Here is a 46,172-nt window from a genome sequence, read left to right on the forward strand (position 1 = left end):
CTACAAAAGCCTCAAAGTCGACCGACGCACCTACAAAGCCACCCTCAGCATCGACATCTTGCAACCAAGGCTCATCCCGTAACTTCACGGCCTTGGCCTAAAGGCCGCGACTGTGGGTACTCGCACGGTCCGGTTCGAGTTACCGGAAAATCGCAACAACTTCCCGCCCGGCCGTTGCCTTTGGCACCTGCCAGACGTTGTCGCCAGTGAGGGGAGCCGCGTCGGCCGGTCAAGGAGGCATAAGGCGATGCGTGTGGGAACTTTCGTACTGGCGGCGCAATTTCCCGGCCAGGGCCAGGGGGAGACGCTGCACCGCGCGGTGCGGTCGGCGGAGGTGGCCGAAGAGGCCGGACTGGACTCGGTATGGCTGGCCGAGCACCACTTCGTACCGTACGGCGTCTGTCCGTCGGCCGTGACGCTCGCCGCGCTGCTGCTCGGGCGCACGCGCCGGATCCGGGTCGGGACGGCCGTCAGCGTCCTGCCGGCGACCCACCCCGTGGCGCTCGCCGAGCAGGCCGCGCTGCTGCACATCACCTCCGGCGGACGGTTCACGCTGGGCGTGGGCCGCGGCGGGCCGTGGGTGGACCTGGAGGTGTTCGGCGCGGGTCTCGCGGCGTACGAGACGGGTTTCCCCGAATCGCTGGACCTGCTGCTGCGCTGGCTGCGGGAGCCCCGCGTCTCGGCGGAGGGGCCGCGCCACCGCTTCCGCGAGGTCGCCGTCGTACCGAGGCCGCAAGAGCTCATCGACGGCGAGCCGGTGCCGGAGACGATCGTCGCCTGCACCTCGGCGCGGAGCGTGCGGCTCGCCGCCGAGCGGTGTCTGCCGATGCTGCTCGGGATGCACTGCGGCGACGAGGAGAAGGCGGACATGGTCGCCCTGTGGCGGCGTGAGGCGCTGGCCGCCGGCCACACCCCGGACGCGGTCGCGCGGGCGGCGGACGGCCATGTGTCGGCGGGCGTGGCACAGATCGCGGACCGTACGGCGGACGCGGCGGAGGCACTGGTCAAGGCGATGCCCGGCTGGCTGAAGCAGGGCCTGGACGCCCATGTGACCGTGGACGGCAGGCGCCGTGCGATGCGCGACCCCATCGCCTACACCGAGCTGCTGTGCCGGCTGCATCCGGTGGGCTCCCCCCGGGTGGCCGCGGACCGGCTGGCGGCGACCTCGGAGCGTACGGGAATCACGCGCTTCGCGCTGCTCGTCGAGGGCTCGGGCGACGTCGCGGCCACCGAGGAGAACGTACGGCGGCTGGGCACCGAGGTGACACCCCGGCTCGTATGAGGTCCACCGCGCCGCCGCCCCGCACCAGTCGCACCTCCCGCGATGCGGAGCGGCAGCACCGGGGCGTGTCTTCCGGATCATGCCGGGCTCGCGTGCCCCGGTGGCACGCGAGTCCGCGGTGGCGTCGTCGGTCGCCATCGCCCCGCAGTGGCTCCCTCCTCCGCCCCACGTCCGCACGTACCGCGGTGACTCCCAAGGTCTCGGCTTCGCTCGACCGGGCCCCCCTCCCGCTCCGCGGCGGACCGCTCCCCGCTCCGGCCCGATCCAAAAGACACGCCAGGGCGTCAGCAGTCGCGCAGGGTCGGCGACTGGTTCAGCAACTGGGCTCGTACGGAGGTGAAGCGGGCGAGCCGCTCGTCGACCGAGGAGTCCAGCGGGAACACCGCGACGCGGTGGCAGTTCTGGAATGCCAGACGCACGCCGAAGTGCCGCTGGAGCGCACCGCGGATCGCGTCACTCGCCAGTGCGCGCAGCAGCTGGCCGCGCGCCTGCTCGTCCGGCGGCGGCGTCTGGTTGTCGGCGAACGCACCGCCGTCCACCTTCAGCTGGGCCACCAGAGAGCTGATCATCTCCCATGCGTAGGGCAGGGAGGTCCGGACGCAGTCGACGAAGTCGGCTTCGTCGACCTCGCCTCGCTCGGCCTGATCCAACAGCGCCGGTGAGACGTCGAGCGACATGGGTTCTCCTCTCGCGACCCCGGGGACCGGGGTCTTACGGGCAGGGAAGGAGGACGACCCCCGCACGACACGCTGCGTGCACGAGCGACAACCTCCCGCTTCCACGGTAAGCGCGCTGTCCGGACCGCACCAGGAGATTGGGTGCACAACCGGCCATGGAAGAACGGGAGTTTAGGACCGAATCGCGCGGAAGAGCGTGTGTCTTGTAGCGTTGCCGACCATGCGTCTCGTCATCGCCCGCTGCTCCGTGGACTACGCGGGCCGGCTCACCGCCCACCTGCCCTCCGCACCCCGTCTGATCCTGGTGAAGGCGGACGGCAGCGTGTCCATCCACGCCGACGACCGTGCGTACAAACCGCTCAATTGGATGTCGCCGCCGTGCACCCTCAAGGAGGGTGATGACCGCGTCTGGACGGTGGTGAACAAAGCGGGCGAGAAACTGATCATCACCATGGAGGAAATCCTCCATGACTCGTCCCACGAGCTCGGTGTCGATCCCGGCCTCATCAAGGACGGCGTGGAAGCACACCTCCAGGAACTGCTCGCCGACCGGATCGAGACACTCGGCGACGGGTACACGCTGATCCGCCGCGAGTACCCGACCGCCATCGGGCCGGTCGACATCCTGTGCCGCGACGCGGACGGCGCGACAGTCGCCGTGGAGATCAAGCGGCGCGGCGAGATCGACGGTGTGGAGCAGCTCACCCGCTATCTGGAGCTGCTGAACCGCGACCCCCACCTGGCGCCGGTGAAGGGCGTCTTCGCGGCCCAGGAGATCAAGCCGCAGGCACGGGTGCTGGCGACGGACCGCGGGATCGGGTGCGTGGTGCTGGACTACGACGCGCTGCGCGGCATCGAGGACGACAAGCTGCGGCTGTTCTGAGCCTCGTCGCGCGCGTACGGCCCCGGGACGTCACCGTCCCGGGGCCGTACCGCGTCTCAGGCCGCCGTTCCGCCCGGCGTGGGGCCATCGCTCGTGGCGGGGGCGCTCTGGGTGGCTCCGCCCGCCCCACCGGTGGTGTCCGTGCCGCCGCTGCTGGTGCCGCCGCCGGCGCCGCCCGCGTCGGTCCCGCCGGTGGTGTCCGTACCGCCGGTGCTGTCGGTGCCGCCGGTCGTGTCGGTGCCGCCCGTGGTGTCCGTACCGCCGGTGGTGTCCGTACCGCCCGTGGTGTCGGTGCCGCCCGTGGTGTCCGTACCGCCGGTGGTCGGGGACGAGGATCCGCCGGTCGTGGGCGAGCCGGTGCCGCCCGTGGTGGGCGAGGACGTACCGCCGGTCGTCGGGGAGCTGCTGCCGCCGGTCGTGGGGGAGGTCGTGCCGCCGGTCGTGGGGGACGTCCCGCCGGTCGTCGGGGTGCCGCCGCCGGTGGCGGCGCCCCCGCCGGTGGCGGCGGACGGGTCGCCCGACGGGTGGGACGGGGTGCCCGCCGCACCGCTCTCGCCCGGTCCCGACGGGGCGCCAAACCCGCCGGAGGTGCCGGAGCCCGAGCCGTGCCCGCCCGTACCGCCGTCGCCGCCGCCGTCACCGGGGTCCCGGGTGGAACCCTGGGCCGGCTCGTCCGCGTCGGGACCGCCGGCCCCGCCGTTCTCGTCCGACGGCTGGTCGGACGTCACCCGCCGCGAACCGCCGGTGCCGTCGTCACCGCCCGCGGTCGCGCCCAGGGTCACCACCGTGCCCAGGACGGCCGCGAGGACGGCGCCCGCCCCGGCGGCGACCAGGTTGCGCCGCGCGCCGCTCAGGATGGTGCGCCGCGTCGTCGCCCCCGAGGCGGAGGCAGGGGCCTGGGCGGGCGGGTCCTGGCGGGTGGTGAGGGGCCCGGTCGTACCGCCCGGGGCCGCCGGCACGGCCACCTCCGGCTTGCGCACCGGGCCCGCCGGTACGCCACCGGGCGGGGACGCCGACTCCTCGGACCGCGCCGCGGGCACCTCCTCGCCCGCCGCCGTCCGGCCTCCAGGCAGCGGCCCGCGCTCGCGGTCCGCGACCAGGGCCAGGGCTCGCCGGCCGGCCACCGTGCCGCGCTTGTCGGCGAGGGCGCCGCGCATGGCGATCGACGCCTCCAGCTCGGCGCGGGCCCGGTCCAGGTTGCCGGCGCACAGCGCGAGGACACCCAACTCGTGGTGGAAGTACGCCTCCTCGGCCACCTCGCCCGCGTGCCGGGCGGCCTCGGCACCGGCGCGCAGCGACCGCTCCCAGGCTCCCCAGTGCAGTCCGGCCGCGAACGCGGGCGCCGCGCTGCGGGCGAGGACGACCGCCGTGTCGGCGTACCCCTCCTCCTCGGCGTCGGCGGAGGACAGGGAGCCGGAGGCGCCGGACGTCGCGGAGCCACCGGTGCCTCCGAAGACCCCGGAGACGTCCGGGGAACCGGAGCCGGAGCCGGTGCCGCCCGTGCCGGCGTCGGCGGCCGCCTTCACCAGTGCCGTCATCGCGGCCAGTACGGCGTCCGCCTCGGCGGCCGCCCGCTCGGGGCTGACCGAGGGGTGGCCGACCCACCAGGCGTAGTGCGCGGCGGCGGTGTGGGCGCGGTCGGCGGCGCCCTCGTCGTAGCCCTCGGCGACGAGCTGCGTCATCACCCCGGCGGCGAGCCGGTAGCGGGTGCCGACCGGGGTGAGCAGCCCGCAGCGCAGCAGCTCGCCGAGCGCCGCGTCGGCGTGGGTGTCGTTGACGAGCGCCGGCAGGTGCGCCTGGTGCGGCACCTCCCCGCCCAGGGCGACGGCGAAGCGGAGCGTCTCGCGGGCGGACTCGGAGAGCCGGGAGGCGAGCAGCGGGGCGGGGGCCGCGCCGTCGCGGAGCGACGGCAGGGGCGCGTCGCGGAGGTCGGTGAAGACGTTGTCCTCGTCGTCGTCCCCGGACGGGCCGGAGCGCAGCTCGTCGCGCTGCCGAAGCAGGGCGCCGGCCTGGACGAACCGCAGGGGCAGGCCCTCGGACTCGAACCAGAGGTCGCCGGCCCAGTTGGCCTCGTCGTCGGTGAGCGGCCGGTCGACGGCGCGCTCCAGCAGCTCCAGCGCGGAGCTGCGGTCCAGCCCGGAGAGGAACACCTCTTCGAGGTGGGACTCGGGGGACGGCGCGGCGACGTCGGGGGTGGCGGCGAGCAGGAAGGCGCACTCGGGCGTGGCGTCGAGGAGTTCGTCCAGCGCGGCGCCGCCGAACTCCAGGTCGTCCAGGACGACGACGGCGCCGATGGCGTGGACGGCGGCCTTGAGCCCGGCCCGGTCGGGGCGGTGGGCCGGCGCGCGGTGGACGGCGGCGAACAGCTCGTGCAGCAGCTCGGTGGGGGTGCGGTGGTGGCCGGAGAGCCGTACGACCCCGTCGGGCGCGAGGCCGGCGCAGTCGGCGGCGACGGCGTCGAGCAGCGCGGTGCGCCCGGACCCGGCCGGGCCGGTCAGGCGTACGGAGCGCCCGCGCGACAGCAGCCGGACCAGCCGCTCGCGCTCCTCCTGGCGTTCCAGCAGGGGCAGCCGCGGGGCCGCGGGGCCCGGCGGTACGGGCGGGCCGGCCGTACGGGCCAGGTCGGCGCGCTCCTCGGGGGTGCGGCGGCCGGGTGTCTCCGGCAGGCGCCCGGGCGGACAGGGCTCGATCTCGCTGCCGTCTATGGGGTTGATGGTGAGCAGGAGGTCGCCCGAGACGAGCTGGGCGGTCCTGGCCGGGCCCGGCGGTGCGCCGCCCTGCCCGGAGGGGGGCATGGAGCCGCCGTCGCGCGTGGTGCGCGGGCGGCCGTCGCCGTCGCGGTCGTCGTGGCCGAAGTTTTCCGGTCCCCGGGTGATCGGGTCCATGGTGAAAGCCCCCAAAAGCGTGGTGCGCCGAAGCCCCTCCCGGCCTTTCTGCACGCCCGCTGTCGCTTCTGGTCCGGTGCCCGCCGGGTGGGTCCGACATTCGGCAGGCGACCGAACCCTAGACGTTCGCTCAGTATGAATGAAGAGCCGGGGTGGCACGGCGCCCAAGACGTCACGGTCTTGTGAGGATTGGGCGCCTGGTGCGGTTTACCAGACCCGTACCGTTACACCCGGGGCAACGTTTCGGCGGCGATGCCGCCTTCGATGGCGAGGATGCGGTGCAGCCGGGTCGCCACCAGCAGGCGCTGCATCTGGGGCGGTACGCCCCGCAGCACCAGCCGGCGGCCGCAGCGGCCCGCTCGCCGGTGGGCGCCCATGATGACTCCCAGGCCGGTGGCGTCCCAGGAGTCGAGGCCGGTCAGGTCCAGCACCAGGTCGCCGGCTCCGTCGTCGACGGCCGAGTGCAGGACCGTGCGGGCGTCCGCCGCGCTGCGGACGTCGAGGCGGCCCCCGACGACCAGCTCGGCGTGGTCGCCCCTGATGTGCATATGCGCTCCCCGAGAGTGCGTTGTCGTCACGTCTTTGCGTCGTGCGCGTCTTTCGTCGTCACGTACTTCTATGCATCAACTGACTGCCTGACCGGCGGACCAGTTGCGCCTTGTAAGCGAACCGATACCGAATTCACCCCGAAGGGTGATGGTGAATGGGTCGGGGCGGCTCAGTGCTTGTAGAAGCCCTGCCCGCTCTTGCGACCGATGTCACCGGCGTCCACCATCCGGCGCATCAGCTCCGGCGGCGCGAACTTCTCGTCCTGGGACTCGGTGTAGATGTTGCTGGTGGCGTGGAGCAGGATGTCCACGCCGGTGAGGTCGGCGGTGGCCAGCGGGCCCATGGCGTGGCCGAAGCCCAGCTTGCAGGCGACGTCGATGTCCTCGGCGGAGGCGACGCCCGATTCGTACAGCTTCGCGGCCTCGACGACGAGGGCGGAGATCAGACGGGTCGTCACGAAGCCGGCGACGTCGCGGTTGACGACGATGCAGGTCTTGCCGACGGACTCGGCGAACTCACGGGCGGTGGCGAGGGTTTCGTCGCTGGTCTTGTAACCGCGCACCAGCTCGCACAGCTGCATCATCGGGACCGGCGAGAAGAAGTGGGTGCCGACGACGCGCTCCGGGCGCTCCGTCACGGCCGCGATCTTGGTGATCGGGATGGCGGAGGTGTTGGAGGCCAGGACGGCGTCGTCGCGTACGAGCTTGTCGAGCGTACGGAAGATGTCGTGCTTGACGTCCAGCTTCTCGAAGACGGCCTCGACGACGATGTCGGCGTCGGCCGCCGCGTCCATGTCGGTGGTGGTGGTGATGCGGGCCAGGGCCGCCTCGGCGTCGGCGGCTTCGAGCCTGCCCTTGGCGACGAACTTGTCGTACGAGGCCTTGATGCCGTCGGTGCCGCGGGTCAGGGCGGCGTCGGTGACGTCGCGGAGCACGACCTCCCACCCCGCCTGGGCCGAGACCTGCGCGATTCCGGATCCCATGAGTCCGGCCCCGATGACGGCGAGCTTCCTGGCCACGATCTTCCCCTTAACACCCGTTTACGTATCGGCTCTTCGCGGAGGTTAGCGGGCGCGCGCGGCCGTGTGGCGCCGAAGAGATGCGCGTCACGTCTCAGATGACGGACATCACACCGCTACGGGCGGTGCGGTGAGCCGGCGGGCCGACAGCCGTGAGCGGGGTCACCGACCGGGCGGCCGCTCCGCGTACCGCAGCACCTTCTCCCCGAGGAGTTCCTCCATCTCGTCGAGGAGGCCGAGGGCGCCACGGGCGACCTCGGCGATGTCGCGCCCCTCGGCCATCCCGGCGCCGATCCAGGCCATCAGGGTGCTGTGGATCCAGGAGAGCTGGCCGGCCACGAGGGTCGGCATCGGGTCGTCGTCGGCGGCGGCCGTCTCCTTGGCGAGGGTGGCGGTCAGATCGGCGAGCGCCTCCTGCTCGATGGCCCAGAGGCGGGAGCGCAGCGCGTGGGCGTCGGTGATGACGCGCACGAAGTCGGCCCAGCCGGCGAAGAGGCCGACGGCGGGCGAGTGGCCGACGACGGCGGCGCGCAGTTCGCGCAGGACGGCGGCGGCGGCGGACTCGCCGGGGCGGCGGCCTCGGACATGGCGGGAGAGGCGGTCGACGACGTCCTCGGCGCGGTCGAGGAACAGGTCTTCCTTGGCCGGGAAGTAGTTGTACACGGTGTTGACGGAGACGTCGGCGGCCCTGGCGATCTCGGCGATCGTCACGGCGTCGAAGCCGCGCTCCAGGAACAGGCCCGTGGCCACGTCGGAGATGTGCTGCCGGGTCTGCCGCTTCTTGCGCTCTCTCAGTCCTTCGGTCGCCATGCCTTCATACTAGCTTCGTTGGATTCACTGAAAATTTGGAGATATTGCAAACTTTCAGTGACTCTGTTTTTCTTGGGGCATGCCCATCATCAGCACGGCCGGACTGGCCCACACCTTCCGCTCCCGCGGCGGCCCCGTCGAAGCGGTCCGCGGCATCGACCTGACCGTCCGGGCGGGCGAAATCCTCGGCTTCCTCGGCCCCAACGGCGCCGGTAAGACCACCACGCTGCGGATGCTCACCACGCTCCTCCCACCCACCGGCGGCACCGCCACGGTCGCGGGCTGCGACCTGGGCGCCGACCCCGCCGGGGTACGGCGCAGGATCGGGTACGTCGCCCAGTCCGGCGGCGTCGACCTCTCCGTCTCCGTACGCGAGGAGCTGGTCACCCAGGCCCGGCTCTACCGCCTCTCCCGGGCCGAGGCGGCCGACCGGGCGGACGAGCTGGCGCGCGACCTGGACCTGGCCGGGCTGCTGGACCGCCCCTGCGCGGCGCTCTCCGGCGGCCAGCGGCGGCGCCTGGACATCGCCCTGGGACTCACCCACCGCCCCGAGGTCCTCTTCCTCGACGAACCGACCACCGGCCTGGACCCCGGCAGCCGCGCCGACCTGTGGCGGCTGGTGCGGCGGCTGCGCGACACGTACGGCACCACCGTCTTCCTCACCACCCATTACCTCGACGAGGCCGACGAACTGTCCGACCGGCTCGTCGTCGTCGACCGGGGCGCCGTCGCCGCGGAGGGCACCCCCGCCGCGCTCAAGGAGCGGTACGCCGGGTCGTCGGGCGCCTCGCTCCAGGACACCTTCCTCGCCATCACCGGGCGCGGCCCGGCGCCCGCCGACCAGGCCCCCGTGGCCGTCTAGGAGTTCCCGTGCTGTTCCACGACATCGCGCTGGTCTTCGGGCGGTACGCCCGCCAGACGCTGCGCTCGAAGTTCCAGCTGCTCTTCGGCGTCCTGATGCCGCTGCTGTACCTGCTGTTCTTCGGCCCGCTCCTCACCGGCCTGCCGCTCGGCACGGAAGGCGACTCCTGGCAGGTCCTGGTGCCCGGCCTGCTGCTCCAGCTCGGCCTGTTCGGCGCCTCGTTCGCCGGCTTCGCGATCATCATCGAGAAGCAGTTGGGCGTCGTGGAGCGGATGCGCGTCACCCCGGTCGGCCGGCTCGCGCTGCTGCTGGGGCGGGTCCTGCGGGACGCCGCGGTCTTCGTCTTCCAGGCGGTGCTGCTCGTGCTGGCCGCCGTGGCGATGGGGCTGCGGGCACCGCTGGGCGGGATCCTGATCGGGTTCGCGTTCGTCGCCGTCCTGACGGTCGCGCTGGCGTCGCTGTCGTACGCGCTGGCACTGAAGGTGTCCAGGCCCCAGGAGTTCGGGCCGGTCGTCAACGCGCTGAGCATGCCGTCGATGCTGCTGTCCGGCTTGATGCTGCCCATGGCCCTGGCCCCGGCGTGGCTCGACGTCCTGTCGCGCCTCATGCCGCTCCGCTACCTGGTGGACGCGGTGCGGGCCGGGTACGTGGGCGACTACGCGGGCCCGGAGATGCTGTACGGGGTGCTGGTCGCCGCCGCCTTCGCGGGCGTCGCCGTGACGGTGGGCACACGTGTGTTCCGGAGGGCCGGCGCGTAACTAGGCTGGCCGTATGGTCAACCTGACGCGCATCTACACCCGCACCGGCGACAAGGGCACGACGGCACTCGGCGACATGAGCCGCACGGCCAAGACGGACCTGCGGATCGCGGCGTACGCCGACGCCAACGAGGCCAATGCCGTCATCGGCACCGCCATCGCCCTGGGCGGCCTCGACGAGGAGGTCGTCAAGGTCCTCGTCCGCGTCCAGAACGACCTGTTCGACGTGGGCGCGGACCTGGCGACGCCGGTGGTGGAGAACCCGCAGTACCCGCCGCTGCGGGTGGAGCAGGGTTACGTCGACAAGCTGGAGGCCGACTGCGACCGGTTCCTCGAGGACCTGGACAAGCTCCGCTCCTTCATCCTCCCCGGCGGCACCCCGGGCGCGGCCCTGCTGCACCAGGCGTGCACGGTCGTGCGGCGGGCCGAGCGCTCGACGTGGGCCGCGCTGGAGGTCCACGGCGAGACGATGAACGCCCTGACGGCCACGTACCTCAACCGCCTCTCCGACCTGCTGTTCATCCTGGCCAGGACGGCCAACAAGCAGGTCGGCGACGTGCTGTGGGTGCCCGGCGGGGAGCGCTGACACCCGGCGTCCGGGCGGACGGACACCAGGGCGGTGCTGACGCCCCCGCGGGGGCGTCAGCGGCGTTCCACCGGGACCGGGTCCCGCGTCTTCTCCGGCCCCGCCGGGCCCTCGGGCGCCTTTCTCGGCCAGAGCGCGTACGACAGGGCGATCAGCCCGTGGATGCCCGCCGTCCGCCACGCCACGTGCGTCCAGCTCTCCAGCGGACCGGTGCGGGCGGGGTCGTCGACGTACAGGATCGCCAGCCACAGCAGTCCCGTGGCGACCGCCGCCCCGACCGCCGTGCCGAGCCAGATCCGGCCCTCGTGGCGGGCGCGCGCCATGCCGTACCGGGGTGGCCCCACCGGGGGCGGGGCCCCTCCGAGGCGGTGGGCGGCGTGCCCGTCGAGCCACTTCACCGTGCGGTGGCCGTGCCCGACGGTGTACCCGATGTACAGCGCGGCCAGCCCGTGCTTCATGCTCGGCTCGGCGCCGTCCTTCAGGTCCAGCGCGGTGACGACCAGCAGCACGACCTCCAGCAGCGGCTCGCACAGCAGCAGCGCCGCGCCCGTACGGGGCATCCTCAGCAGGTAGCGGGCGGCGAGGCCGGCGGCGAGCAGCACCCAGAAGCCGACTTCACAGATGACGATGAGCGCGACGACCACGGCTCTCTCCCTTCGGTACCCCTCCAGCCTTGCGGCCGTCGCGGGCCGTCGCGTCGTCGCCGTTGACGAACCGGTACTGCACCGTTCGATGTAGTCGGCTTCCGACCGCGCGTCGACGTCCGGGCGGCACGCGGCGTGTTGGATGGCAGGGTGAGACTTCCCCGTACCCATCGCGACGACGTGCTGATCGCGGCCGCCGGCCTGGCGTGCGGCGTGCTGCTGTGGTCGTTCGGGCTGCACACGCAGGGGCCCGGCGTCCGGCGGCCCGACGGGCCGGTGGTGCTCGTGCCGCTCCTGACGGTGGCCTCGTCGGCGTTGCTGCGCCGCACCATGCCGGGTACGGCGCTGCTCGTGGCCACGGTGGCGGTCGTCGCGGACCAGTTCACCCGGGGCAACCTGATGACGGTCGTGATGTTCGCCGACATCGTGTACGCCGCCGTGGTGTACGGGCGTCCCGCCTCCGCCCGGCGGATCCCGGTGGGCGCCGGGCTCATCACGATCGCGGTGACGCTCGGCCTGCTGGCCCGGTACCGGGACCCGGAGGCGCTGCTGGTGGGCGTGGTCACGGCACTGATCACGGTCTTCCCCGCCATCACCGGCGCCGTGGTCCGCAACCACCGCCAGGCCGCCGACACGGCCCGGCTGCGGGCCGATCAGACCGCGCTGCTGGCCGAGATGGACCGCCGTGAGGCGGTGATCGCCGAACGGTCCCGGATGGCCCGCGAGCTGCACGACATGGTGGCCAACCACCTGTCCGCCATCGCCATCCACTCCACCGCCGCGCTCTCGCTGGACGACCCGGCGACGTCCCGGGACGCGCTGGGCGTCATCCGCGAGAACAGCGTCGACGGCCTGGCCGAGATGCGCCGCCTGATCGGCCTGCTGCGGGACACCGGCGGCCACGACGAGCCGGCCGCCGCGCCCACCCTCGACGGCCTGGACGCACTGGTGCGGCAGGCCGGGGCGAACGGGGCGGCGAGCGGCCTGACGTTCCGGCTGGTCGACGACCGGCCGCCGGGCGGGGGCGTTCCGGCCCCCGTCGAGCTGGCCGCGTACCGCATCGTGCAGGAGTCGCTGACGAACACGCTCAAGCACGCGGACGCGGGCGAGGTGACCGTCGCGCTGCGCTCCGCGGGACACGGCCTGACCGTCGAGGTGACCAGCCCCTACGGCGGCCGGCGGGGGCCGCGCGCGCCGGGGTCGGGGGCCGGTCTGGTGGGCATGCGGGAGCGGGTCGCGCTGCTGGGCGGTGTGTTCGAGGCGGGTCCGGCGCCGGGCGGTCCCGGCGCACCGGAGAGGATCTGGCGGGTGCGGGCGGAGCTGCCCGTGGCGGAAAACGACAAGGAGCCGGCGGCATGACCGGAACGGGAGTCCCGCGCGTGCGCGTGCTGGTGGCCGAGGACCAGGGCGCGGTGCGCGCCGGGCTGGTCCTCATTTTGCGCAGCGCGCCCGACATCGAGGTGGTCGGGGAGGCCGGGGACGGGGAGGAGGCGGTGCGGCTGGCACGGGAGCTGCGGCCCGATCTGGTGCTGATGGACGTGCAGATGCCTCGCCTGGACGGTGTGTCGGCGACCCGTCAGGTGGTGGGCGAGGGCCTCGCCGACGTGCTGGTCCTGACGACGTTCGACCTGGACGAGTACGTCTTCGGCGCGCTGCGCGCCGGGGCGGCCGGCTTCCTGCTGAAGAACACCGAGGCCCGGGACCTCGTCGAGGCGGTGCGTACGGTGGCGCGCGGCGAGGGCCTGATCGCGCCGGCGGTGACGCGCCGGCTGATCGCGGAGTTCGCGGCGCCGACCCGGTCGGCGCGGGCCCCGGACGCGCCCGACTTGGCGGTGCTGGACGTGCTGACCCGGCGGGAGCGGGAGGTGCTGTCGTGCCTGGGCGAGGGGCTGTCGAACGCGGAGATCGCGGTGCGCCTGGAGATGGCGGAGGCGACGGTGAAGACCCATGTGAGCCGCCTGCTGGGGAAGCTGGAGCTGCGCAGCAGGGTGCAAGCGGCGGTGCTCGCGCAGGAGTTGGGGGTGTGAACGAGAACCACCACAATGGTCTGGACCTATTGACGATTGGTCCAGACCTTCCTACGCTCGCGGCGCGCACCTTTCACGGACTCACGGACGAGACCCCCACTTCGTCCGTCCGCAACTTGAGGAGCACCGTTGAGCACTCAAGCACTTCCGCGCAGAACGAGGTTCCGCGCCCGAGCCACGGCCGGACTGACCGCCCTTCTGCTCCCGCTGGCCGCCATGGTCGGCCTCGCCTCCCCCGCGCAGGCCGCCACCTCGGCGACCGCCACGTACACCAAGGCCTCCGACTGGGGCTCCGGCTTCGAGGGCCGGTGGACGGTGAAGAACACCGGCACCACCTCCCTGTCCTCCTGGACCGTCGAGTGGGACTTCCCCTCCGGCACGTCGGTCACCTCCGCCTGGGACGCCACCGTCACCAACAGCGGCAACCACTGGACCGCCAAGAACGTCGGCTGGAACGGCACCCTCGCCCCCGGCGCCTCCGTCTCCTTCGGGTTCAACGGCACCGGCACCGGATCGCCCACGGGCTGCAAGCTCAACGGCGGCTCGTGCGACGGCGGGCCCACCGTCCCCGATGACACCGCGCCCTCCGCGCCCGGCACCCCGGCCGCGTCCGACATCACCGACACCTCGGTGAAGCTCACCTGGACCGCCGCCACCGACGACAAGGGCGTCAAGAACTACGACGTGCTGCGTGACGGCGCCAAGGTCGCCACGGTCACCGGCCTGACGTACACCGACACCGCCCTGTCGGCCGGCACCGACTACTCCTACAGCGTCCAGGCCCGCGACACGGCCGACCAGACCGGCCCGGTCAGCGGCGCCCGCGCCGTACGCACCACCGGCGGCGGCACCGACCCCGGCCCCGGTCCGGGCCCCGGCGCCAAGGTCAACCTCGGCTACTTCACCAACTGGGGCGTGTACGGGCGCAACTACCACGTCAAGAACCTGGTGACGTCCGGCTCCGCGTCGAAGATCACGCACATCAACTACGCCTTCGGCAACGTGCAGAACGGCAAGTGCACCATCGGTGACGCCTACGCCGACTACGACAAGGCCTACACCGCCGACCAGTCCGTCGACGGCAAGGCCGACACCTGGGACCAGCCGCTGCGCGGCAACTTCAACCAGCTGCGCAAGCTGAAGGCGCAGTACCCGCACATCAAGGTGCTGTGGTCGTTCGGCGGCTGGACCTGGTCCGGCGGCTTCCCCGACGCCGTGAAGAACCCGACCGCCTTCGCCCAGTCCTGCTACGACCTGGTGGAGGACCCGCGCTGGGCCGACGTCTTCGACGGCATCGACCTGGACTGGGAGTACCCCAACGCCTGCGGTCTGACCTGCGACACCAGCGGCCCGGCGGCCTTCAAGAACATGATGCAGGCCATGCGCGCCAAGTTCGGCGCCAACAACCTCGTCACCGCCGCCGTCACGGCCGACGCCTCCCCGGGCGGCAAGATCGACGCCGCCGACTACGGCGGCGCCGCGCAGTACATCGACTGGTACAACGTGATGACGTACGACTTCTTCGGCGCCTGGGCGGCGAAGGGCCCGACGGCCCCCCACTCCCCGCTGACCTCGTACCCGGGCATCCCGCAGGCGGGCTTCAACTCCGCCGACGCGATCGCCAGGTTCAAGGCCAAGGGCGTCCCGTCCGCCAAGCTGCTCCTCGGCATCGGGTTCTACGGCCGCGGCTGGACCGGCGTCACCCAGAAGGAGCCGGGCGGCACCGCGACGGGCCCGGCCCAGGGCACGTACGAGCAGGGCATCGAGGACTACAAGGTCCTCAAGAACTCCTGCCCCGCCAACGGGACGGTCGCCGGCACCGCGTACGCGCACTGCGGCACCAACTGGTGGAGCTACGACACCCCGGCCACCGTCACGTCCAAGATGGGCTGGGCGAAGAGCCAGGGCCTGGGCGGCGCGTTCTTCTGGGAGTTCAGCGGTGACACCGCGAACGGCGAACTGGTCGGCGCGATCAGCAGCGGGCTGAAGTAGCCACTCAGCGGCGGGGGTGGCACAGGGTGCCGTCCCCGCCGTACCCGGCCTCGTGACGCACCACGCGGCACTCGGGCCCCAGCACGGCGACCGCTGCCCGGTAGCCGTCACCCGCGTCGAGGTCATGGAGCCGCACCGGCAGGTGCGGCTCCGCGCGCTCCCGCCACTCCAGCAGCGCGGCCGGCGCGTCCGGCGCGCTCACCGTGAGGAGGGCGGGCTCCACCATGAGCCCGTCCCCGGTCGCCTTGAGGACCGCTTCCTTCCGCGCCCAGTAGCGGATGAAACCCCGCGTCCGCTCCCCGGCCGGCAGCCGCTCCAGCTCGGCCCGCTCCGCCGCCGACAGCGCGAACGCCGACAGCTCCGCGGCCTTTCCCTCGCCGGCCACCTCCTCCACGTCGACGCCCACCGGCCCGGCGAGCGACAGCGCCACCGCCACCCGGTCGCCCGAGTGGGACCAGGACAGCTCCAGCCCGGCGCCCGCCACCCGTGGCTTCCCGTGCGGCTCCGGCCGGTCGCAGTGCCGGCACTCCTGGACGTACCGCACCCGCGGCGGTTCGATGCCCAGCTGCGCCGCGACGAGCTGCCGCGCCAGCGCGTGCGCGGTCAGGTACAGCGCGCGGTCCTGGGCCCGGACGAAGGCGTCATGACGGGTTCGCTCCCGGTCGTCCAGCAGCTCCAGCAGCGCCGGTACGCGGACGGCGTCGGCGAACCAGACGTGGCACTCCCCCGCCGCCACCCGCGGTATGCCCGCGCTCACGCCGTGCCGCCCCTCCCCCGGAGCCGCGCCCGGGGGTACCCCCGTCCAGCGGGGGCCCGTGCGTCAGGCGACATTGACCCGCTGGCCGGGAGGCGCCGCCTCCAGCCAGGCGAGGAAGCCGGTGAGCGCGTCCTCGCTCATCGCCAGCTCCAGATGATGCCCGTGGTGCAGGCAGCCCAGCACCACCGAGTCGGACAGCAGCGCCAGCTCCTCCTCACCCTCCGGCATCCGGCGCGCCAGCACCTCGATGCCGGAACGCTCCAGGACGCGGCGCGGACGGGGCGCGTACGAGAAGACGCGGAACCAGGCGACGCGGTCGCCGCTGTAGCGGGCGACGCCGTACACCCACCCCTTGCCGGAGGGAGCACCGCCGGCGGAGCGGGAGGCGGCGTCAGCGGCGTCCGGGACGGTCCAGCGCAGGCTGCAGTCGAAGGTGCCGCCGGAACGCTGGATCAGCCGCCGGCGCAGTCCGAACACGAAGAGCCCGATCACCACCAGGGCGACGACCAGGGCGCTCACCAGCAGAGCGAGGAACATCTCCACCGACCTCCTCGCATCGTTCGTTCAACGAAATACAACCTGCACCTGCATCGACCTCAGCCGCGGCACGTTCTGGATGATTCCAGACCGGGCCGCGGCTGAGGGCACAACTGTCGGCGCGGTGCGCTAGCGCACCGCCACCGCGCGGAGGCGGACATCGGCGCGCCGCTCGGCGGCGGCGTCCGACTCGGCCTTCGCGCGCTCCAGCGCGCGCTCGGCGCGCTGGGGGTCGATCTCTTCCGCAAGCTCGGCGATCTCGGCGAGCAGCGACAGCTTATTGTCCGCGAACGTGATGAAACCGCCGTGCACGGCGGCGACGATGGTCCCGCCCTCGCTCGTACGGATGGTCACCGGGCCCGACTCCAGCACACCGAGCAGCGGCTGGTGGCCGGGCATGACGCCGATGTCGCCGGACGTGGTGCGCGCGATGACCAGGGTGGCCCCGCCGGACCAGACACTCCGGTCCGCGGCGACCAGCTCGACGTGCAGCTCAGCAGCCAAGGGTGGCTCCTCGGGTCACCACCCGGCGTGTGCCGGGTGTTGGGTCATAAGTCTAATGGGCGCCCGGCGATGGATCGCCGGGCCCCTCGGTCAAACACCGGGGGCGTACGAAGGGGGGCAGGACGCGTGCCCGCCCCCCTTCACGAGTCACGGGACTCAGGAGACGCCGAGCTCCTTGGCGTTCTTCTTGAGGTCCTCAAGACCACCGCACATGAAGAAGGCCTGCTCGGGGAAGTGGTCGTACTCACCGTCGCAGATCGCGTTGAACGCGGCGATCGACTCGTCGAGCGGCACGTCCGAGCCGTCCACGCCGGTGAACTGCTTGGCGGCGTGGGTGTTCTGGGACAGGAAGCGCTCGACGCGACGGGCACGGTGGACAACGAGCTTGTCCTCCTCGCCCAGCTCGTCGATACCGAGGATCGCGATGATGTCCTGGAGGTCCTTGTACTTCTGGAGGATCCCCTTGACACGCATGGCGGCCTCGTAGTGGTCCTGCGCGATGTAGCGCGGGTCCAGGATCCGGGACGTGGAGTCCAGCGGGTCCACGGCCGGGTAGATGCCCTTCTCGGAGATCGGACGGGACAGAACCGTCGTCGCGTCGAGGTGGGCGAAGGTGGTGGCCGGGGCCGGGTCGGTCAGGTCGTCCGCGGGGACGTAGATCGCCTGCATCGAGGTGATCGAGTGACCGCGCGTCGAGGTGATGCGCTCCTGGAGCTGACCCATCTCGTCGGCCAGGTTCGGCTGGTAACCCACCGCAGACGGCATACGGCCGAGCAGGGTGGACACCTCGGAACCGGCCTGGGTGAACCGGAAGATGTTGTCGATGAAGAAGAGCACGTCCTGCTTCTGCACATCGCGGAAGTACTCCGCCATGGTCAGACCGGCCAGGGCGACGCGCAGACGGGTGCCCGGGGGCTCGTCCATCTGGCCGAAGACCAGCGCGGTCTTGTCCAGAACGCCGGACTCCTCCATCTCCGCGATGAGGTCGTTGCCCTCACGGGTGCGCTCACCGACGCCCGCGAAGACGGAGACGCCTTCGTGGAGGTTGGCGACACGCATGATCATTTCCTGGATCAGCACGGTCTTGCCGACACCGGCACCACCGAACAGACCGATCTTTCCACCCTTGACGTACGGGGTGAGAAGGTCGACGACCTTCAGGCCGGTCTCGAACATCTCGGTCTTGGACTCGAGCTGGTCGAAGGCGGGGGCCTTGCGGTGGATCGGCCAGCGCTCACCGACGTTGGCGTTCTCCTCGGGGTGGTTCAGCACCTCACCGAGGGTGTTGAACACCTTGCCCTTGGTGAAGTCGCCGACCGGCACCGAGATGCCGACGCCCGTGTCGATCACCGTGGCCTGGCGGACCAGGCCGTCGGTGGGCTGCATCGAGATGGTGCGGACCAGGCCGTCACCCAGGTGCTGGGCGACCTCCAGGGTCAGCGTCTTCTTCTTGCCGTCCTCGGCCGGGTCGGCAACCTCGACGTGCAGCGCGTTGTAGATCTCCGGCATCGCGTCGACGGGGAACTCCACGTCGACGACCGGGCCGATGACCCGCGCGACGCGGCCCGTCGCCGTGGCCGTCTCAACAGTGGTGGTCATTACTTGTCACTCCCCGCGGTCGCGTCGGCCAGGGCGCTCGCGCCACCGACGATCTCGCTGATTTCCTGGGTGATTTCGGCCTGGCGGGCCGCGTTGGCAAGCCGGGAGAGGCTGTTGATCAGGTCTCCGGCGTTGTCGGTCGCCGACTTCATCGCGCGGCGGCGGGCAGCGTGCTCGGAAGCGGCGGCCTGCAGCAGTGCGTTGTAGATGCGGCTCTCGACGTACCGCGGCAGCAGGGCGTCGAGGACGTCCTCGGCCGACGGCTCGAAGTCGAACAGCGGAAGGATCTCGCCCTTGGTCCCGGTCTGCTCCGCGGCGTCAGCCGCTGCTGTCGCTGTGAGGCTGAGCGGGAGCATCCGGTTCTGCACGGGCGTCTGCGTCATCATCGACACGAATTCCGTGAAGACGATGTGCAGCTCGTCGACCCCGCCCTCGGCCGTCTCCGTCGTGACGGCTTCGATGAGGGGCGCGGCGACCTTCTTGGCGTCCGCGTAGCTCGGGCTGTCGGTGAAGCCGGTCCACGACTCCGCGACCTTGCGCTCGCGGAAGCCGTAGTAGGCGACACCCTTGCGGCCGACGATGTACGTGTCGACCTCCTTGCCCTCGCCGCGCAGCCGCTCGGTGAGCTGGTCCGCCGCCTTGATGGCGTTGGACGAGTAACCGCCGGCCAGACCGCGGTCGCTCGTGATGAGCAGGACCGCGGCCCGCGTCGGGTTGTCCGTCTCGGTGGTCAGCGGGTGGTTGGTGTTCGACCCGGTGGCCACCGCGGTGACCGCGCGGATGAGCTCGGTCGCGTACGGCGTCGAGGCCGCCACCTTGCGCTGCGCCTTGACGATGCGCGAGGCGGCGATCATCTCCATCGCCTTGGTGATCTTCTTGGTCGCCGTGACGGATTTGATGCGACGCTTGTAGACCCGGAGCTGCGCTCCCATGAGTCAGGTCCCTTCCGTCGTCACTTCGAGGCGTTGGCGGCGGCCGGGGCGTCCTCGGCCAGCAGCTTCCCGTCCGAGGTCTCGAACTGCCTCTTGAAGGCGGCGATGGCGTCGGCGACGGCCGTGAGGGTGTCGTCCGACATCTTCGCGCCCTCGCGGATCGAGGTCATCAGCCCCTTGTGCTCGCGGTGCAGGAAGTCCAGCAGCTCGCTCTCGAAGCGGCGGATGTCCGCGACCGGCACGTCGTCCATCTTGCCCGTGGTACCGGCCCAGACGGAGACGACCTGGTTCTCGGTCGGCATCGGCTGGTACTGGGGCTGCTTCAGCAGCTCGACCATGCGCTTGCCGCGCTCCAGCGAAGCCTTCGACGCGGCGTCCAGGTCCGAACCGAAGGCGGCGAACGCCTCCAGCTCGCGGAACTGGGCGAGGTCCACGCGCAGCCGGCCGGAGACCTGGCGCATCGCCTTGTGCTGGGCGGAGCCACCGACACGGGAGACCGAGATACCGACGTTCAGGGCCGGACGCTGACCGGCGTTGAACAGGTCGGACTCCAGGAAGCACTGGCCGTCGGTGATGGAGATGACGTTGGTCGGGATGAACGCCGAGACGTCGTTGGCCTTGGTCTCGACGATCGGCAGACCCGTCATCGAACCGGCGCCCATGTCGTCGGAGAGCTTGGCGCAGCGCTCCAGCAGACGCGAGTGCAGGTAGAAGACGTCACCCGGGTAGGCCTCGCGGCCCGGCGGGCGGCGCAGCAGCAGGGAGACGGCACGGTAGGCGTCGGCCTGCTTCGACAGGTCGTCGAAGATGATCAGGACGTGCTTGCCCTGGTACATCCAGTGCTGACCGATGGCGGAGCCGGTGTAGGGCGCCAGGTACTTGAAGCCGGCCGGGTCGGACGCCGGGGCGGCGACGATGGTCGTGTACTCCAGGGCACCGGCCTCCTCCAGCGCGCCGCGCACGGACGCGATGGTGGAGCCCTTCTGGCCGATGGCGACGTAGATGCAGCGGACCTGCTTCTTCGGGTCGCCCGAGCGCCAGTTGTCGCGCTGGTTGATGATCGTGTCGACGGCCAGGGCGGTCTTGCCGGTCTGGCGGTCACCGATGATCAGCTGACGCTGACCACGGCCGATCGGGGTCATGGCGTCGACGGCCTTGTAGCCGGTCTCCATCGGCTCGTGCACCGACTTGCGCTGCATGACCGTGGGTGCCTGCAGTTCGAGGGCGCGGCGGCCCTCGGTCGCGATCTCGCCGAGACCGTCGATCGGGGTGCCGAGCGGGTCGACGACCCGGCCCAGGTAGCCCTCGCCGACGGCGACGGACAGGACCTCGCCGGTGCGGGTGACCGACTGGCCCTCCTCGATGCCGCTGAACTCGCCGAGGACAATGGCACCGATCTCGCGCTCCTCGAGGTTGAGGGCGAGGCCGAGGGTGCCGTCCTCGAACTTCAGCAGCTCGTTCGCCATGGCCGAGGGCAGACCCTCGACCTTCGCGATGCCGTCGCCGGCAAGGCTGACCGTACCGACCTCCTCGCGCGAGGCCGCGTCCGGCTTGTACGACTGGACAAAGTTCTCCAGCGCGTCCCGGATCTCCTCCGGCCGGATCGTGAGCTCCGCCATCTGGGTTCCCTGCTCTCCTTGTTGGGCCCGAAGTATCTTTGGGGGATCTGGGGGCTCCCCCCAGAACTTCTGCATCCTCTGCACGGCCCAACCGGGCCGTAGGTAACGCTTGTTGAGTTACTGCTGGTCAGCCGGCGAGTCGCCGGGCCGCCTCGTCGAGACGGCTGACGACGGTGCCGTTGACGACCTCGTCGCCGACCCGCACCGAGATCCCGCCGAGGACCGTGGGGTCCACGTCCAGGTTCAGGTGCATCCGGCGGCCGTAGAGCTTGGCCAGCACATCGCCGAGGCGCTGCTTCTGCCGGTCGCTCAGCGGCACCGCCGAGGTGACGACCGCGACCATCCGGTCCCGGCGCGCCGCGGCGAGCTTGGACAGGGACTCGAGTCCCGCTTCCAGGCTACGTCCCCGGGGCTGGGTCACGAGACGCACGATCAGTCGCTCGGTGGCCGGGTCGGCCTTGCCGCCGAGCAGGCTGCGCAGCAGCTCGCTCTTGGCGGAGCCGGTGGCCGCCTTGTCGGTCAGCGCGGCCCGCAGCCCGGTGCTGGACGAGACGATCCGGCCGAACCGGAACAGCTCGTCCTCCACGCCGTCGAGCACGCCGGCCCGCTGCGCCGCGGTGAGGTCCGCGGTGTTCGCCAGCTCCTCGACGGAGTCGACGAGGTCACGCGAGGACGACCAGCGGGACCGCACCATGCCGGAGACCAGGTCGACGGCTTCCCCGCCCACCTGACCGCTCAGCAGTCGCGTGGCCAGCGCGGCCTTGGCCTCGCCGGCCTGCGCCGGGTCGGTCAGGACCCGACGCAGCGACACCTCGCGGTCGAGCAGCGCGGTAACGGCGGCCAGCTCACCGGCGAGCGTCGCCGCGTCGACCGACGTGTTGTCGGTCAGCGCGTCGAGGCGCTCGCGCGCGGCAGCCAGTGCCTCGCGGCTCGCTCCGTTCATCGGGCGGCCTCGGCCTTCTCCTCGAGCTCGTCGAGGAAGCGGTCGATGGTGCGGCTCTGGCGGGCGACGTCCTCGAGGGACTCGCCGACCAGCTTGCCGGCCAGGTCGGTGGCGAGCTTGCCCACGTCCTGGCGCAGCGCGGTCGCCGCGGCCTTGCGGTCGGCCTCGATCTGGGCGTGGCCGGCCGCGATGATCTCCTCGCGCTGGCGCTGGCCTTCCGCCTTCATCTCCTGGATGATCGCGGTGCCCTGCTCCTGCGCCTCCTGACGCAGCCGCGCGGCCTCGTGGCGGGCCTCGGCGAGCTGAGCCTTGTACTGCTCCAGCACACTCTGGGCCTCGATCTTGGCCGCCTCGGCCTCCTCGATACCGCCCTCGATCGCCTCGCGGCGCTGCTCCAGAACCTTGTTGATGTTCGGGAGGAGCTTCTTGGCGAGGAAGCCGAAGACGATGGCGAAGGCGATCAGGCCGATGACGAGCTCGTCGAGATGCGGGAGCAGAGGATTCTGAGGCTCCTCCGCCGCCGCAAGGAACAGAGCGTTCACATCAGTGCCTTCCGTGAAAGGGTTTGGGCTGTCGGTCCGGCTTACTTGTAGACGAAGCCCATGACGATGCCGATGAGGGCGAGCGCCTCACAGAAGGCGAAACCCATGATCTGGTTGGTACGGATCAGGCCGGCCGCCTCGGGCTGACGGGCGAGGGCCTGGGTGCCGTTACCGAAGATGATGCCGACGCCGACGCCGGGGCCGATCGCGGCCAGACCGTAGCCGATGGAGGCGACGTTTCCGTTGACAGCGGCGAGAGTCTCGAGAGCGGACATGCCGGTTCTTCCTTCTCTTTCAAGGACCCGGTGGGGGTTGGCCACCGGACGTCTGTTGGTAGGGGGTTGGGCTGGGCCGAGGCCCGCTCAGTGGTGCTCGGAGAGCGCGCCCTGGACGTAGCTGCTGGCCAGGAGCACGAAGACGTACGCCTGAACGGCCTGGATGAAGAGCTCGAAGGCCGTCATGATGATGACCATGACGAACGAGGCGCCGGCGTAGACGAAACCGAGGCCGTTCATCAGGTACCAGGTCGCCAGGGAGAACATGACGATCAGCAGGTGACCGGCGAACATGTTCGCGAAGAGTCGCACCGCGTGCGTGAACGGCCGGATGATCAGGTTCGAGAAGAACTCGAGCACCATGATCAACGGCAGGATCGCGCCGAGGGACTTGTCGTAGCCGAGGATGTTCTTCCAGCCGCCGACGAAGCCGTGCTTCTTGAAGGTCAGGCCGACCCACATCACGTAGACGATGGCGGCGAGACCGGCCGGGAAGGCGATCAGCGAGGTGACCGGGAACTGGGCGAGCGGAATGATCGACCAGAGGTTCATGATCCAGACGAAGAAGAACAGCGACACCATGAAGGGGACGTACTTCTCGCCGTCCTTCTTGCCGATGATCTCGTAGACGATGCCGCGGCGCACGAAGTCGTACCCGGCCTCACCGACCATCTGAAGCTTGCCCGGGACCAGCTTCGGCTTGGCGAAGGCGGCCCAGAAGAACGCGACGATCGCGATCGATCCGAGCAGGGCCAGCAGCATCGGCTTCGTGAACTCGAAGCCGCCGATGGTGGCGATGGGCTCGTACAGGAAGGTGTGGAGGCCCGGCGCCGGAAAGCCACATCCCTCGATGAAGAGGTGACAGCTCGGGTCGAAGGCAAGCGTCTGGTCAGCACTCACCGCGGGCTCCTTCAGCGTGGCGCATAGGTACGGCAACCTCGTTGTGTCGGCGCGGCACGCAGCCGCGGTTCGGCACTGGACTGGTCTTACGGATGGGGGGGCGGCGGTTCGGCGTCGAGCCTCGCGCTGGAACAGGCGTCAGCTCGGATGGCCGCGCCCGCAGTGCCGCAGTTGGCACCGGACGATAGCAGCAACGCGAACGAGCATTTATCCCGGCCCTACCCCTCACGTCGACTGCCCCGTCTTCTCGGACTTGGCGCCCTTGTCGGACGAGGGCTCGACGTAGAGGATCTTGGCCTTCATGTAGGCGCGGGCCTGCGCCGCGACCCAGACGACGGTCGTCGCGAGCAGGGTGAAGGCGAATGCCTTGAAGTCGAACAGCGTGGTGTTCTTGAGCAGGGCGAGGAAGATGAAGAGCAGCAGCAACTGGGCCGCGTAGAGCATCAGCCCCATGGCCTGGAAGAGCTGCGGCAGCGACTTCGCCGTCCGCTGGAGCACCACCAGGCCCACGCCCATGAAGAGGACGACCACGAGCGTCCCGACCACCGCGCCGATCGCCCCCTTGCCACCGGCGACCACACCGCTGACGACGGTCGCGATCGCGCCGACGGCAAGGGTGGGTACGGCGGTCTGCAGGAGGGTGCGGACGTCATTGGACGGCATGGCGGCATCTCCGCTTGCTGGTGGGGGCAGTGGTGTCGTCATGGACGAGCGTAAGCCCGGTCCGAGGCGTGCTCTCGGGGTCCGAGGAACCGTCGCACTACGGTCCTTCGACTCTGTCGCCGGGTCTCGTGAACGGTATCACAAACTATTTGATGAGGTCTTTACCCAGGGGTGTGCTGACTCTCACACATGAGAGTGACCCTGCGCGTGTGTGCAGGACAGCGGGATGGTTTGTCTGGTATGGCCCGATCCGGCACCGTCGTCAACCGCGCGTTCCGGCCTTCCGCCGGTCGTGGAGCTCGGGAAGGGCGCTGAGCGCGGTCGCGCCGTTGACCCCCGCCGGGACGGGGACCCGCTCCTGCGCCCCCTCCGCCTCGTCCGAGGGCGACGCCTCGGCCGCGGGCGCCGCCGGCTGTGTCCCGCGGCGGCGGTAGCGGGGCGGGACGAACGACTCGGCCCAGCGCGGGGCCCGCGGCGTGAACCGCGGCAGCAGCAGGAGCACCAGGCCGATGGCGCTCAGCGCCACGATGACCATCACGATCCACATCGAGGCCGAGTGCACCGAGTACGCCAGCGTCCCGAAGGCGATCAGCGCCGACCAGAAGTACATGATCAGCACGGCCCGGCTGTGCGAGTGGCCGATCTCCAGCAACCGGTGGTGCAGGTGCCCGCGGTCGGCGGCGAACGGCGACTGGCCGTTCCACGTCCGCCGCACGATCGCCAGCACCAGGTCGGCCACCGGGATCGCGATGATCGTCAGCGGCAGCAGCAGCGGGATGAAGACCGGGAGCGCGGCGTGCGTGGCCTCGCGGGTCGACCCCTCGAAGATCTTCAGCGCGTCCGGGTCGACCTGGCCGGTGATCGAGATGGCCGACGCCGCCAGCACCAGGCCGATCAGCATCGAACCGGAGTCGCCCATGAAGATGCGCGCCGGGTGCATGTTGTGCGGCAGGAAACCCAGGCACATGCCCATCAGGATCACCGCGAACAGTGTGGCCGGGGCGGCGGCCTCGATCGTGAAGCCGTACCAGATCCGGTACGCGTACAGGAAGAACGCGGCGGCGGCGATGCACACCATGCCGGCGGCCAGGCCGTCGAGGCCGTCGACGAAGTTCACGGCGTTGATGGTGATGACGACCAGGGCGACCGTCAGGAGGGTGCCCTGCCACTGCGTCAGCGCCACCGTGCCGATGCCCGGGATGGGCAGCCACAGGATCGTCAGACCCTGCATGACCATCACACCCGCGGCGATCATCTGGCCGCCGAGCTTGATCAGGGCGTCGATCTCGAACTTGTCGTCCAGGACGCCGATCAGCCAGATCAGGGCGGCGCCGGAGAGCAGCGCGCGCGGCTCGTTGGACAGCTCGAAGACGCTGTTGAGGTTCGGCAGGTGGTCCGCGACCAGCAGGCCCGCGCACAGCCCGAAGAACATGGCGATGCCGCCGAGCCTCGGTGTCGGTTCTCGGTGCACGTCGCGGGCGCGGATCTCCGGCATCGCTCCGGCCGCGATGGCGAACTTCCGCACCGGACCGGTGAGCAGATAGGTCACCGCGGCCGTGACACAGAGCGTCAGCAGGTAATCACGCACGGGCTGCCCCACAGGAATCGCTGGCCATCTCAGCCCCACACCCTAGCTCTGCCGTCCCCATGGTCGAGGACACGCGGGTGCCGTCGGCGGTTGCACAGGTGTCCTTCTACCCCCGATACGGTGGATATCGGTCGGCCAGTTCCCGCACCTCGGCACGGACCCTTCCGGCCGCGTCCGGATCCTCCCGCAGCGCCGCCGCGAACAGGTCCGCGATCCGCTCCATGTCCGCCGCGCCCATGCCCTGGGTCGTCACGGCGGCCGTGCCGAGCCGGATGCCGCGCCCGTCCCCGTACGGCAGCGCGCAGGTGTCCAGGACGATCCCGGCGGCCGCGAGACGGGCCCTGGCGGCCCGCCCGTCGACGCCCAGGGGCGCCGGGTCGGCGGTGATCAGGTGGGTGTCGGTGCCCCCGGTGGTGATGAGGAGTCCCGCACGGGCGAGCGCGGCGGCGAGGGCCCGCGCATTGGCCACCACCTGGCGGGTGTACGCCGCGAACTCCGGTGTCGCCGCCTCCCCGAAGGCCACCGCCTTGGCGGCGATCGTGTGCATCTGTGCGCCGCCCTGCGTGAACGGGAACACCGCCCGGTCGATGCGCTCGGCCAGTTCGCCGCCGCACAGGAGCATGCCGCCGCGCGGGCCGCGCAGCACCTTGTGCGTGGTCGCGCAGACGACGTCGGCGTACGGCACGGGGTTGGGCGCCGATCCGCCGGCCACGTCGGCGACGAGGCAGGCCCCGACCTCGTCGGCGATCTCGCGGAACTCGGCGTAGTCGATGTGCCGGGGGTACGAGATCGAGCCACACACGATCGCCTTCGGGCGGTGCTCGTGCGCCAGCACCCGGACCTGCTCGTAGTCGATGAGCCCGGACTCGGCGTCCACGCCGTACGGGACGAAGTCGAACCAGCGGCCGGAGAAGTTGGCCGGCGACCCGTGCGTGAGGTGCCCGCCGTGGGCCAGGCCCATCGCCAGCACCGTGTCCCCGGGCCGCAGCAGCGCCGCGTAGGCGGCGAGGACGGCCGAGGAGCCGGAGTGCGACTGGACGTTCGCGTGCTCGGCCCCGAACAGCTCGGTGGCCCGCCGGACGGCGATCCGCTCGGCGGTGTCCACGTACTCGCAGCCGCCGTGGTAGCGGGCGCCGGGATACCCCTCGGCGTACTTGTTGGCGAGCGGCGACCCCAGCGCGGCCAGCACGGCGGGCGAGACGAAGTTCTCGGCGGCGATCAGCTGGAGGCTGTCGGCCTGCCGCCGCACCTCCCCCACCAGTACGTCGGCGATCTCGGGGTCCTGCCGCCGCAGGACGTCGGCGTCCGCCCCGTGCGCGTTCGGCTCGCGCACAGCGGCGGCAGCAGCGGTGACCGGCATCAGTGGCTCCAGGCGTGGGCGGGCCCCGTCACACCCAATGTAGGCCCGCCCGCCGCTCCCCGCCGGGTGGGAACGCCCGTGAGGGGCACGCCGACGGGCGGGGGCGGTACGGGGCGGGTGAGGCAGGAGCGGGCGAGGGCGGCGGTACACCGCGGCGCACAGGGCTGAGGGGTCAGCACGGGGCCGGGTCAGCACGGCACGGGGCCGCGCGGGGGCGGGGAGGCTCGCCGGGGCCTTTCGGCGCCGGCCCTGGGTCACCGGCGCGTCGGGACGCCCGTCAGGGCCGTGACCACCGGGTCCAGCGCCTGCTGGATCTCGTCGCCGATGGAGCGGAAGAACGTGATGGGGGCGCCGTACGGGTCGTTGACCTCGTCCGCCTCCGCGCTGGGCGCCAGGAGCCAGCCGCGCAGGGCGGCCGCGGCGCGCACCAGGGCGCGGGCGCGTTCGACCATGCCGTCGCTGAGCGGGTCCGGCAGGGTGGCCGGATCTATCGCCCGGACCAGCCGGGTGAACTCCTTGAGGGTGAACGTCCGCAGGCCCGCCGAGTGGCCCATCGAGATGACCTGGGCGCGGTGGTCCCGGGTCGCCGTCAGCACCAGGTCGGCGCGGATGACGTGCTCGTCGAGCAGTTCGCGGCCCACGAAGCCGCTCGCGTCCGCGCCGAAGTCGGCGAGGACGATCTCGGCGTTCGCCTCCATGGGGGCGCCCTCGTGGCCCCAGGTGCCGGCGCTCTCCACGATCAGGCCGCCGCCCAGCGGGTCGCCCAGGCGGTCGCACAGGGCATGGCGGGTCAGCCGCTCGGTGATCGGCGAGCGGCAGACGTTGCCGGTGCTGACGTGGAGGATCCGGAACGACGTGTCCGTGCCTATGCCACGCCCCTCAGGGGCGGTCAATTGGCCACCTCGAGGTCGGGTACCACCTTGCGCAGCTCGTCGACGGACAGGGCGCCCGCCCGCAGCAGGACGGGGACCTTGCCGGTGACGTCGACGATCGACGACGGGACGATGCCCGGCGTCGGGCCGCCGTCGAGGTACACCGACACGGAGTCGCCGAGCATGCCCTGCGCGGCGTCGCAGTCCTCCGGCGCCGGGTGGCCGGTCAGGTTGGCCGAGGAGACGGCCATCGGGCCGACGTCGGTGAGCAGCTCGATGGCGACCGGGTGCAGCGGCATCCGGATCGCGACGGTGCCGCGGGTGTCGCCGAGGTCCCACTGGAGGGACGGCTGGTGCCGGGCGACCAGCGTCAGGGCACCGGGCCAGAAGGCGTCGACGAGCTCCCACGCCTGCTCGGAGAAGTCCGTGACCAGGCCGTGCAGGGTGTTCGGGGAGCCGATCAGGACGGGGGTGGGCATGTCGCGGCCCCGGCCCTTGGCCGCCAGCAGGTCCGCGACGGCCTCCGCGCCGAAGGCGTCGGCACCGATCCCGTACACGGTGTCGGTGGGCAGCACGACGAGCTCGCCGCGGCGGACGGCGGACGCGGCCTCACGCAGGCCGGTCGTGCGGTCGGTCGCGTCGTTGCAGTCGTATCGCCGTGCCATCAGCGGGCCTCCTCGTACACGTGCTCTGTCATGGGGTCGCCTTGCGCGCGGTCGCGAAGCGCGGGCGGTTGTTCAGGTCGGGGTGGTCGGCGGCGTCCGCCCAGCCGGCCTCCTCGTTGAAGATCCACGGCACCTGGCCGCCCTGCGTGTCGGCGTGCTCGACGACCACGAGGCCGCCGGGACGCAGCAGCCGGTGGGCGGTGCGCTCGATGCCCCGGATGGTGTCGAGACCGTCCTCGCCGGAGAAGAGCGCCATCTCCGGGTCGTGGTCGCGGGCCTCGGGCGCGACGTACTCCCACTCGGTGAGAGGGATGTACGGGGGGTTGGAGATGACCAGGTCGACCTGACCGTCGAGCTCCGGCAGGGCGGTCAGGGCGTCGCCCTGGTGGACGGTGACCCTGGACCCCTCGGCGTTCCTGCGGGTCCACACCAGGGCGTCCTCGGACAGCTCGACGGCGTGCACCCGGGAGCGCGGCACCTCCTGGGCCATGGCGAGCGCGATGGCGCCGGAGCCGGAGCACAGGTCGACGATCAGCGGCTCGACGACGTCCATCGCCCGTACGGCGTCTATGGCCCACCCGACGACCGACTCGGTCTCGGGGCGCGGCACGAAGACGCCGGGTCCCACCTGAAGCTCCAGGTAGCGGAAGAACGCCCGCCCGGTGATGTGCTGGAGCGGCTCGCGGGCCTCGCGGCGGGCGACGGTCTCCCAGTAGCGGGCGTCGAAGTCGGCGTCCTTGACGTTGTGCAGCTCGCCCCGCTTGACGCCGTGCACGAACGCGGCGAGCTCCTCCGCGTCGAAGCGCGGGGACGGCACGCCGGCGTCGGCCAGCCGCTGGGTGGCCTGGGCCACCTCGGCAAGCAGCACACTGCGGGGGCTTGGGGGTCGCCCCCCAAAATGTTGCTGCACGCTGGTCCTCCGAGCTGAGCGGGTGTGCGGGTGTGACGGGTGCCGGTTACTGGGCGGCGGCGAGCTTCGCGGCGGAGTCGGCGTCGACACACGCCTGGATCACCGCGTCGAGCTCACCGTCGAGCACCTGGTCCAAGTTGTACGCCTTGAAGCCGACCCGGTGGTCCGAGATCCGGTTCTCCGGGAAGTTGTACGTGCGGATCTTCTCGGACCGGTCGACGGTGCGCACCTGGCTGCGGCGCGCGTCGGCGGCGTTCTTCTCGGCCTCCTCCTGCGCGGCGGCCAGCAGCCGGGAGCGCAGGATGCGCATGGCCTGCTCCTTGTTCTGGAGCTGGCTCTTCTCGTTCTGGCAGGAGGCGACGATGCCGGTCGGCAGGTGGGTGATGCGTACGGCGGAGTCGGTCGTGTTGACGGACTGGCCGCCGGGCCCGGAGGACCGGTAGACGTCGATGCGCAGGTCGTTGGCGTGGATCTCGACGTCGATCTCCTCGGCCTCGGGCGTCACCAGGACACCGGCGGCGGAGGTGTGGATACGGCCCTGCGACTCGGTGGCGGGCACGCGCTGCACGCGGTGCACCCCGCCCTCGTACTTCAGGCGCGCCCAGACGCCCTGGCCGGGCTCGGTCGCGCCGTTGCCGCCCTTGGTCTTCACGGCGACCTGGACGTCCTTGTAGCCGCCGAGCTCGGACTCGGTGGCGTCGATGATCTCGGTCTTCCAGCCGACGCGCTCGGCGTACCGCAGGTACATGCGCAGCAGGTCACCGGCGAACAGGGCGGACTCGTCGCCGCCCGCGCCCGCCTTGATCTCCAGGATGACGTCCTTGTCGTCGCTGGGGTCGCGCGGGACGAGCAGCAGCCGCAGCTTGTCGGTCAGCTCCTCGCGCTGCTTCTCCAGCTCCTTGACCTCGGCGGTGAAGTCGGGGTCGATCGCGGCGTACTCGCGGGCCGTCTCGATGTCCTCGCCGGTCTGCTTCCAGGAGCGGTACGTGCCGACGATCGGGGTCAGCTCGGCGTAGCGCTTGTTGAGCTTGCGGGCGTTGGCCTGGTCGGCGTGGACCGAAGGGTCGGCAAGCTTCTTCTCGAGATCGGCGTGCTCGCCGATCAGTTCCTCGACCGCCTCGAACATCGGGGGCTCCTGGTTTTCGCGAAAGGGCTGCTGTGGAAGACGGCAAAGCGCCGGTCCCGGCCACCCCGACGCGCGGGGCGGCCGGAGACCGGCGCAGTGGCTCGCTACTTGGAGGAGCCGGCAGCCTTCTTGCCGAAGCGGGCCTCGAAGCGGGCCACACGGCCACCGGTGTCGAGGATCTTCTGCTTGCCCGTGTAGAACGGGTGGCACTCGGAGCAGACCTCGGCGCGGATGTTGCCGGCCTGGATCGTGCTGCGGGTGGTGAACGACGCGCCACAGGTGCAGCTGACCTGCGTCTCGACGTACTCGGGGTGGATGTCGCGCTTCAAGGTGTCTCCTAGTTTCGGGAGGGCGCCGGGTCGCCCGCGCGGGATGCGCGTGCGTGAACCGGGGCCGACGTACCAGTCTGCCAGGACCGGCCGTATCTCCCAAAACCGGGGTGTGGCCGGATCTATTCCGGGCCCCCGAGGACCTACCGCACGACCCCGTCCGCCCGGCCCTCGGCGGTGTCCTTGGTGGCGGACGCGGGGATCGGCAGGTCGGCCTTGAGGGCCGTCCACACCTGCTGGGACTGGGCCGGGAGCGGTATCACGCGGTTGAGGTCGGCCGGGTCGTACCGCACCGGCAGCGTGATCATGGCGACGTCGTCCGCGCCGAGCTGGTCGAGGCCGCCGGCGAAGTCGGCGAGCTCCTTGACGGAGTCCAGCTCGGAGTCGGGTCTGACGGCCTTGGTGGCGGTGTCGGCGAGGCTCCACAGCTTCTTCGGGCTGGTGAACACGCCGACGCTCCTGGCCTGCTCGATGAACGCCTTCATGAACGCCTGCTGGAGCTGTATGCGGCCCAGGTCGCTGCCGTCGCCGACACCCTTGCGGGTGCGGACGAGCCCGAGGGCCTGCTCGCCGCTGAGGGTGTGGGGGCCGGCGGCCAGGTCGAGGTGGCTGCTCGTGTCCTTGATCGGCTCGGTGGTGGTGATCCTCACGCCGCCGAGTTCGTCGATCAGCTTCTTGAAGCCGGTGAAGTCGACCTCGATGTAGTGGTCCATGCGGATGCCGGACATCTTCTCGACGGTCTTCACCGCGCAGGCCGGGCCGCCGACCTCGTACGCGGTGTTGAACATGGCCGTGCGCTGCCCGGGGACGGCCGCGCCGGCCCGGTCGGCGCAGTCGGGGCGCTCGACGATCGTGTCGCGCGGTACGGAGACGACGCTCGCCTTCCTGTGGCCCTCGTACACGTGCAGGATCATCGCGGTGTCGGAGCGGGCGGCGCCCTCGTCCCGGCCGTACGCGCCGTTGGCGCCGGCCCGGGTGTCGGAGCCCAGGACCAGGATGTCCAGCGAGCCGTTGTCGACGTTCCGCGGACGGTCGTCGTCGCGCAGCTGGGCGTTGATGTCGACGCTGTCGATGTTGCCGTTGAGCGTGACGTACACGTAGCCGAGTCCGCACCCGCCGGCCAGGACCAGCCCGGCGGCGGACCACGCGGCGACGGTGACCGCCCGGCGGCCCTTGCCGCGCTCGGTGCGGCGGCGTCCGGTGGCGCGTATTCGGCTGCTCCTGCTGCCCTGCTCGGCCATGTTCTCCTCAGTCCTCGCTGGTTCCGCTACCCCCAGCGGTGGTGATCAGGCGCGCTCCGGCCTGTCAGACGGGGAAGCGGTCCAAAGGGTTGCACGGCCGGCTGAGCGGGGCCCCGGGCACGCACTGTGCCCACCGCGCGGCTGCGCGGTGGGCACAGATCAGGTCTCACCTGCGGTTTCCTCAGGGCCGGGGCGCCGGGGCGGCTCGCGTTCGAACCGTCCCGGACGTGGCGAACATCGCATGTTCCCCGGCCCGCCGTGGGGCGTCGGTCAGCCGAACAGGTTGTACGCCTGCCAGCCGGTGCCGAAGGCCACTCGGGTGTTGAAGCCGCCGTTGCCCTTGCCCGGGTAGAGCCAGAGCTTGCCGGCCGTGTCGCGGGCGAGGACGTCGGCGACGCCGTCGCTGTTGACGTCGCCGGTGGTGACGAGGGCGTTCATCGAGCCGAAGGCCGCGACGAGAACGGGCGCGGACCACGGCTTGGAGGCGACGCCGGTGCCCTTGTAGAGGTAGGTCTTGCCGTCCGAGGCGCGGGCGAAGATGTCGGCCTTGCCGTCGTTGGTGAAGTCACCGTGACCGCGGACCATCGTGTACTTGCCCCAGCCGGTGCCGACGGTGACGGGGGTGTTGAAGCCGCCGTTGCCACGGCCCGGGTAGACGCGCATGGTGCCGGCGGAGTCGACCGCGACCAGGTCGGGGAGCTCGTCACCGGTGACGTCACCGGGGGCGACGACCGCCTTGTGCTTGCCCCAGCCCTTGGCGACGAGCTTGGACTGCCACTCGCCGAGCGCCGGGACCCAGTGGTCCCAGTACACGTCGCCGTTGTAGCGGTTCAGCATGTCCTCGTTGTCGTCACGGTCGAGGTCCGTCTGGAGCGCCAGGGTGTAGCCGCCGAAGTACCCCATGTCGTAGGTACGGCTCAGCGAGGTGACCTTCGAGTTCCAGCCGAACAGCTTGGAGTCCGAGGTGCGGCGGGACAGCAGGTCGGCCGCGTGGTCGTTGTTCCAGTTGGCGTCGTCGACGCGGGCCTGGAGCGGCGCGGAGTACGTGGAGACCTTCGCGTACACGCCGTACTTGCCGGCGGCGGAGCAGTTCTCGTCGCCCCACGACACGATGCCGACGAGCCGGCCGCTGACGACGAGCGGACCACCGGAGTCACCGTTGCAGGTGGTCTCGCTGGTCTCGTCGCTGCCGGTCGGCGCGGCACCCGCGCAGAGCATGTGGCCCCTGATGAAGCCGTCCGGGTAGGCGGCGGCGCAGTTGGTGTCCGAGACGATGTCGGCGTCGGCGACCTTCAGCGTGGGCGAGCCGCTGTTGGGCTCGGTGGAGCTGGTGCGGCCCCAGCCGTAGACCTTGCCGTCCAGGCCCGCCTGGTAGAGCGCGCCGTCCGTCGGCTGCGCGAGCGGCAGCGGCTTGGCGGTGGTGGGCGAGGTCAGCGTGAGGACGGCCACGTCCCCGTCGAGCGTGTACGGGCTGTACGACGGGTGGTTCCACTGGCGGTAGGCGCCGAAGACGGTACCGCCGTGGAAGTCCCAGCTGCCGTCGGCGTTCTCGGTGGGCACCTTGTCGGTGCCGGTGATGACCGCGCCGTCCTCGTACCACTTGATGCCCTTGACGCAGTGCGCCGCGGTGGCGACCTTCGTCGGGGCGATCACCACGCCGCCGCAGAAGTAGCCCGCGCCGGTGCTGTCGCTGAAGTGGAGCTGCGCCATCCAAGGCGCGGCCGAGACGGTGGTCTGCGAGCCGCCGATGATGCGCGCGCTGGGTGCGCTGTCGGTGCCGCTGTCGGACGCCGCGGCGTCGGGCTGCTCGACCAGGGATCGCTCGCTGGTGGCGTCGCCCTTCATCGCCTTGATGGTGCGCTGGCGGAGCTCCTGCTTCGAGGGCGCGGCGGGCTTCTGCGTGTCCATGCTGATCCGCGGCGCCTCGTCGGCCTTGGCGGAATCCGAGCCGGTGACCGCGATGCCCGCTCCCACGAGGGCGACGACCGCGGCCGCGGCCGGCAGCGCCAGTGTCATACGGCGCCGGTGACGGCCGCCGCGCGTGCGTATCTGCACTAGGTAAACCCCTTGGGTCGACCCGGCGCAGCGCGACCGCCGCGCCGGAAGAAATCCATGACGGTGGCGGGGTTCGGCTGTACGCGGGCAGTGAGCCGGAAAACCCCCCCTGGCCTCGGCTCTGACTGCGCGGCGAGATCCCCCCACGTCGATGCGACGATGCTACGCCTGTCAAGTACTGGTTGACCAGCGGCAGGTGAGAAATTCGTGAAAGCGGGACCGCCCCGTCACCGGAGTGACGGGGCGGTCCGTTATGTCCTGCTGATACGACGTCAGTCGTTGCCGTTGCCGGACGACGGGGTCGTCTTCTGGATCTGGAGCAGGAACTCGGCGTTCGACTTCGTCTGCTTCATCTTGTCGAGCAGCAGCTCGATCGCCTGCTGCTGGTCGAGCGCGTGCAGCACCCGGCGCAGCTTCCAGACGATGGCGAGCTCGTCGCTGCCCAGCAGGATCTCCTCCTTGCGGGTGCCGGACGCGTCGACGTCCACCGCCGGGAAGATGCGCTTGTCGGCGAGCTTCCGGTCGAGCTTGAGCTCCATGTTGCCGGTGCCCTTGAACTCCTCGAAGATCACCTCGTCCATGCGCGAGCCGGTGTCGACCAGCGCGGTGGCCAGGATGGTCAGCGAGCCGCCGTCCTCGATGTTGCGCGCGGCACCGAAGAAGCGCTTCGGCGGGTAGAGCGCGGTCGAGTCGACACCACCGGACAGGATGCGGCCGGAGGCGGGCGCCGCGAGGTTGTACGCACGGCCCAGGCGGGTGATGGAGTCCAGCAGGACGACCACGTCGTGCCCCAGCTCGACGAGGCGCTTTGCGCGCTCGATGGCCAGTTCGGCGACGGTGGTGTGGTCCTCGGCGGGACGGTCGAAGGTCGAGGAGATGACCTCGCCCTTGACCGACCGCTGCATGTCGGTGACCTCTTCCGGACGCTCGTCGACAAGGACGACCATCAGGTGGCACTCGGGGTTGTTCGTGGTGATCGCGTTGGCGACCGCCTGCATGATCATGGTCTTGCCGGTCTTCGGCGGGGCCACGATCAGGCCTCGCTGGCCCTTGCCGATCGGCGACACGAGGTCGATGATCCGCGTGGTCAGCACACCCGGGTCGGTCTCCAGACGGAGGCGGTCCTGCGGGTAGAGCGGGGTCAGCTTGTTGAACTCGGGACGGCCCCGGCCGGAGTCGGCGGCCATGCCGTTGGCCGAGTCCAGACGGACCAGCGCGTTGAACTTCTCACGGCGCTCGCCCTCCTTCGGCTGACGTACGGCACCGGTGATGTGGTCGCCCTTGCGCAGGCCGTTCTTGCGGACCTGGGCGAGGGAGACGTACACGTCGTTCGGGCCCGGCAGGTAGCCGGACGTCCGGATGAACGCGTAGTTGTCGAGGATGTCCAGGATGCCCGCGACGGGGATCAGGACGTCGTCCTCGGAGACCTGCGGCTCGGGGCTCGCGAACTCGTCGCGGCCACGGCGGCCACGGCGGTCGCGGTAGCGGCCGCGGCGCCCGCGGCGGCCGCCCGCCTCGTCGTCGTAGTCGTCCTGCGGACCGGCCGGGGCGCCCTGCTGGCCGCCCTGGCGCTGCTGGCGCTGGCCGCCCTGCTGGTCGTCGCCCTTGCCACCGCGGTCCCGCTGGCGGTCGCGCTGACGCTCGCGGCGGTCACCGCGGTCACCACGGTCGCCGCGGTCGCGCTGGCGGTCGCGGCGGTTGCCCTCGGCGGTGTCGGCGGACGCCTCGCCCTTGGCCTCCTGCTGCCCGTCGGCCCTGGTGTCGGTCCTGGCCTCCGTACGGACGTCCGTGCGGACCTCGGTGCGCACGTCGCCCTCGGGGCTGCCGGCGGGGGCGCTCGCACGGCGGCGGCGGCGCTCGCCCGCGGGCTGGTCGTCGCCGGGGGCGCCTCCCTGCTCCGGCGAGGCCGAGAGCTTGGGGGACGGCTGACCGGGAATCTCGATCTGCTGCTGCGCCACGGCCTTGTCGGCCTTCTCGGTGGCCTTCTCGGCCTTGGCGGCGGTCTTGTCGACGGCCTTGGCGGCGTCCTCGCCCGTACGGGCCTTGGAGGTCGCGCGGCGCTTCGGCTTCGTCTCGGCGGCACCGGCCGCGTCGGCGGCCTTGGGCGCGGAGGCGCCGCCTCCGGCCTGCGTCTCCTTGATGACCTCGATCAGCTGGCTCTTGCGCATCCGCGCGGTGCCCCTGATGCCGAGGCCTGACGCGACCTGCTGCAGCTCGGCCAGGACCATGCCCTCGAGGCCGGTGCCGGAGCGGCGGCGCCGTGACGTGGTGCCAGTGGCAGCACCTGCGGCGGGCGCGGCGGTGTCGACACTGTTGTCGGCAGTCACGCCCATCAGATCGGTGGTGTCGCTCACGAAGGGTCCTTCCCTGGAGCGGACGTCGGCCTTCTGGCTCGGCGACCGGTTGTGCTGTCCGACAGCGGTCCTTGATCGGTGGACCGAGTCGGGGCGGTGGTCCCGCCGGGTACGGCGGAGAAGAAAAAACGTGCTGGGTTCCGGCCCGAGGCCCCCTGCTCGGCCCGCTCCTGGGAAAAGCGAGGGGTGTCGCGCCGGTTCCGGAGCGTGCTCGAAACTGCTCAGGCAGGCTGCTCTGGCAGTGGAGGAGGCTCCCGGAAGAATGGTGGTCCCGGATGGGGACACTCAGCACCGCGCCACAAAGACGTCGGGTGCAGATTCGAGGTTAACACTACCGGCTCCAACAAACATTCCCCCTCTCCAACACCGGCAACCGTGTACTACGGGGCGAGCGGCAGGACGCTCGCGCCCGATACGTCGAGGGCCAGCCTGTTGGCCGCCCAGCCCTCGCCCGCCAGCCGCGCGACCTTCTCCGCCGCGCCGTCGTCGGCCAGCGCGAGCACCGTGGGGCCCGCGCCGGAGATGACCGCGGGGACGCCGTCCGCGCGCAGTCGGTTCACCAGGGCGATGCTCTCCGGCATCGCGGGGGCCCGGTACTCCTGGTGCAGCCGGTCCTCGGTGGCTGCGAGCAGCAGCTCGGGGCGCCTGGTCAGGGCCTCGACGAGCAGTGCGGCGCGGCCGGCGTTGACCGCGGCGTCCACATGGGGGACGGTGCGCGGCAGCAGGCCGCGGGCGGTCTCGGTGAGGACCGGCTTACCGGGGACGAAAACCACCGGAACGACGGAATCGGCGGGATCCATTCTGATCGCCCGGGCGGCGCCGCCCTCGGTCCAGGCGAGGGTGAAGCCGCCGAGCAGGCAGGCGGCCACGTTGTCCGGGTGGCCCTCGATCTCGGTGGCCAGTTCCAGCAGCGCCGCGTCGTCGAGCCGGGCGTCGCCGCCTATGGTCACCGCGCGGGCGGCGACGATGCCGGCGCAGATGGCGGCCGACGAGGAGCCCAGGCCCCGCCCGTGCGGGATGCGGTTGGCGCAGACGACCTCCAGGCCGCGCGGCTGGCCGCCGAGCAGGTCGAACGCCGTGCGCAGGGAGCGTACGAGCAGATGGCTCTCGTCGCGCGGGAGGTTGTCGGCGCCCTCTCCGGCGATGTCGATGTGCAGCCCGGAGTCGGCGACCCGGACGACCACGTCGTCGTACAGCCCCAGCGACAGGCCGAGGGCGTCGAAGCCCGGGCCGAGGTTGGCGCTGGTGGCGGGAACGCGCACCCGGACGGCGGCGGCGCGGAACGCTGGACCGGCCATCTCTCGATGACTCTCCTTGGATCTGACGACGTGGTTGTCGCTGGTTTCGAGGTTCGGGGTTCTGCGAGGGGTACGAAGACCCGTGGGCCGCAGCGGCATCAACGGCAACAGCACCGCGGCATATGCGGCGGGGCGGGTTCGGTACAGCCTATCGAAGGAAGGTTCCGCGGCGACATAGGGCGCACAGGAGGCGCACGATGCGTGTCGCGAGCCTGGCCGTGCTTCCGCGTGGGGCGCTGTGCGGGTTGCGGTTTTCGGCCAGACTTCGTGGGTGCGGGGCGGCCGGTGCCCGGCCGGGGCCGGTCGGGACCCGAGAGGGCCCCGGCCGGTCCCGGCCGTCGCTCAGACCAGGCCGAGCCGCTCCGCGGCGGTGGCCGCGTCGACCGGCACGGTGACCGGCTGGGGCGCTCCGGCGACCGCCCAGTCCGGGTCCTTCAGACCGTTTCCGGTCACGGTGCAGACGATCGTCTGCCCCGGGTCCACCTTGCCCTGCTCGGCCGCCTTCAGCAGGCCGGCCACGGACGCCGCGGACGCCGGCTCGACGAAGACGCCCTCCTGGGAGGCCAACAGGCGGTAGGCGCGCAGGATCTCACGGTCCGTCACCTCGTCGATGGACCCGCCCGACTCGTCCCGCGCGGCCAGGGCGTAGTTCCAGGACGCCGGGTTGCCGATGCGGATCGCGGTGGCGATGGTCGACGGGTCCTTGACGACCTCGCCGCGCACGATCGGCGCGGAGCCGGAGGCCTGGAAGCCCCACATGCGCGGCCTGCGGGTGGAGACCCCGTCCGCCGCGTACTCCGTATAGCCCTTCCAGTACGCGGTGATGTTGCCGGCGTTGCCGACGGGCAGGACGTGGATGTCGGGGGCGTCGCCCAGCATGTCCACGATCTCGAACGCGGCGGTCTTCTGGCCCTCGATACGGACCGGGTTGACCGAATTGACCAGCGCCACCGGGTAGTTGTCCGACAGCGCGCGGGCCAGCGTCAGGCAGTCGTCGAAGTTGCCGTCGACCTGGAGGATCTTGGCCCCGTGGACCAGGGCCTGACCCATCTTGCCGAGCGCGATCTTGCCCTGCGGGACGAGGACGGCGGACACCATGCCGGCCCGGACGGCGTACGCGGCCGCCGAGGCGGAGGTGTTGCCGGTGGAGGCGCAGATGACGGCCTGCGCGCCCTCCTCCTTGGCCCGGGTGATGGCCATGGTCATGCCGCGGTCCTTGAAGGAGCCGGTGGGGTTGGCACCCTCGACCTTCAGGTGGACCTCGCACCCCGTGCGCTCGGAGAGCACCTGCGCGGGCACGAGCGGCGTGCCACCCTCACGGAGCGTGACGACCGGCGTCGTGTCGGTGACCGGCAGCCGGTCGCGGTACTCCTCGATGATTCCGCGCCACTGGTGAGTCATTGCTGGTTACTCTCCTTCGACCCGCATGATGCTGGCGACACCGCGCACGGTGTCGAGCTTGCGCAGCGCCTCGACGGTCCCGGACAGGGCGGCGTCGGGCGCGCGGTGGGTGACGACGACGAGGGACGCCTCGCCGTCCTTGCCCTGCTGGCGCACCGTATCGATGGATACGCCGTGCTCGGCGAAGACCGTCGCCACCTGGGCGAGGACGCCCGGCTTGTCGGCCACGTCGAGGCTGATGTGGTACCGCGTCACCACGTCGCCCATGGGGCTGACGGGGAGCTGGGTGTACGCGGACTCGCCGGGGCCCGTCGCGTCGTTGAGACGGTTGCGGCACACGGCGACCAGGTCGCCGAGGACGGCGGACGCGGTCGGCGAACCGCCGGCACCGGGCCCGTAGAACATCAGCTGCCCCGCGGCGTCCGCCTCGACGAACACGGCGTTGTACGCGCCGCGCACCGAGGCGAGCGGGTGGCTGAGCGGGATCATCGCGGGGTGCACGCGCGCGGTGACGGACCCGCCGTCGGCCGCCCGCTCGCAGATGGCGAGCAGCTTGATGGTGCAGCCCATGCGCTTGGCGGAGGCGAAGTCGGCGGCGGTGACCTCCGTCATGCCCTCGCGGTACACGTCGTCCAGGCGCACGCGCGTGTGGAAGGCGATGCCGGCGAGGATCGCGGCCTTGGCGGCGGCGTCGAAACCCTCGACGTCGGCGGTCGGGTCGGCCTCGGCGTACCCGAGTGCGGTGGCCTCGTCGAGCGCCTCCGAGTATCCGGCGCCCGAGGTGTCCATCTTGTCGAGGATGAAGTTGGTGGTCCCGTTGACGATGCCCAGCACCCGGTTGACCTTGTCGCCGGCGAGGGACTCGCGCAGCGGGCGGATCAGCGGGATGGCGCCGGCGACGGCCGCCTCGTAGTACAGGTCCTGGCCGTGCCGCTCGGCGGCGGCGTACAGGCTCTGGCCTTCCTGGGCGAGGAGCGCCTTGTTCGCGGAGACGACCGACGCCCCGTGCTCGAACGCGGTGGTGATCAGCGTGCGGGCGGGCTCGATGCCCCCGATGACCTCGACGACGACGTCGATGTCCCCCCGTTTGACCAGGGCGGTCGCGTCGGTGGTGATGAGCTCCTGCGGGATGCCCTCACGCACCTTGGAGGGCCGGCGGACGGCGACACCGGCGAGCTCGACCGGCGCGCCGATGCGCGCGGCGAGGTCGTCGGCGTGCGTCGTCATGATGCGCGCCACCTCTGAGCCGACCACTCCACAGCCCAGCAGCGCCACCTTCAGCGGACGCGTACGCATCATCCGACCTCACTTCTCATACTTCTACGGTGTGGACAGTCTCACTCACCGGACGGAAGTTTCTCCCTTCCGTCCGGATTATGAGACATCTATTTCATCAGCCGACATCGAGACGCAGAAGATCTTCCTCTGTCTCGCGCCGGACGATCACGCGCGCCTCACCGTCGCGGACGGCGACGACGGGCGGGCGCAGTGCGTGGTTGTAGTTGCTGGCCATGGAGCGGCAGTAGGCGCCGGTCGCGGGTACGGCGATGAGGTCGCCCGGCGCGAGGTCGGCCGGCAGGAACGCGTCCTTGACCACGATGTCGCCGCTCTCGCAGTGCTTGCCGACGACCCGGCTGAGCATCGGCTCGGCGTCGCTGGTCCGCGACACCAGGGCGACGGAGTACTCGGCGTCGTACAGGGCGGTGCGGATGTTGTCCGACATGCCGCCGTCGACGCTGACGTACGTCCGCAGCCCGGCGAGCGGCTTGACCGTACCCACCTCGTACAGCGTGAACGCCGTCGGACCGACGATGGCGCGCCCGGGCTCGACGGAGATGCGCGGCGTGCGCAGCCCCGCGGCCTCGCACTCCCTCGTCACGATGCCGCTCAGCGCCTTGGCGATCTCGTGCGGCTCGCGCGGGTCGTCGTCGGAGGTGTACGCGATGCCCAGGCCGCCGCCGAGGTCGATCTCGGGCAGCTCGACGCCGTGCTCGTCGCGGACCTGCTTCAGCAGCCCGACCACCCGGTGGGCGGCCACCTCGAAACCGGAGGTGTCGAAGATCTGCGAACCGATGTGGGAGTGGATGCCGATGAGCTCCAGCCCGTCCAGCTTCAGCGCCCGCCGCACGGCCTCCGCGGCCTCCCCGCCGGCCAGCGCGATGCCGAACTTCTGGTCCTCGTGGGCGGTGGCGATGAACTCGTGCGTGTGGGCCTCCACGCCCACCGTCACCCGGATCTGCACCTTCTGCCGCTTGCCCAGCGACTGGGCGATGTGCGCGACGCGCGCGATCTCCTGGAAGGAGTCGAGCACGATCCGCCCGACGCCGGACTCCACCGCCCGCTCGATCTCGTGGGGGCTCTTGTTGTTGCCGTGGAAGGCGATCCGCTCGGGCGGCATCCCGGCGTCGAGCGCCGTCGTCAGCTCACCGCCCGAACACACGTCGAGGTTGAGGCCCTCCTCCTTCAGCCAGCGCACGACGGCGCGGGACAGGAACGCCTTGCCGGCGTAGAACACGTCCGCGTCCTCGCCGAACGCCTCGGCCCAGGCGCGGCAGCGGGCGCGGAAGTCGGCCTCGTCGAGGAAGTAGGCGGGGGTGCCGAACTCCTCGGCGAGCGCGGTGGCGGTCAGGCCGCCGACGGTGAGGACCCCGTCCTCGTTCCGGGTGACGGTCCGGGACCAGACCTTCTCGTCCAGGCGGTTGAGGTCCGCCGGCGGGGCGGAGTAGTGGCCCTCGGGCAGGACATCGGCGTGACGGGGCCCGGCGGGGTGTGCGGAACGGCTCATTTCTCTCTCACAGGTAGTCAGGGGCGCTGATGCCGAGCAGGGCCAGGCCGCCGGCCAGCACCGTCCCGGCGGCTTCGGCGAGGGCGAGCCGGGAGCGGTGGGCGGCCGAGGGTTTCTCGTCACCGAGGGGGAGCACGGTGTGCTGGAACCCCAGGAACGCGTCGGCGGTGGCCTCCAGCTGCCGGGCGACCCGGTCGGGGGCGCGGTGGCGGGCGGCGGCTTCGAGGACGGCGGGGTGATCGCCGAGGGCGGTGAGGAGGCGCGGCGCGTCGACGTCCTCGTCGTACGCGGGCGCGATGCCGAGCTGGGCCCCGTTGCGGAGCAGGGCACGCGCGCGTGCGTGGGCGTACCGCACGGTGAACAGCGGGTTGGCCTCGCTCTGGACGAGCAGCCCCTCGGGGGCGAGGACCCGGTCGTGCGCGGCGGGCCGCAGCAGCGCCCAGCGGGCGGCGTCGGTGCCGAGGGCGGCCAGGTCGTAGCCGGCGGGGAGGGGGACGGGGCGGAGGGTGACGGTTTCGGGGGCGTGGTCGGCGCTACGGGGGGCGTCGGGGTCGTGGGGGCGGGCGCTTCGGGGGGCGGGGTCGGTGCCGGGGCCGTGGGGGCGGGCGCTTCGGGGGGCCGGGTCGGTGCCGGGGCGTGCGTCATCGAGTACGTCGGCGCCCTGCGCGCGCAGGAGGACGCGTACCACCTCCGCGAGCACGGTGGCCCGTACGTCGCCGGGGTGCGCCAGCCGGTAGGCGCGGCCCCGCAGGGCGTCGCCGTGCCCGTAGCGCTCGCGCCGGTCGAGGACCTCGCGCACCAGGGCGCTCCGGCTCCGGTCGGCCAGGGTGATGTTGAGGAACCCGGGCCCGGTGATGTCGACGCGCTCGATGCCGTCGGCCTCCGCGATCCTGGGCCGCAGCACCTCGGCGACGCCCAGCGGGGCCATCCCGGCCTCGCGGGCCAGCTGGAGTGCGGCGTTGGTGGCCCAGTCCCCGCTGCCCCCGGGCCGGGGCCGTTCGATCCTGACCCGCTCGGGCACCCGGGTCGGCGCCCGCAGCGCGCCTTCGCCGACCGCGCGGCGCACGGCGTGCAGCACGGTGAGGGAGAGGTCCGCGGGGGTCACGGGTCCAGCGTATGGGAGGACACCCTCCCGGGCGGAACCGGTTTCGCGATGCGGTCACCCGGTATGCCGCTGGGGCGTGCGGCGGCGGGCCTCGGTTGACCGCGAACGGCTGCCGGCTCGTCCGCCCGGCCGGTCAGCTCCAGGCGCTCCCGGCATGCCCGGCGCCGCTCCGGCCGTCGATGGGCGGCGGGTCGTCCCGGTGCCTGAGCTGCCGCACGAGCCGCACGAGCTCGGCCGGCTCGAAGGGCTTGGCCAGGAACGCGTCCACCCCGGCGGCGAGCCCGCTCTCCACCTCGTACTGCGTGCACGCGCTGACGATCACCACGGGCAGGTGTCTGGTCCGCGGATCCTCCCGCAACCGCTCGGCGGTCCGGAGCCCGTCGAGGCGGGGCATGACGACGTCGAGGGTCACCACATCGGGGCGGACGTCATGGACGACTTCCAGACACTCGGCACCATCGGCCGCGGTCACGACCTCGAAGCCCTCCAGCTCGAGATTGACCCTGATCAGCTGCCGGATGACCCTGTTGTCGTCCACGACGAGCACCCGGCCGGACGCGCCTGACACAACTCGAGAGTAGGTCGAGCCGCTGCCCTGCGTCCGGGTTTTCCCCACTTCCACCCCACACGGGCGACCCGACCCTCCCGGCCAACCCCTAAATACCTGTTCACAGGCACCGCCCGGGAGCTGGTAGTGTTCTACCCGTCGCCGCGAGCAACACCACCGCGGCGGACACGCCCCCGTAGCTCAGGGGATAGAGCAACGGCCTCCGGAGCCGTGTGCGCAGGTTCGAATCCTGCCGGGGGCACCCTTTGTGAGGTGCCTAAAGACCCCGTCACCAGCGGAAACGCTGAGGCCGGGGTCTTCGCGTATGTGCAGGCGTGTGCGGCCCAGAGCGGGCGTATGTCGGGGTCCGTGGACGAGGCGTGGACGGGATCTTGGGACATCTCCGCAGGTGGGTCTAAGAGAAGGCGACGCTCGCGCTAACGCCAGACCCAGGTACATGTCGTCGCGCCACCGGGGCTACCAACGGCGCCCGTGAGTGCTGCCAGCACCCAGGGGTTCTCTTATGGATCTAGACGAACGACGAGGCCGGAGTCAGAGACGGGCTGACCTGCGTCGTACCGTCCCATCCAATCGTTGGTCCGGTCGTCCCGTCGACTGACGCGTATTGGGTGTACCTGAGCCGCGAATACCGTTCACAGAGTCATGGCGAGCAGGCCGAGGAAGAGGGGCTTGTCGATGGGCACCGCTACTATCCGGGATGCCTCACGGGACGACGAGTGGAGTCAGGGGATGGGCGACGTGAACGAATCAGCGGTCAAGCGGAAGTTGGGTATCCCGAACTGGCGGAACCTGTCCAAGGACAAGGTGCTCAAGTTCGCGGCAGCGATGCCCGAGATGGCCACCGAGGCGCGGCTCAAGCTCATCGAGCAGTTCCCTGCATTCAAGGACCTGGGCAAGGCCAACATCGATGCAGTCGCAGAGGCCCACAGGTCCACTCTTGCAGCCAACCAGTCAGAACCACTTCTACAAGGCTGCACAGGACCAGCGGGACGCCCTGCAGGCCGACCTCGCTCGGGACGACCTAAGCGAGGCACAGCGGGAGTCCCTCCACGACCGCCTCGAACGAAACGTGGGGCGGGTATTCGAGAAGGACAGCGAGAGCAAGCAGTTCCAGGGGGCGGGGATGAAGCTGGTAGCAGCCACCGGTGTAGCCGCCCTCGCGCTGAGCGTGGCGTTCGTCGGCGGCAGAGTCGCTGGAGTGAGCGAGGACGGTTCCGAGGAATCCCAGTAGGGCTGTTATCGGCCCGTTACGAAACGAAGCATTGGCTCGGGTAGGGCCGGAACGAGGGAGGCCCCAGGCGGCATGCCTGGGGCCTCGGTGTCGGTGCAGGTTGTCTCACTGTTTCACAGTGACAGTAGGAGAGGTGAGCTATCCCGTCACACCGGCCAGGCATCAGCGACCACGAAGGAGACGACCGTTCCGCCGAGGTGGCTGGGCCCGGAGCGCCAGGAATCCGCGATGGAGTCGACCAGGAGCAGCCCCCGTCCGTGAGCGTCGTTCGCCTCCGGACGCCTCAGCCGCACGTTCGCTGGGAAGCCCGGGTTGTGCACGTCGACGCGGAGCGAGGTTCCCTCGCGGTACCACTCGACCCGCACCAACCACGGGTCATCCGACTTCCCGTAGCAGATGGCGTTGGTCACCAGTTCCGAGATCATCAGCGTGCAGTCGTCGATCGAGCAGGCCGGGTTGTACGGCGCGAGGAACTTCCGGAACCAGCGCCGCGCACGAGACACGGACTCAGGCTCCGGATGCAAGGTCATCGCTCCGAGCCGCGGCGAGTCCTCACAGGGGTGGCGGTCGATCGTGTAGGCCATGCGTGCTCACTCCTTGCCGCTGCCGTCGCAGTCGAGGCAGCGCCGCTTCGACGTGGCACGGTCGCGGTCGTTGGCCGTGGAGAACGCCAGCGCCGTTCGGGAGCCGACGCGCTTCCATCCACGCCCCCGACACCCCCGGCAAGCTAACCGCGCGCCCTCTACCGGCCGCCGACTCGTCACGTCGTGCCCCCTTCTCCTCAAGTGGCCTTAGCCACTTTCTGGATAGTGGCATTAGCCACTTGCGAAGTGCAAGCGGTTCGTCGGAACTGGCGAGTCGTCGTCAGGTGAGCGGGTAGCCCTGCTCGAACGCCCAGCGGTGCGGCGGGTAGGTGGCTTCGGCGAACTCCAGGGGACGGTCCTGGACTCCGTTGCCCAATTCGCTGTGACGGGTGTGCCGGTTCCGGCATGATCGCTCCTGTGGCCGCTTCCTTGTCGTGCGGCCGGTTGGGGGTGGTG

The 46,172-nt window shown here is 71.3% G+C and carries 43 protein-coding genes, 1 tRNA gene and 1 pseudogene; 10 read left to right on the forward strand and 35 right to left on the reverse strand.

Features of this window, described 5'->3' with window-relative positions; genetic code table 11:
• The first annotated feature begins 247 nt into the window (after positions 1 to 247).
• On the forward strand, positions 248 to 1,282 hold the full coding sequence (locus tag AC07DW_RS27280; protein WP_478860335.1) for an LLM class flavin-dependent oxidoreductase: 1,035 nt from the start codon (positions 248 to 250) through the stop codon (positions 1,280 to 1,282).
• Positions 1,283 to 1,566: 284 nt separating this feature from the next.
• On the opposite strand, the gene AC07DW_RS27285 is transcribed toward AC07DW_RS27280, so the two are convergent.
• On the reverse strand, positions 1,567 to 1,959 hold the full coding sequence (locus AC07DW_RS27285; protein ID WP_478860336.1) for an SCO5389 family protein: 393 nt from the start codon (positions 1,957 to 1,959) through the stop codon (positions 1,567 to 1,569).
• 220 nt (positions 1,960 to 2,179) lie between these two features.
• Between AC07DW_RS27285 and nucS the strand changes: the two genes are divergently transcribed.
• A complete protein-coding gene (gene nucS / locus AC07DW_RS27290; protein ID WP_179166412.1) occupies positions 2,180 to 2,842 on the forward strand; it encodes an endonuclease NucS in 663 nt (220 codons plus the stop codon).
• Positions 2,843 to 2,898: 56 nt separating this feature from the next.
• On the opposite strand, the gene AC07DW_RS27295 is transcribed toward nucS, so the two are convergent.
• The 4 genes from AC07DW_RS27295 to AC07DW_RS27310 all read right to left on the reverse strand — a co-directional run bounded on the left by AC07DW_RS27295 (position 2,899) and on the right by AC07DW_RS27310 (position 8,104).
• Positions 2,899 to 5,727: an ATP-binding protein gene (locus AC07DW_RS27295; RefSeq protein WP_478860337.1), complete on the reverse strand. Its 2,829-nt coding sequence runs from the start codon at positions 5,725 to 5,727 to the stop codon at positions 2,899 to 2,901.
• Positions 5,728 to 5,951: 224 nt separating this feature from the next.
• Positions 5,952 to 6,275: an STAS domain-containing protein gene (locus AC07DW_RS27300; RefSeq protein ID WP_031073773.1), complete on the reverse strand. Its 324-nt coding sequence runs from the start codon at positions 6,273 to 6,275 to the stop codon at positions 5,952 to 5,954.
• Positions 6,276 to 6,445: 170 nt separating this feature from the next.
• On the reverse strand, positions 6,446 to 7,294 hold the full coding sequence (locus AC07DW_RS27305) for a 3-hydroxyacyl-CoA dehydrogenase family protein (protein WP_189551856.1): 849 nt from the start codon (positions 7,292 to 7,294) through the stop codon (positions 6,446 to 6,448).
• A gap of 162 nt (positions 7,295 to 7,456) precedes the next feature.
• A complete protein-coding gene (locus AC07DW_RS27310; protein WP_478860338.1) occupies positions 7,457 to 8,104 on the reverse strand; it encodes a TetR/AcrR family transcriptional regulator in 648 nt (215 codons plus the stop codon).
• A 79-nt stretch (positions 8,105 to 8,183) separates the two neighbouring features.
• On the opposite strand from AC07DW_RS27310, the gene AC07DW_RS27315 reads away from it, so the two are divergent.
• Genes AC07DW_RS27315 through AC07DW_RS27325 form a run of 3 tightly spaced genes read left to right on the forward strand, consistent with a single transcriptional unit; the run spans position 8,184 to position 10,310 of the window.
• On the forward strand, positions 8,184 to 8,966 hold the full coding sequence (locus AC07DW_RS27315) for an ABC transporter ATP-binding protein (RefSeq protein WP_478860339.1): 783 nt from the start codon (positions 8,184 to 8,186) through the stop codon (positions 8,964 to 8,966).
• A gap of 8 nt (positions 8,967 to 8,974) precedes the next feature.
• Positions 8,975 to 9,724 (forward strand): ABC transporter permease, encoded by a 750-nt coding sequence (locus tag AC07DW_RS27320; protein WP_478860340.1) that lies wholly within the window; start codon positions 8,975 to 8,977, stop codon positions 9,722 to 9,724.
• A gap of 13 nt (positions 9,725 to 9,737) precedes the next feature.
• Positions 9,738 to 10,310: a cob(I)yrinic acid a,c-diamide adenosyltransferase gene (locus tag AC07DW_RS27325; protein WP_478860341.1), complete on the forward strand. Its 573-nt coding sequence runs from the start codon at positions 9,738 to 9,740 to the stop codon at positions 10,308 to 10,310.
• Between the two features lie 56 nt (positions 10,311 to 10,366).
• On the opposite strand, the gene AC07DW_RS27330 is transcribed toward AC07DW_RS27325, so the two are convergent.
• Positions 10,367 to 10,954 carry a hypothetical protein gene (locus AC07DW_RS27330; RefSeq protein ID WP_478860342.1) on the reverse strand — a complete coding sequence of 196 codons (588 nt, stop codon included), beginning with the start codon at positions 10,952 to 10,954 and terminating at the stop codon, positions 10,367 to 10,369.
• Between the two features lie 150 nt (positions 10,955 to 11,104).
• On the opposite strand from AC07DW_RS27330, the gene AC07DW_RS27335 reads away from it, so the two are divergent.
• The 3 genes from AC07DW_RS27335 (at position 11,105) to AC07DW_RS27345 (ending at position 14,973) form a co-directional block, all read left to right on the forward strand.
• Positions 11,105 to 12,313 carry a sensor histidine kinase gene (locus AC07DW_RS27335; protein ID WP_478860343.1) on the forward strand — a complete coding sequence of 403 codons (1,209 nt, stop codon included), beginning with the start codon at positions 11,105 to 11,107 and terminating at the stop codon, positions 12,311 to 12,313.
• Positions 12,310 to 12,981 carry a response regulator gene (locus tag AC07DW_RS27340; protein ID WP_478860344.1) on the forward strand — a complete coding sequence of 224 codons (672 nt, stop codon included), beginning with the start codon at positions 12,310 to 12,312 and terminating at the stop codon, positions 12,979 to 12,981. Before AC07DW_RS27335 ends, AC07DW_RS27340 begins: the two co-directional genes overlap by 4 nt.
• Before the next feature lie 129 nt (positions 12,982 to 13,110).
• On the forward strand, positions 13,111 to 14,973 hold the full coding sequence (locus AC07DW_RS27345) for a glycosyl hydrolase family 18 protein (RefSeq protein ID WP_478860345.1): 1,863 nt from the start codon (positions 13,111 to 13,113) through the stop codon (positions 14,971 to 14,973).
• Between the two features lie 4 nt (positions 14,974 to 14,977).
• On the opposite strand, the gene AC07DW_RS27350 is transcribed toward AC07DW_RS27345, so the two are convergent.
• From AC07DW_RS27350 to AC07DW_RS27480, 27 genes are all read right to left on the reverse strand, one after another.
• Positions 14,978 to 15,730: a 4'-phosphopantetheinyl transferase family protein gene (locus AC07DW_RS27350; RefSeq protein WP_478860346.1), complete on the reverse strand. Its 753-nt coding sequence runs from the start codon at positions 15,728 to 15,730 to the stop codon at positions 14,978 to 14,980.
• A 63-nt stretch (positions 15,731 to 15,793) separates the two neighbouring features.
• Positions 15,794 to 16,273, reverse strand: coding sequence for a DUF2550 domain-containing protein (locus tag AC07DW_RS27355; RefSeq protein WP_478860347.1), 480 nt, complete (start codon positions 16,271 to 16,273; stop codon positions 15,794 to 15,796).
• A 123-nt stretch (positions 16,274 to 16,396) separates the two neighbouring features.
• Positions 16,397 to 16,771 (reverse strand): F0F1 ATP synthase subunit epsilon, encoded by a 375-nt coding sequence (locus AC07DW_RS27360; RefSeq protein ID WP_478860348.1) that lies wholly within the window; start codon positions 16,769 to 16,771, stop codon positions 16,397 to 16,399.
• A 156-nt stretch (positions 16,772 to 16,927) separates the two neighbouring features.
• Complete coding sequence (atpD, locus tag AC07DW_RS27365; protein WP_478860349.1) at positions 16,928 to 18,370, reverse strand: F0F1 ATP synthase subunit beta; 1,443 nt, start codon at positions 18,368 to 18,370, stop codon at positions 16,928 to 16,930.
• Positions 18,370 to 19,302 carry a F0F1 ATP synthase subunit gamma gene (locus tag AC07DW_RS27370; protein WP_478860350.1) on the reverse strand — a complete coding sequence of 311 codons (933 nt, stop codon included), beginning with the start codon at positions 19,300 to 19,302 and terminating at the stop codon, positions 18,370 to 18,372. The genes atpD and AC07DW_RS27370 overlap by 1 nt, the downstream gene beginning before the upstream one ends.
• 20 nt (positions 19,303 to 19,322) lie before the next feature.
• Complete coding sequence (atpA, locus tag AC07DW_RS27375) at positions 19,323 to 20,921, reverse strand: F0F1 ATP synthase subunit alpha (RefSeq protein ID WP_478860351.1); 1,599 nt, start codon at positions 20,919 to 20,921, stop codon at positions 19,323 to 19,325.
• Positions 20,922 to 21,048: 127 nt separating this feature from the next.
• Complete coding sequence (locus AC07DW_RS27380) at positions 21,049 to 21,864, reverse strand: F0F1 ATP synthase subunit delta (protein WP_478860352.1); 816 nt, start codon at positions 21,862 to 21,864, stop codon at positions 21,049 to 21,051.
• Positions 21,861 to 22,406, reverse strand: a complete 546-nt coding sequence (locus tag AC07DW_RS27385; protein ID WP_064071834.1) for a F0F1 ATP synthase subunit B — start codon at positions 22,404 to 22,406, stop codon at positions 21,861 to 21,863. Before AC07DW_RS27385 ends, AC07DW_RS27380 begins: the two co-directional genes overlap by 4 nt.
• A gap of 41 nt (positions 22,407 to 22,447) precedes the next feature.
• Complete coding sequence (gene atpE, locus AC07DW_RS27390) at positions 22,448 to 22,681, reverse strand: ATP synthase F0 subunit C (RefSeq protein WP_010474382.1); 234 nt, start codon at positions 22,679 to 22,681, stop codon at positions 22,448 to 22,450.
• 87 nt (positions 22,682 to 22,768) lie between these two features.
• Positions 22,769 to 23,581 carry a F0F1 ATP synthase subunit A gene (atpB, locus tag AC07DW_RS27395; RefSeq protein WP_478860353.1) on the reverse strand — a complete coding sequence of 271 codons (813 nt, stop codon included), beginning with the start codon at positions 23,579 to 23,581 and terminating at the stop codon, positions 22,769 to 22,771.
• Positions 23,582 to 23,806: 225 nt separating this feature from the next.
• Complete coding sequence (locus tag AC07DW_RS27400; protein WP_478860354.1) at positions 23,807 to 24,244, reverse strand: hypothetical protein; 438 nt, start codon at positions 24,242 to 24,244, stop codon at positions 23,807 to 23,809.
• Between the two features lie 262 nt (positions 24,245 to 24,506).
• Complete coding sequence (locus tag AC07DW_RS27405; RefSeq protein WP_478860355.1) at positions 24,507 to 25,832, reverse strand: MraY family glycosyltransferase; 1,326 nt, start codon at positions 25,830 to 25,832, stop codon at positions 24,507 to 24,509.
• A 106-nt stretch (positions 25,833 to 25,938) separates the two neighbouring features.
• Positions 25,939 to 27,192 carry a serine hydroxymethyltransferase gene (locus AC07DW_RS27410; RefSeq protein WP_478860356.1) on the reverse strand — a complete coding sequence of 418 codons (1,254 nt, stop codon included), beginning with the start codon at positions 27,190 to 27,192 and terminating at the stop codon, positions 25,939 to 25,941.
• A gap of 254 nt (positions 27,193 to 27,446) precedes the next feature.
• On the reverse strand, positions 27,447 to 28,085 hold the full coding sequence (locus tag AC07DW_RS27415) for an arsenate reductase/protein-tyrosine-phosphatase family protein (RefSeq protein ID WP_478860357.1): 639 nt from the start codon (positions 28,083 to 28,085) through the stop codon (positions 27,447 to 27,449).
• Entirely contained in the window at positions 28,082 to 28,729 is a 648-nt protein-coding gene (locus AC07DW_RS27420) for an L-threonylcarbamoyladenylate synthase (protein ID WP_478860358.1), read from the reverse strand. Before AC07DW_RS27420 ends, AC07DW_RS27415 begins: the two co-directional genes overlap by 4 nt.
• Positions 28,730 to 28,757: 28 nt before the next feature.
• Entirely contained in the window at positions 28,758 to 29,639 is an 882-nt protein-coding gene (gene prmC / locus AC07DW_RS27425) for a peptide chain release factor N(5)-glutamine methyltransferase (protein WP_478860359.1), read from the reverse strand.
• A 46-nt stretch (positions 29,640 to 29,685) separates the two neighbouring features.
• Positions 29,686 to 30,765 carry a peptide chain release factor 1 gene (gene prfA / locus AC07DW_RS27430; RefSeq protein ID WP_478860360.1) on the reverse strand — a complete coding sequence of 360 codons (1,080 nt, stop codon included), beginning with the start codon at positions 30,763 to 30,765 and terminating at the stop codon, positions 29,686 to 29,688.
• Between the two features lie 104 nt (positions 30,766 to 30,869).
• Positions 30,870 to 31,094: a 50S ribosomal protein L31 gene (gene rpmE, locus AC07DW_RS27435; RefSeq protein WP_478860361.1), complete on the reverse strand. Its 225-nt coding sequence runs from the start codon at positions 31,092 to 31,094 to the stop codon at positions 30,870 to 30,872.
• 143 nt (positions 31,095 to 31,237) lie between these two features.
• A complete protein-coding gene (locus AC07DW_RS27440) occupies positions 31,238 to 32,335 on the reverse strand; it encodes an LCP family protein (RefSeq protein WP_478860362.1) in 1,098 nt (365 codons plus the stop codon).
• 270 nt (positions 32,336 to 32,605) lie between these two features.
• Positions 32,606 to 34,351: a trypsin-like serine protease gene (locus AC07DW_RS27445; protein WP_478860363.1), complete on the reverse strand. Its 1,746-nt coding sequence runs from the start codon at positions 34,349 to 34,351 to the stop codon at positions 32,606 to 32,608.
• 311 nt (positions 34,352 to 34,662) lie between these two features.
• A complete protein-coding gene (gene rho, locus AC07DW_RS27450; protein WP_478860364.1) occupies positions 34,663 to 36,744 on the reverse strand; it encodes a transcription termination factor Rho in 2,082 nt (693 codons plus the stop codon).
• A 380-nt stretch (positions 36,745 to 37,124) separates the two neighbouring features.
• Positions 37,125 to 38,042, reverse strand: a complete 918-nt coding sequence (thrB, locus tag AC07DW_RS27455; RefSeq protein ID WP_478860365.1) for a homoserine kinase — start codon at positions 38,040 to 38,042, stop codon at positions 37,125 to 37,127.
• A 342-nt stretch (positions 38,043 to 38,384) separates the two neighbouring features.
• Positions 38,385 to 39,443, reverse strand: coding sequence for a threonine synthase (thrC, locus tag AC07DW_RS27460; protein ID WP_478860366.1), 1,059 nt, complete (start codon positions 39,441 to 39,443; stop codon positions 38,385 to 38,387).
• 6 nt (positions 39,444 to 39,449) lie between these two features.
• Entirely contained in the window at positions 39,450 to 40,742 is a 1,293-nt protein-coding gene (locus AC07DW_RS27465) for a homoserine dehydrogenase (protein ID WP_478860367.1), read from the reverse strand.
• A gap of 94 nt (positions 40,743 to 40,836) precedes the next feature.
• Positions 40,837 to 42,228 carry a diaminopimelate decarboxylase gene (gene lysA / locus AC07DW_RS27470; protein ID WP_478860368.1) on the reverse strand — a complete coding sequence of 464 codons (1,392 nt, stop codon included), beginning with the start codon at positions 42,226 to 42,228 and terminating at the stop codon, positions 40,837 to 40,839.
• 7 nt (positions 42,229 to 42,235) lie between these two features.
• Positions 42,236 to 43,333 carry an ArgS-related anticodon-binding protein NrtL gene (gene nrtL / locus AC07DW_RS27475; RefSeq protein ID WP_478860369.1) on the reverse strand — a complete coding sequence of 366 codons (1,098 nt, stop codon included), beginning with the start codon at positions 43,331 to 43,333 and terminating at the stop codon, positions 42,236 to 42,238.
• Between the two features lie 133 nt (positions 43,334 to 43,466).
• Positions 43,467 to 43,955 carry a response regulator gene (locus AC07DW_RS27480; protein ID WP_478860370.1) on the reverse strand — a complete coding sequence of 163 codons (489 nt, stop codon included), beginning with the start codon at positions 43,953 to 43,955 and terminating at the stop codon, positions 43,467 to 43,469.
• A 115-nt stretch (positions 43,956 to 44,070) separates the two neighbouring features.
• Between AC07DW_RS27480 and AC07DW_RS27485 the strand changes: the two genes are divergently transcribed.
• Positions 44,071 to 44,142: transfer RNA gene (locus AC07DW_RS27485), tRNA-Arg, on the forward strand.
• Positions 44,143 to 44,838: 696 nt separating this feature from the next.
• The gene (locus AC07DW_RS27490) at positions 44,839 to 45,132 is read left to right on the forward strand and encodes a hypothetical protein (RefSeq protein ID WP_478860371.1); all 294 of its coding nucleotides are present in this window, start codon (positions 44,839 to 44,841) and stop codon (positions 45,130 to 45,132) included.
• A 146-nt stretch (positions 45,133 to 45,278) separates the two neighbouring features.
• Here the strand turns inward: AC07DW_RS27490 and AC07DW_RS27495 are convergent, their stop codons facing one another.
• Positions 45,279 to 45,716, reverse strand: coding sequence for an ATP-binding protein (locus AC07DW_RS27495; protein WP_478860372.1), 438 nt, complete (start codon positions 45,714 to 45,716; stop codon positions 45,279 to 45,281).
• 280 nt (positions 45,717 to 45,996) lie between these two features.
• Positions 45,997 to 46,080, reverse strand: a pseudogene (locus AC07DW_RS27500) (GntR family transcriptional regulator); the annotation flags it as partial.
• Positions 46,081 to 46,172: the final 92 nt, after the last annotated feature.

It is taken from the genome of Streptomyces sp. NPDC045701 (assembly GCF_056432045.1).

Coding starts and splice junctions, on each gene's coding strand:
- AC07DW_RS27280 (WP_478860335.1), top strand. CDS start 248: ATGCGTGTGGGAACTTTCGTACTGGCGGCGCAATTTCCCGGCCAGGGC.
- AC07DW_RS27285 (WP_478860336.1), bottom strand. CDS start 1,959: ATGTCGCTCGACGTCTCACCGGCGCTGTTGGATCAGGCCGAGCGAGGC.
- nucS (WP_179166412.1), top strand. CDS start 2,180: ATGCGTCTCGTCATCGCCCGCTGCTCCGTGGACTACGCGGGCCGGCTC.
- AC07DW_RS27295 (WP_478860337.1), bottom strand. CDS start 5,727: ATGGACCCGATCACCCGGGGACCGGAAAACTTCGGCCACGACGACCGC.
- AC07DW_RS27300 (WP_031073773.1), bottom strand. CDS start 6,275: ATGCACATCAGGGGCGACCACGCCGAGCTGGTCGTCGGGGGCCGCCTC.
- AC07DW_RS27310 (WP_478860338.1), bottom strand. CDS start 8,104: ATGGCGACCGAAGGACTGAGAGAGCGCAAGAAGCGGCAGACCCGGCAG.
- AC07DW_RS27315 (WP_478860339.1), top strand. CDS start 8,184: ATGCCCATCATCAGCACGGCCGGACTGGCCCACACCTTCCGCTCCCGC.
- AC07DW_RS27325 (WP_478860341.1), top strand. CDS start 9,738: ATGGTCAACCTGACGCGCATCTACACCCGCACCGGCGACAAGGGCACG.
- AC07DW_RS27340 (WP_478860344.1), top strand. CDS start 12,310: ATGACCGGAACGGGAGTCCCGCGCGTGCGCGTGCTGGTGGCCGAGGAC.
- atpD (WP_478860349.1), bottom strand. CDS start 18,370: ATGACCACCACTGTTGAGACGGCCACGGCGACGGGCCGCGTCGCGCGG.
- AC07DW_RS27370 (WP_478860350.1), bottom strand. CDS start 19,302: ATGGGAGCGCAGCTCCGGGTCTACAAGCGTCGCATCAAATCCGTCACG.
- atpA (WP_478860351.1), bottom strand. CDS start 20,921: ATGGCGGAGCTCACGATCCGGCCGGAGGAGATCCGGGACGCGCTGGAG.
- AC07DW_RS27380 (WP_478860352.1), bottom strand. CDS start 21,864: ATGAACGGAGCGAGCCGCGAGGCACTGGCTGCCGCGCGCGAGCGCCTC.
- atpE (WP_010474382.1), bottom strand. CDS start 22,681: ATGTCCGCTCTCGAGACTCTCGCCGCTGTCAACGGAAACGTCGCCTCC.
- AC07DW_RS27400 (WP_478860354.1), bottom strand. CDS start 24,244: ATGCCGTCCAATGACGTCCGCACCCTCCTGCAGACCGCCGTACCCACC.
- AC07DW_RS27410 (WP_478860356.1), bottom strand. CDS start 27,192: ATGCCGGTCACCGCTGCTGCCGCCGCTGTGCGCGAGCCGAACGCGCAC.
- AC07DW_RS27420 (WP_478860358.1), bottom strand. CDS start 28,729: ATGGCACGGCGATACGACTGCAACGACGCGACCGACCGCACGACCGGC.
- prfA (WP_478860360.1), bottom strand. CDS start 30,765: ATGTTCGAGGCGGTCGAGGAACTGATCGGCGAGCACGCCGATCTCGAG.
- AC07DW_RS27440 (WP_478860362.1), bottom strand. CDS start 32,335: ATGGCCGAGCAGGGCAGCAGGAGCAGCCGAATACGCGCCACCGGACGC.
- AC07DW_RS27445 (WP_478860363.1), bottom strand. CDS start 34,351: ATGACACTGGCGCTGCCGGCCGCGGCCGCGGTCGTCGCCCTCGTGGGA.
- thrB (WP_478860365.1), bottom strand. CDS start 38,042: ATGGCCGGTCCAGCGTTCCGCGCCGCCGCCGTCCGGGTGCGCGTTCCC.
- thrC (WP_478860366.1), bottom strand. CDS start 39,443: ATGACTCACCAGTGGCGCGGAATCATCGAGGAGTACCGCGACCGGCTG.
- AC07DW_RS27465 (WP_478860367.1), bottom strand. CDS start 40,742: ATGATGCGTACGCGTCCGCTGAAGGTGGCGCTGCTGGGCTGTGGAGTG.
- lysA (WP_478860368.1), bottom strand. CDS start 42,228: ATGAGCCGTTCCGCACACCCCGCCGGGCCCCGTCACGCCGATGTCCTG.
- AC07DW_RS27495 (WP_478860372.1), bottom strand. CDS start 45,716: ATGGCCTACACGATCGACCGCCACCCCTGTGAGGACTCGCCGCGGCTC.